General features: G+C 60.4%; 52 protein-coding genes (2 of these 52 cut by a window edge). 32 read left to right on the top strand and 20 right to left on the bottom strand.

Annotation, left to right across the window (positions count from 1 at the left end):
* From AC1DUY_RS04670 to AC1DUY_RS04630, 9 genes are all read left to right on the top strand, one after another.
* Positions 1 to 850: the 3' portion of a Bug family tripartite tricarboxylate transporter substrate binding protein gene (locus AC1DUY_RS04670; protein WP_478112575.1), read on the top strand. The gene continues 134 nt to the left of window position 1, outside the view; 850 of the gene's 984 nt are visible here — the last part of the coding sequence; its start codon lies off the left edge, out of view; its stop codon occupies positions 848 to 850.
* 19 nt (positions 851 to 869) lie between these two features.
* Positions 870 to 2,048, top strand: coding sequence for an acyl-CoA dehydrogenase family protein (locus AC1DUY_RS04665; protein WP_478112573.1), 1,179 nt, complete (start codon positions 870 to 872; stop codon positions 2,046 to 2,048).
* Between the two features lie 32 nt (positions 2,049 to 2,080).
* Entirely contained in the window at positions 2,081 to 2,731 is a 651-nt protein-coding gene (locus AC1DUY_RS04660) for a CoA transferase subunit A (RefSeq protein ID WP_478112571.1), read from the top strand.
* A complete protein-coding gene (locus tag AC1DUY_RS04655; RefSeq protein ID WP_478112569.1) occupies positions 2,728 to 3,405 on the top strand; it encodes a 3-oxoacid CoA-transferase subunit B in 678 nt (225 codons plus the stop codon). Before AC1DUY_RS04660 ends, AC1DUY_RS04655 begins: the two co-directional genes overlap by 4 nt.
* On the top strand, positions 3,402 to 5,045 hold the full coding sequence (locus AC1DUY_RS04650; RefSeq protein WP_478112567.1) for a thiamine pyrophosphate-dependent enzyme: 1,644 nt from the start codon (positions 3,402 to 3,404) through the stop codon (positions 5,043 to 5,045). Before AC1DUY_RS04655 ends, AC1DUY_RS04650 begins: the two co-directional genes overlap by 4 nt.
* 40 nt (positions 5,046 to 5,085) lie before the next feature.
* Positions 5,086 to 5,595: an MOSC domain-containing protein gene (locus AC1DUY_RS04645; protein WP_478112565.1), complete on the top strand. Its 510-nt coding sequence runs from the start codon at positions 5,086 to 5,088 to the stop codon at positions 5,593 to 5,595.
* Entirely contained in the window at positions 5,595 to 6,545 is a 951-nt protein-coding gene (locus tag AC1DUY_RS04640) for a PDR/VanB family oxidoreductase (RefSeq protein WP_478112563.1), read from the top strand. Before AC1DUY_RS04645 ends, AC1DUY_RS04640 begins: the two co-directional genes overlap by 1 nt.
* A 94-nt stretch (positions 6,546 to 6,639) precedes the next feature.
* Positions 6,640 to 7,176 carry a helix-turn-helix domain-containing protein gene (locus tag AC1DUY_RS04635; RefSeq protein WP_478112561.1) on the top strand — a complete coding sequence of 179 codons (537 nt, stop codon included), beginning with the start codon at positions 6,640 to 6,642 and terminating at the stop codon, positions 7,174 to 7,176.
* 284 nt (positions 7,177 to 7,460) lie between these two features.
* Entirely contained in the window at positions 7,461 to 7,919 is a 459-nt protein-coding gene (locus AC1DUY_RS04630) for an ester cyclase (RefSeq protein WP_478112559.1), read from the top strand.
* Between the two features lie 5 nt (positions 7,920 to 7,924).
* Here the strand turns inward: AC1DUY_RS04630 and AC1DUY_RS04625 are convergent, their stop codons facing one another.
* On the bottom strand, positions 7,925 to 8,551 hold the full coding sequence (locus AC1DUY_RS04625; protein ID WP_478113361.1) for a LysE family translocator: 627 nt from the start codon (positions 8,549 to 8,551) through the stop codon (positions 7,925 to 7,927).
* A gap of 845 nt (positions 8,552 to 9,396) precedes the next feature.
* Between AC1DUY_RS04625 and AC1DUY_RS04620 the strand changes: the two genes are divergently transcribed.
* The 7 genes from AC1DUY_RS04620 (at position 9,397) to AC1DUY_RS04590 (ending at position 16,438) form a co-directional block, all read left to right on the top strand.
* The gene (locus tag AC1DUY_RS04620) at positions 9,397 to 10,563 is read left to right on the top strand and encodes a branched-chain amino acid ABC transporter substrate-binding protein (protein WP_478112557.1); all 1,167 of its coding nucleotides are present in this window, start codon (positions 9,397 to 9,399) and stop codon (positions 10,561 to 10,563) included.
* 81 nt (positions 10,564 to 10,644) lie between these two features.
* Positions 10,645 to 11,565: a branched-chain amino acid ABC transporter permease gene (locus AC1DUY_RS04615; RefSeq protein WP_478112555.1), complete on the top strand. Its 921-nt coding sequence runs from the start codon at positions 10,645 to 10,647 to the stop codon at positions 11,563 to 11,565.
* A gap of 1 nt (position 11,566) precedes the next feature.
* A complete protein-coding gene (locus tag AC1DUY_RS04610; RefSeq protein ID WP_478112553.1) occupies positions 11,567 to 12,772 on the top strand; it encodes a branched-chain amino acid ABC transporter permease in 1,206 nt (401 codons plus the stop codon).
* On the top strand, positions 12,769 to 13,548 hold the full coding sequence (locus AC1DUY_RS04605; RefSeq protein ID WP_478112551.1) for an ABC transporter ATP-binding protein: 780 nt from the start codon (positions 12,769 to 12,771) through the stop codon (positions 13,546 to 13,548). Before AC1DUY_RS04610 ends, AC1DUY_RS04605 begins: the two co-directional genes overlap by 4 nt.
* Positions 13,545 to 14,276: an ABC transporter ATP-binding protein gene (locus AC1DUY_RS04600; protein ID WP_478112549.1), complete on the top strand. Its 732-nt coding sequence runs from the start codon at positions 13,545 to 13,547 to the stop codon at positions 14,274 to 14,276. The genes AC1DUY_RS04605 and AC1DUY_RS04600 overlap by 4 nt, the downstream gene beginning before the upstream one ends.
* Positions 14,277 to 14,302: 26 nt before the next feature.
* Entirely contained in the window at positions 14,303 to 15,355 is a 1,053-nt protein-coding gene (locus tag AC1DUY_RS04595) for a phenylacetaldoxime dehydratase family protein (RefSeq protein ID WP_478112548.1), read from the top strand.
* Between the two features lie 45 nt (positions 15,356 to 15,400).
* A complete protein-coding gene (locus AC1DUY_RS04590; protein WP_478112546.1) occupies positions 15,401 to 16,438 on the top strand; it encodes a carbon-nitrogen hydrolase family protein in 1,038 nt (345 codons plus the stop codon).
* Positions 16,439 to 16,591: 153 nt separating this feature from the next.
* On the opposite strand, the gene AC1DUY_RS04585 is transcribed toward AC1DUY_RS04590, so the two are convergent.
* Genes AC1DUY_RS04585 through AC1DUY_RS04575 form a run of 3 tightly spaced genes read right to left on the bottom strand, consistent with a single transcriptional unit; the run spans position 16,592 to position 19,557 of the window.
* A complete protein-coding gene (locus tag AC1DUY_RS04585; RefSeq protein ID WP_478112544.1) occupies positions 16,592 to 17,392 on the bottom strand; it encodes an ABC transporter ATP-binding protein in 801 nt (266 codons plus the stop codon).
* A gap of 4 nt (positions 17,393 to 17,396) precedes the next feature.
* Positions 17,397 to 18,239, bottom strand: coding sequence for an ABC transporter permease (locus AC1DUY_RS04580; protein WP_478112542.1), 843 nt, complete (start codon positions 18,237 to 18,239; stop codon positions 17,397 to 17,399).
* 1 nt (position 18,240) lies between these two features.
* The gene (locus tag AC1DUY_RS04575; protein ID WP_478112540.1) at positions 18,241 to 19,557 is read right to left on the bottom strand and encodes a CmpA/NrtA family ABC transporter substrate-binding protein; all 1,317 of its coding nucleotides are present in this window, start codon (positions 19,555 to 19,557) and stop codon (positions 18,241 to 18,243) included.
* A 256-nt stretch (positions 19,558 to 19,813) separates the two neighbouring features.
* Between AC1DUY_RS04575 and AC1DUY_RS04570 the strand changes: the two genes are divergently transcribed.
* The 10 genes from AC1DUY_RS04570 to AC1DUY_RS04525 all read left to right on the top strand — a co-directional run bounded on the left by AC1DUY_RS04570 (position 19,814) and on the right by AC1DUY_RS04525 (position 33,432).
* Positions 19,814 to 20,830: a molybdopterin-dependent oxidoreductase gene (locus AC1DUY_RS04570; RefSeq protein ID WP_478112538.1), complete on the top strand. Its 1,017-nt coding sequence runs from the start codon at positions 19,814 to 19,816 to the stop codon at positions 20,828 to 20,830.
* A 105-nt stretch (positions 20,831 to 20,935) separates the two neighbouring features.
* Positions 20,936 to 21,829: a LysR family transcriptional regulator gene (locus AC1DUY_RS04565; RefSeq protein ID WP_441251854.1), complete on the top strand. Its 894-nt coding sequence runs from the start codon at positions 20,936 to 20,938 to the stop codon at positions 21,827 to 21,829.
* Between the two features lie 201 nt (positions 21,830 to 22,030).
* Positions 22,031 to 23,011: a LysR substrate-binding domain-containing protein gene (locus AC1DUY_RS04560; protein ID WP_478112535.1), complete on the top strand. Its 981-nt coding sequence runs from the start codon at positions 22,031 to 22,033 to the stop codon at positions 23,009 to 23,011.
* Between the two features lie 90 nt (positions 23,012 to 23,101).
* Positions 23,102 to 23,851: an SDR family NAD(P)-dependent oxidoreductase gene (locus tag AC1DUY_RS04555; RefSeq protein WP_478112533.1), complete on the top strand. Its 750-nt coding sequence runs from the start codon at positions 23,102 to 23,104 to the stop codon at positions 23,849 to 23,851.
* A gap of 22 nt (positions 23,852 to 23,873) precedes the next feature.
* The gene (locus AC1DUY_RS04550; protein ID WP_478113359.1) at positions 23,874 to 24,719 is read left to right on the top strand and encodes a transketolase; all 846 of its coding nucleotides are present in this window, start codon (positions 23,874 to 23,876) and stop codon (positions 24,717 to 24,719) included.
* Positions 24,716 to 25,723, top strand: a complete 1,008-nt coding sequence (locus AC1DUY_RS04545) for a transketolase family protein (RefSeq protein WP_478112531.1) — start codon at positions 24,716 to 24,718, stop codon at positions 25,721 to 25,723. The genes AC1DUY_RS04550 and AC1DUY_RS04545 overlap by 4 nt, the downstream gene beginning before the upstream one ends.
* A 158-nt stretch (positions 25,724 to 25,881) precedes the next feature.
* Complete coding sequence (locus tag AC1DUY_RS04540; protein ID WP_478112529.1) at positions 25,882 to 26,907, top strand: TRAP transporter substrate-binding protein; 1,026 nt, start codon at positions 25,882 to 25,884, stop codon at positions 26,905 to 26,907.
* 5 nt (positions 26,908 to 26,912) lie between these two features.
* Positions 26,913 to 28,796 carry a TRAP transporter large permease gene (locus AC1DUY_RS04535; RefSeq protein ID WP_478112527.1) on the top strand — a complete coding sequence of 628 codons (1,884 nt, stop codon included), beginning with the start codon at positions 26,913 to 26,915 and terminating at the stop codon, positions 28,794 to 28,796.
* Positions 28,797 to 29,713: 917 nt separating this feature from the next.
* Positions 29,714 to 30,742, top strand: a complete 1,029-nt coding sequence (locus AC1DUY_RS04530) for an ABC transporter substrate-binding protein (RefSeq protein WP_439072786.1) — start codon at positions 29,714 to 29,716, stop codon at positions 30,740 to 30,742.
* Positions 30,739 to 33,432 carry a hybrid sensor histidine kinase/response regulator gene (locus AC1DUY_RS04525; RefSeq protein WP_175366278.1) on the top strand — a complete coding sequence of 898 codons (2,694 nt, stop codon included), beginning with the start codon at positions 30,739 to 30,741 and terminating at the stop codon, positions 33,430 to 33,432. The genes AC1DUY_RS04530 and AC1DUY_RS04525 overlap by 4 nt, the downstream gene beginning before the upstream one ends.
* On the opposite strand, the gene AC1DUY_RS04520 is transcribed toward AC1DUY_RS04525, so the two are convergent.
* Complete coding sequence (locus AC1DUY_RS04520) at positions 33,429 to 34,169, bottom strand: response regulator transcription factor (RefSeq protein WP_093756926.1); 741 nt, start codon at positions 34,167 to 34,169, stop codon at positions 33,429 to 33,431. The genes AC1DUY_RS04525 and AC1DUY_RS04520 overlap by 4 nt on opposite strands.
* A gap of 77 nt (positions 34,170 to 34,246) precedes the next feature.
* Positions 34,247 to 35,830 (bottom strand): ShlB/FhaC/HecB family hemolysin secretion/activation protein, encoded by a 1,584-nt coding sequence (locus AC1DUY_RS04515; RefSeq protein WP_439059586.1) that lies wholly within the window; start codon positions 35,828 to 35,830, stop codon positions 34,247 to 34,249.
* Between the two features lie 513 nt (positions 35,831 to 36,343).
* Here AC1DUY_RS04515 and AC1DUY_RS04510 point away from each other — a divergent pair.
* Both AC1DUY_RS04510 and AC1DUY_RS04505 read left to right on the top strand, forming a co-directional pair.
* Positions 36,344 to 36,997 carry a hypothetical protein gene (locus AC1DUY_RS04510; RefSeq protein WP_120293213.1) on the top strand — a complete coding sequence of 218 codons (654 nt, stop codon included), beginning with the start codon at positions 36,344 to 36,346 and terminating at the stop codon, positions 36,995 to 36,997.
* 67 nt (positions 36,998 to 37,064) lie between these two features.
* Positions 37,065 to 44,180 (top strand): MBG domain-containing protein, encoded by a 7,116-nt coding sequence (locus AC1DUY_RS04505; protein WP_478112523.1) that lies wholly within the window; start codon positions 37,065 to 37,067, stop codon positions 44,178 to 44,180.
* Between the two features lie 516 nt (positions 44,181 to 44,696).
* On the opposite strand, the gene AC1DUY_RS04500 is transcribed toward AC1DUY_RS04505, so the two are convergent.
* The 3 genes from AC1DUY_RS04500 to AC1DUY_RS04490 all read right to left on the bottom strand — a co-directional run bounded on the left by AC1DUY_RS04500 (position 44,697) and on the right by AC1DUY_RS04490 (position 47,797).
* A complete protein-coding gene (locus AC1DUY_RS04500) occupies positions 44,697 to 45,620 on the bottom strand; it encodes an HpcH/HpaI aldolase/citrate lyase family protein (protein ID WP_478112521.1) in 924 nt (307 codons plus the stop codon).
* Complete coding sequence (locus AC1DUY_RS04495) at positions 45,617 to 46,783, bottom strand: CaiB/BaiF CoA transferase family protein (RefSeq protein ID WP_441230479.1); 1,167 nt, start codon at positions 46,781 to 46,783, stop codon at positions 45,617 to 45,619. The genes AC1DUY_RS04500 and AC1DUY_RS04495 overlap by 4 nt, the downstream gene beginning before the upstream one ends.
* A gap of 102 nt (positions 46,784 to 46,885) precedes the next feature.
* On the bottom strand, positions 46,886 to 47,797 hold the full coding sequence (locus AC1DUY_RS04490) for a LysR substrate-binding domain-containing protein (protein WP_478112519.1): 912 nt from the start codon (positions 47,795 to 47,797) through the stop codon (positions 46,886 to 46,888).
* 208 nt (positions 47,798 to 48,005) lie between these two features.
* Here AC1DUY_RS04490 and AC1DUY_RS04485 point away from each other — a divergent pair, with 208 nt between their 5' ends.
* Positions 48,006 to 48,968: a Bug family tripartite tricarboxylate transporter substrate binding protein gene (locus AC1DUY_RS04485; protein WP_478112517.1), complete on the top strand. Its 963-nt coding sequence runs from the start codon at positions 48,006 to 48,008 to the stop codon at positions 48,966 to 48,968.
* A 259-nt stretch (positions 48,969 to 49,227) separates the two neighbouring features.
* On the opposite strand, the gene AC1DUY_RS04480 is transcribed toward AC1DUY_RS04485, so the two are convergent.
* The 6 genes from AC1DUY_RS04480 to AC1DUY_RS04455 form a co-directional block, all read right to left on the bottom strand.
* A complete protein-coding gene (locus tag AC1DUY_RS04480; RefSeq protein ID WP_089266051.1) occupies positions 49,228 to 49,488 on the bottom strand; it encodes a hypothetical protein in 261 nt (86 codons plus the stop codon).
* A gap of 90 nt (positions 49,489 to 49,578) precedes the next feature.
* Entirely contained in the window at positions 49,579 to 49,854 is a 276-nt protein-coding gene (locus AC1DUY_RS04475) for a hypothetical protein (protein WP_478112515.1), read from the bottom strand.
* 85 nt (positions 49,855 to 49,939) lie between these two features.
* Entirely contained in the window at positions 49,940 to 50,875 is a 936-nt protein-coding gene (locus AC1DUY_RS04470) for a glycosyltransferase family 4 protein (protein WP_478112513.1), read from the bottom strand.
* 633 nt (positions 50,876 to 51,508) lie between these two features.
* Positions 51,509 to 51,655 (bottom strand): hypothetical protein, encoded by a 147-nt coding sequence (locus tag AC1DUY_RS04465; protein ID WP_158596715.1) that lies wholly within the window; start codon positions 51,653 to 51,655, stop codon positions 51,509 to 51,511.
* 165 nt (positions 51,656 to 51,820) lie between these two features.
* Positions 51,821 to 52,273, bottom strand: coding sequence for a hypothetical protein (locus AC1DUY_RS04460; RefSeq protein WP_478112511.1), 453 nt, complete (start codon positions 52,271 to 52,273; stop codon positions 51,821 to 51,823).
* A gap of 839 nt (positions 52,274 to 53,112) precedes the next feature.
* Complete coding sequence (locus AC1DUY_RS04455; protein ID WP_147421564.1) at positions 53,113 to 53,328, bottom strand: hypothetical protein; 216 nt, start codon at positions 53,326 to 53,328, stop codon at positions 53,113 to 53,115.
* A gap of 539 nt (positions 53,329 to 53,867) precedes the next feature.
* Here AC1DUY_RS04455 and AC1DUY_RS04450 point away from each other — a divergent pair.
* Both AC1DUY_RS04450 and AC1DUY_RS04445 read left to right on the top strand, forming a co-directional pair.
* Positions 53,868 to 54,206 carry a hypothetical protein gene (locus tag AC1DUY_RS04450; RefSeq protein WP_068734854.1) on the top strand — a complete coding sequence of 113 codons (339 nt, stop codon included), beginning with the start codon at positions 53,868 to 53,870 and terminating at the stop codon, positions 54,204 to 54,206.
* The gene (locus AC1DUY_RS04445; RefSeq protein ID WP_089266057.1) at positions 54,203 to 54,409 is read left to right on the top strand and encodes a hypothetical protein; all 207 of its coding nucleotides are present in this window, start codon (positions 54,203 to 54,205) and stop codon (positions 54,407 to 54,409) included. Before AC1DUY_RS04450 ends, AC1DUY_RS04445 begins: the two co-directional genes overlap by 4 nt.
* Positions 54,410 to 54,430: 21 nt before the next feature.
* Here AC1DUY_RS04445 and AC1DUY_RS04440 read toward each other — a convergent pair whose 3' ends face one another.
* Positions 54,431 to 54,619, bottom strand: a complete 189-nt coding sequence (locus AC1DUY_RS04440; protein ID WP_093756915.1) for a hypothetical protein — start codon at positions 54,617 to 54,619, stop codon at positions 54,431 to 54,433.
* 185 nt (positions 54,620 to 54,804) lie between these two features.
* Positions 54,805 to 54,936: a hypothetical protein gene (locus AC1DUY_RS04435; protein ID WP_256461247.1), complete on the bottom strand. Its 132-nt coding sequence runs from the start codon at positions 54,934 to 54,936 to the stop codon at positions 54,805 to 54,807.
* Positions 54,937 to 55,167: 231 nt separating this feature from the next.
* Between AC1DUY_RS04435 and AC1DUY_RS04430 the strand changes: the two genes are divergently transcribed.
* A complete protein-coding gene (locus AC1DUY_RS04430; protein ID WP_068734860.1) occupies positions 55,168 to 55,371 on the top strand; it encodes a cold-shock protein in 204 nt (67 codons plus the stop codon).
* A 182-nt stretch (positions 55,372 to 55,553) separates the two neighbouring features.
* On the opposite strand, the gene AC1DUY_RS04425 is transcribed toward AC1DUY_RS04430, so the two are convergent.
* From AC1DUY_RS04425 to AC1DUY_RS04415, 3 genes are all read right to left on the bottom strand, one after another.
* Entirely contained in the window at positions 55,554 to 55,730 is a 177-nt protein-coding gene (locus tag AC1DUY_RS04425; protein ID WP_158596714.1) for a hypothetical protein, read from the bottom strand.
* A gap of 114 nt (positions 55,731 to 55,844) precedes the next feature.
* The gene (locus tag AC1DUY_RS04420) at positions 55,845 to 57,143 is read right to left on the bottom strand and encodes a glycoside hydrolase family 130 protein (protein WP_478112506.1); all 1,299 of its coding nucleotides are present in this window, start codon (positions 57,141 to 57,143) and stop codon (positions 55,845 to 55,847) included.
* Positions 57,144 to 57,185: 42 nt separating this feature from the next.
* Positions 57,186 to 57,671, bottom strand: partial view of a glycosyltransferase family 4 protein gene (locus AC1DUY_RS04415; protein WP_478112504.1) — the 3' portion only. It continues 1,791 nt past the right edge of the window; the window shows 486 of its 2,277 coding nt (coding positions 1,792–2,277); its start codon lies off the right edge, out of view; it ends in the stop codon at positions 57,186 to 57,188.

Here is a 57,671-nt window from a genome sequence, read left to right as displayed (position 1 = left end):
CACGGACATTATGGGGCGGGTCATCGGGCGTCTCCTTTCAAAGGAGTTGGCGACGAACGTTATCGTTGAGAACAACGGTGGGGCGGGTGGTATGATCGCCGCTTCCAACGTCTCGCGCGCTGCGCCAGATGGTTACACTCTGCTTGTTGCGGTAGAGTCCTCGAACACCCGCGCTGCCGCGCTTTATCAAAGCGTGCGCTATGATCAGCAGAAGGGCTTCACCTACATCCGCAAAGTCGCAAAACAGCGAAACTTGCTGGTGGTGAATCCAAAGCTTCCGGTTTCGAATTTCACCGAATTTCTCACGTACCTGAAAGCCCATCCAGGTCAGGTTAATTTCGGCGGAACGTTCGGCGCCACGTCCCATATCGGCGGAACGCTGTTCGACATGACCTACGATACAAAGATGTCGTTCATCAATTATTCGGGCGGCAACCAGCCGATTACGGATACCATATCGGGCGTGGTTGAGGCGGGCTTCTTTACGGAGGCGACCATCGCAGAACACGTTAAGGCCGGTTCGCTCAAGGCCATCGCGGTGACGGCGAGCGAGCGGTCGCCAGCGTTCCCCGATCTTCCGACCGTCGAGCAGGCCGGAGGCAAGCCACTGGACGTCTCGCCGTGGTTTGGAGTCGCTGGCCCAGCGAACATGCCTTCGGACATCGTGGCGAAAATTGGCGCGGCTCTCGATAAGGGAGCAAGCGATCCAGAATTTCTCGCCCACTTGGCCACGCTCGGCGCCACGCCGATTCAGGGGTCGACGGCGGAGAGCTTCACCGCCGACGTCGGACGCGAAGAAGCGTTCTGGAATAAGTGGGCCAAGGACGTCGGAGCGCCTCTTCAGAAATAGCGTTCGAAGGATTCAGTTGATGAATGTCTATCATCAGTATGACAGCCTCCTGTCCGCGGAAGAGCGTGGGTATGTGGCGAAGGCGCGCGAGTTCTGTTCCGGCTCGTTCTCTGAAAGCCTGCTTACCGCGCACATGGCAGGTGAAGCTTTTCCAGAAAGATGGATCGCCGACTGGGCGGCGATCGGAATGCTTGGACTCCAGGCCAAGCGCGCCCATGGCGGGCTGGGAGCGTCCTATCTATGCAAAATCCGGGTCGCGCAGGAGATGGCGCACCACGGCTTCGCGGCGGCATTCTGCCTGAACCACCACCAAGGCGGGGCGACACGTCTTTCTCAGACCGGCACAACGGTCCAGATCGAACAACTGTTAGCTCCAGCACTGCGCGGCGAACTTCTCCTGACCACTGCGATGACCGAACCTGCAGGCGGCAGCGATGTCTCTGCGTTGACGACGACAGCCACCCCCGTTAACGGCGGCTGGACGCTGAGTGGGACCAAGGCATGGATGACGAATGGCCTGCTTGTCGGCGGACTGATCGTCCTTGCCCGCGTTGGCGAAGCTGCAGGCGCGGAAAACATCGCGAGCTTCTACGTGCCGTTTGGCGCCAGCGAGAGTGTCAAGCGCACGGAGTTACTGGTTCCGGGAGGACGCTCGTTCCGTCTTGCAGAAGTCGCGTTCGACAAGCACTTCGTCCCTGATTGGTGCTTGATCGCGCCACCGGGGGCGGCGTTGAAGGCGTCCATGGCGGCGGTGAACGGTGCGCGTGTGCATGTGGCCGCTATGAGCGTAGCTACGCTCTACGCCGCTCTATGTGAAGCGGTGGACTACTGCGAGAATCGTAAAGCGTTCGGTAAGCCGTTGACCGGGCATCAAGGCCTTCGCTGGGAGCTGGCCGAGGTTTCGGTTCGCCTCGAGGCCGCAAACGCGCTCGTTTTCCGGGCCGCCGAGCAGATTCAGATCGGTGAAAATCCTGTCGGTCTGGCCGCGCAGGCGAAGAAGTTCGCTGTCGATACCGCGATCTGGGGAATCGACCAGTGCGTGCGGATCGTCGGCGCGACAGGAGCAAGTGCGGCCCATCGCCTGAACATGCATCTCGCCGAGGTCCGGATGGCCGCCTATGCCGACGGCACCAATGAGATGCTGCTCGACCGGGTGGGCCGGGGACTATCGTCGGTTTATCCAAAATCAATCTCTTAAAAACCAAAACGGGCGGAACGATGCGAAACGTAGTGGTCAAGGACGCCGGAGCGGCCGTGGAGGGCATCCAAGACGGCAGTGCCGTCATGATGGGCGGCTTCGGTGGAGCGGGTCTTCCGCTTGGAGTGGTGAGAGCGGTGCTAGACACGGGTGTCCGCGACCTCACGCTGATTTCAAACAATGCGGGTTCGACCGAGGACGACCTGTCGCTGTGGTTCGAGGCCAAGATCGTCCGTAAGATCGTCTGTTCGTATCCGCGGGCGGCGAAGCAGTTCGCTGAACAATATCGCGCGGGGACGGTCGAACTTGAACTTGTTCCGCAGGGAACGTTGGTCGAGCGCATTCGGGCAGGGGGCGCCGGACTCGGGGGATTCCTGTCTCCCGTCGGCGTCGGAACGGTGTTCGCGGACGGTAAGCAAAAGATCGTCGTCGGCGACCGCGAATTCATTCTCGAACTGCCATTGCGCGCGGACTATTCCTTCGTGAAGGGCCATCTCGCCGACACGCTCGGCAACGTCACCTACAACAAGACTGCCCGCAATCATTGCGCGGTCATGGCGACCGCCGGACGGATCGTTGCCGTCGAGGTGGACCGGGTTGTGGAGCCCGGCGAACTTGATCCTGAAGCCATCGTCACCCCGTGCATTTTCGTCGACCGCGTTTTCGCAAGGAGCCCCCGATGACCCCGCTGTCGCGCGACGCGCTCGCACGTATGGTCGCATTGCATCTCCCCTCAGAGGGGTTCGTTAATCTCGGCATCGGCGCTCCCACACATGTAGCGGATTTCCTGCCGACCGAATCCGGCGTGATCCTCCACAGCGAGAACGGCATCCTCAATGTCGGTCCGAAGCCTGCTGTGGGTCAGGAAGACTGGGATCTCATCAATGCCGGGAAGATGCCGATCTCGCTCCGCACAGGCGGCTCTTATTTCGACTCGAGTCTGTCATTCGCAATGATGCGCGGCGGCCATCTCGATGTCGCTGTCCTTGGAGCTTTCCAGGTTTCGAAGGACGGCGATCTGGCGAACTGGTCGACTGGGGATAATGGATCACCGCCCGGCATCGGAGGAGCAATCGATCTCGCGGTCGGAGCCAAATCCATCTGGGTGATGATGGACCACACGACGAAGCAGGGGCAGCCCCGCATCGTCGAACGTTGCGTCTATCCGCTCACGGCGCGCAACGTGGTGACCCGCATCTTCACCAATCTGGCAATCATCGATATCGCAGAAGATGGTCTCGCGGTTCGGGCAATGCTTGAGGGCCTCTCGATCGAGGCGCTGCAGGAAGTTACGGCCTCGCCGATCCACGGCGCTGGTGCGCTGCAGATCATCAAGCAAGACGGGAGCGTCGTATGACGTACCGTGTGGCGGAACTGATCGCCGATAGCCTTGCTGCGCACGGCGTGGATCGCGCGTTTTGTGTGCCGGGGGAGAGCTTCTTGCCACTCCTTGATGCGCTTCATGACCGAAACGATATCGATCTGGTGACCTGCCGCCACGAGGGCAGCGCCGGTCTGGCCGCAGTTGCCGACGCCAAGCTGACAGGGCGTGCGGGCGTTGTGATGGCTAGCCGCGGCCCCGGCGCTTTCAACGCCGCGCTCGGTCTTCATGTGGCAGCCCAGGAGGCGATCCCCCTCATCATGCTGGTCGGTCAGGTAGACCGCCCCAATCTCGATAGGGACGCCGTGCAGGAGGTCGATTGCGGCCGCTCCTTCGCGGGTCTGCTGAAATGGTCGGTGCGCCTGAATTCGGCAGACCTCGTTCCGGAAATGATGGCTCGCGCATTCGCCGCGGCCCTTGCAGGGACACCTGGTCCCGTCGCGGTCGAACTGCCTGAGGATCTCCTTGCTGAAACGGCTGAAGGCCTCGCCGCCAGAACCAATGAACTTGCGCTCCCAGAACCAGGCATTGACGCCATCAAACGCGCCGCTGGGCTGATGGCCGCGTCTGAGAAGCCGATCGTATTGGTCGGCGGCGAATGCCGGACGGCTTCTTTCAGGGAAGACCTGATCACCTTCTCAGAAAAATGGAACGTTCCAGTCGTCACCCTGAACAAGATGCAGGACCAGTTCCCAAACGATCATCGTCTTTGGGCCGGCCAATTCGGCTTCTTCACGTCGCCGTCACATGCGAAGCTTCTTGAGCGCGCTGACCTAATCGTCGCGGTCGGAACCCGCCTTGGCGATCTATCTTCGCTCGGCTTCGCGTTTCCGCGGCAGTCCGAGCCGCGTCAGCCTTTGATCCATGTCTACCCGGATACTGATGCTATCGGTAAGCGATTCCGGACCGATGTCGCAGTCGTCTCGGGATCGCACGCATTTGTTTTGGCCATGCTCGCGGCACCCGCAACCTCACCAGACCGGAAGCAGTGGTTAAAAGAAACGGCTGCGGTGCGGGCGGCAACGCACGGCTGGCCGCGGGCCGGTGTTCCCTCGGAGGACGTCCTCGGACACGCAGTCGCCGCCATTGCCTCGCATTTCAAAGCGGATGGGATCGTCACGACTGATTCCGGAAACTTCGCGGGATGGGTTCATCGCATCTTCAGCCTCGCGCCCAGTACGCGGCTATTGGGGTCGGCCTGCGGAGCGATGGGAAGCGGCGTCCCCGCCGGGCTTGCCGCAAGCCTTCGTTTTCCCGACCGGCAGGTGATCGCGTTCTGCGGCGATGGCGGCTTTCTGATGACCGGCAACGAATTGGCGACGGCCGTCGATCGACGGGCGAACCTCATGATCGTCGTGTCGAACAATTGCTCGTACGGAACGATCCGTTCGCATCAGGAGCGCACGTTTCCCAACCGTCCATATGGCACCGATCTCTCCAATCCCGACTTCGCGGCCCTGGCGCGTTCCTTCGGCGCCTCGGGATTTGTGATTGAAGATGCGGAGAGCGCTCCTGGCATTGTGGGCGAGGCGATGTCAGTCCGCGGACCCGTGGTCGTCGAGGTGCGCTCCGATGTGCGCCAGACCCTCGATAAATCGCTCGTCGCAATACGCTGACGAAGAACAACAGATTTCGATCCAAGAGTAGGGAAGAACGATGGACGCCCAAGCAATGGAAAAGAAACCGGTCGTTACATCCTGGCAGGGTGTCGTACGCTTTCTGCATAAGACACCACGGGCGTTCCTGCCCATGCGCACATTCCCCGAGATCGAGCTCATCGCAAGCCGCGGGATCGATGGTGATCGCTACCTGATCGGGCAGGAGACGGGGTTCTACTCTCACAAGCCGGAGGAAGGTCGCCAGATTACCCTGTTTGAGATGGAGACCCTTGAGGCTCTCAAGCGAGACCATGGGATCGACATGCTCCCCGAGGAGCATCGTCGCAACGTTACGGTCGAGGGCGTTCCGCTCAATCATCTCGTCGGCCGACGCTTTCGGCTCGGTGAGACCATCGTCGAAGCGACCCGTCTTTCGACGCCATGTCGGCACATCGAGGAAATTCTGGGCAAACCGGTGTTCGATCCGATGATCAACCGTTCCGGCCTAAACTGTAAAATCATTGTTGGCGGTACGCTTCGCGTCGGCGATACTGTAAGGCCGATCTGATGGCGAAGGCGATCAAAACGGTATCTACCGTCGTTTCGAAGGTGGAGGATCTTGGCAACGACACCAAGCGCTTCACGCTTGTCGACCAGGACGATTGGGAGTTACCGCCATTCAGGCCCGGCGCCCATATCGACGTTCATCTGGAGCCGGGACTTGTCCGAACCTACTCGCTTTGCAACGAGCCGGACGACGATCGCCGCTACGTGATCGCCGTGAAGCGCGAGCGCGAAGGGCGCGGCGGATCCGCATTTCTGCATGATCGAGTGCAGGTCGGGCAACCGATATCCGTCTCACTGCCGCGCGGGGGCATCGCGCTCGATCCGGAAGGGACAAACGTGTTCGTGGCGGGCGGCATTGGTGTAACGCCGTTCATTTCCGCGATCCGGCATCTCGATCGCCGCGGCCAAACGAACTACGTGCTGCATTGGGCCAGCCGAGGCCAACCGGTTCTTCCTGACATGATCGCACCCGCGATCAAGGCTGGCCGCGTCCGACTTTACAATACGACCGAACAATCGAAGCCCATAATTGCTGAGATCATCGAGGAATTCGCCGGCTCTGGTTTGGCTGCCTGCTGCGGACCGGATCTCATGCTTCAGGCCTTCGAGCAAGCGGTCGCAACCTGGCCGGACGACCGCAAGCATATTGAAATGTTCACGCCGCCGAAGCTTGCCGCCAAAAGCGACGTGCCTCCGTACGAACTTTATCTCTCGGCCAGCAACAAAAACGCGGTCGTCACTCCGGACATGGGCCTTTTGGGAACGCTCGAATCGATGGGAATCGATGTCCCGGTGTCATGCGGCGGCGGCATCTGCGGCGCTTGCCGCGTGCGCTGGACGGAGGGACCGCCGATCCACCGCGACCGTGTGCTTTCGCCGACCGAACGGCAAAGCGAGCTCATCGTCTGCGTCGGAGACTGCGCGGGTCCGAGGCTTGTGTTGGATCTCTGACCGGGCGACGGCGGATCGGTACGTAGCCGGCATTTGAATTGTTGAAGGTTTGGTGCGAGAGGATGCAGGCAAGTTCAACGGGCAAGCCGATCAGATGACATTGAATCTCAAATTTCTTCGCGTCCAGAGCGGAATGACGCTGGAGCAATTGGCGATGGACACCGGTTTGACCCGTAGCTACCTCTCGAAACTGGAGCGTGGCTTGTCATCGCCATCGATCGGTTCCGCGATCAAGATCGCTGAGGCACTCGGGACGACCCTAGACCAGTTCTATGGACAGCCCGACGACAACGACCCGGTGACCATCGTGCGCGCCAGGAACGGCAAAGCTGGGGTCACGGATAACTATCTATCGCTCGTCGCCGGACTGTCCGATGAGCGCACGATGCGCGCCTTCATCGTCCGGCCGACGAAAACTGCCAAACACGGGCGCATCATGAGCCACCATGAAGGAGAGGAAATCCTGTTCGTTCTCACGGGCAAGATCGAACTCGTTATTGGCAAGCGAAAAGAAGTCCTAAGCCCCGGCGACTGCGTGCAGTTCGATTCAACTATACCCCACAAACTCACGCAGATGACCTCGGAGACGGCGTCGGCACTTGTCGTAATTGCGAACAAAACTGTTCCTTAATTGGACAATCTTCGGATTTAGGTCGAAGCCTTTGCGGCTGCGATGATCTTCATGGCATCGGAGACAATGCGATCGCCTTGTTCGCTCAACCTTTGATCGCTGTCTCGCTGTTCGCGGTTCTGGCTCAGTTTCGAGGCAGATCGAACGGTCCTGTCTTTTGACGCAGTCGCGTAAGTGGCGAAATCGTCGCCTTACGGCACACCACCGAATTAAAGACAGCGACTCAGAATTTAGAATCAGGAGTTCAACCGATGACCAATGTGGCGCCTGCGACGGAAGCCCCGATGACATTTGAGAATGTCGTACTCAGTCCGCAGAAGGAGATCGTCCGGGCGTTTTACAAGGACATGTGGGATCACGCGAACGTCGATCTGATCCCGCAGATATTTCATGAAGACTTTACGTTCCGGGGCTCTCTCGGACCCGTGTTGGTCGGGCACAACCAATTTTCCGATTATGTTGCCTGGGTGACCGGCTCCCTGCAGAATTATACAACCGACATCCTGCTGATGGTCGAGGAGAGCAGTCTCGTTACTGCCAAGGTCCACTTCCACGGCATTCAACGGGAGCCGATGTTTGGTCTGCCGGCGACGAACCGACATGTCGGTTGGCTCGGCGCACCGGTGTTCAAATTTGAAGCAGGAAAGGTACGCGACCTGTGGGTGCTCGGCGACATCCATGGACTGCTTGGCCAGATCTGCGGCAATGACGTTGCGCCGTCAGAATTCGTCACGTCGTCGTAATAAATTCAGGTGGCGCGGCGCGCAAACAGAAGCGTTGCACCTAATCCGCACATGATCGCTCCCGACGCTTGCCGCATTCTGACGAGCAGTGTCGGATGACCGGCGAAGTCCGACCTGACCTTGTCCGACCAGTAGGCTACGGCAAGATCGACTCCCGTGTTCAGCGCGACCGAAATCAACCCGAGGACGATGAACTGCATCGCCACGCCCTTCGCTGGGTCCACAAATTGCGGAATAAAAGCGAGAAAGAACGCGGCGGTTTTGGGGTTGAGTGCCTCGACCAAAATGCCCTCCCGGAACGCTCGCCCTACGCCTGTTTTCCGCACCACGTTAGGATTGACGTTTCGCGCGCCGCGCCACGACTTCACCCCAAGCCAGATAAGGTAGAACGCACCGACGATCTTAAGAACGGTAAATGCCTCTGCGCTCGCCATAACCAGCGCGGAAATGCCAACGGCACCGCCGATAACATGAACAAGGCCGCCCAGACCGAGGCCCGCGCTGGATGATAGTCCTTCTTCAAGCCCGCCGTCCAGCGTGCGTGCTGCGATGTAGAAAATGCCCGGGCCGGGGGTGACCGCTACCAATAAGGCGATGGCGATGAAGGGAAGGAACACTGCGAGGCTGGGCATTTGAACACTTAGGCAAGGTGATGGGCTGAAGTTCGGCGTGGTGGAGCGCTTATCGTCACGCAACATCAGCGCAACCTTCACGTAGTCTATGTGTGAGCCGTGCGTGTTTCAACTACACGACGGAAATCGTTCTCCGGAGATGATCCAGATATTCTCACAAATTAAGTAATTCTGGTCCATTTCAACATCGGCCGGCTGACGGCTTGATTGCTTGGCGGATGTCCTTCGGATGCACGTCACCATAGATAAATTGCATGCTGCGTCGATGGTTCTTGGCGGATTCTTGTCAGCCTGACATCGGCCCGTCCGCTCGCGCGCGCTGCATCCGGAAAATCATTCTAGGCGGGATAGAAGAACCTGCTCCATTCAGAGCTTCGCCTCGACACTCGTGATCGCTCGATTGATCTCGCCAACGTGCGTGGCCGCGACGACCTTTGTGAGCAGATAGCGCCGAGGCATGCCAGCCTGGGCGAAGGACGATTCGGTTGACTTTCACGCGATCGAAATCCCCAGCGGAACAACGCGCCACATCATCGGCAGAATGCGGGCTTCCGAGATCGCGCCGGGTGCTCCCATGTTCACGTCACGGGCATGTAGGGCATCACAGTGCCGCGCGCCCTGTCGACGAATGAAGTACGCCTAACCGTTATCGACTTCCGCGGCGTACTTCTCGTTCGACCCAGCTTGCGGGGGAGAGCTTGGAAATTCGGCAGCTTGCCTATTCTGTTTGCTGATCCATCCCGCCGCTTGAGCAGCACATTTGTCTATGCACGTCGAGTTGCAGAAATCCCCAATGGCCGTGGCGATCGATACGAGTACGCTCCTCCCGAATAAAGGGGGCTACCATGATGACGAAATCGAACCTGCTATTGACGCTCTGCGGCGCTTTTGCCTTGAGCACCCTAATCGCCGCGCCTTCTGTCGCGAAAGACGTCGTGAAGCTCGCATTCATCGGTCCATTGTCTGGTGGCAACTCGGCGCCTGGCCTCGGCGGCCGCAATTCAGCGACACTGGCGGTTCAGCAGCGCAATGCGGATCCCGCAGCAAAATACACCTACGAGCTCGTCACCTTCGACGATGAGTGTAAGCCGAACGTTGGTATCCAGGTGGCGACGAAGGCGGCTTCGGACAATTCGATCGTCGCGGGCGTCACCCATTACTGCTCCGCCGTCGGTATTGCTACGGTCGACACCTATTCGCGCTTCGGACTTCCCGTCGTGGTGTGGGGCGCGATCCTGCCCGAGATCACTTACGGCAACGACTACAAGGAAATTCATCGCGTTAACGGAACGATGATCAACGAAGGCAAGCTGGCCGCGGACTTCCTTACTAAGCAGGGCTTCAAGAAATTCGTGGTGATCCATGACACCACCGACTATGGCAAGGGCCAGAACAAGTATTTCGCCGAATACCTCAAGCCGACCGGCGGCGAAATCGTTGGCACCTTTCCGGTTAGCCCTGATCAGCAGGATTTCACTGCCGAGCTCACGAAGATCAAGGAGCTCAAGCCGGATCTGATCCTGATCGGCGGTCTCACGCCGCTCGGCGTGCGGTTGCGGTCGCAGATGGACCGCGTTGGCGTCTCCGCGCAACTGGCAGGCGTCTCGGGCATCATGACAGCAGGTTACCTCGAAGGCGCTGGCGTAGCCGGAGAAGGCACGATCTCGTTCCACAACGGAGCGCCACTCAGCAAATATGCGCAGGGTCAGGCCTTCCTCGACGCCTACACCAAGGCAGGCTTCCGCGAAGACCCGGATGCGTACGGACCCTTCGCTTATTCGGCAGCGAGCCTCATCATGGATGCAGTCGAGAAGGTTGGAGCCGACCGCAAGAAGGTCAAGGCCGAGCTCAACACGACCAAGGGCCACAAGGCGCTTATCGGCGAGATCAACTTCGACGATCACCGGCAGAACATCGTCACCGCCAACGTGTACGTCGTGCAGGACGGCAAGTGGGTCTACTGGCCGGACAGCGACTATGCGTCCGGCAAGAAGAAGTTGGCCAAGAACTGATCGAGCCGGGAGGTCACGGCGGGAAACATCCGCCGACGCCTCCCTGGTAGGACCTCGTATGAATTGCCCAGGATAAGTGTGATGGATCTCGGTATCCTCGCCCAGCAGCTCTTCAATGGCCTGATGCTCGGCGTGATCTATGCGATGATCGCCGTCGGCTTCTCGCTGTTCTTCGGCGTGCTCGACGTGATCAAATTCTCCCATGGCGACGTCGTCACGGTCGGCGCGTTCTCCAGCCTCGGCGCCATCGGCGTGGCAGGGGGCCTGGTGACCGTGTCGCCCGCGCTTGCCCTCGCCGCCGGCCTTGTGGCGGCCGTGGGAATGGGTTCGCTCGCGGGTGTCATCATCGGTCGCCTCCTGGTGCTTCCATTGCGCCACGCGCCAGCCGTCAACGTCCTTCTTGCCACGTTGATGGCCGGAACGGTGCTGCGCGAAGCCATTCGGCTCGGCGTGCCGAACGGCGGAAACCCGAAGCCTTTTCCGGCATTGCTGCCGAGCGGAAAGATCGCGACGGGATCCTTCAGCGTCGGTATCGACAGCGTCATGATCCTCTGTGCCGGCTTGCTTCTGGTGCTCGCCACGCACCTTTTGATCACGCGTACGCGGCTCGGTCTGTCGATCCGGGCCGTAGCGCAGGACGGCGAGGTGGCTCGGCTTTCGGGCATCGATTTCCAGCGCGTCGTGCTCGGTACCTTCGCGCTTGGCTCCGGCCTCGCGGCGTTCGCCGGCTGCATGTTGGGCCTCTACTACCGCGAGATCAACTTCAACATGGGCGTCCTATTGGGCATCATCGGATTCGCGTCGGCCGTTATCGGCGGACTTGGTAGTCTGCTTGGACCGATTCTTGGCGGCTTCCTGTTCGCGGGCGTGCAAACCATTGTGGTCGTCGTGCTGCCGTTTTCGAGCGCCTACAAGGACGTCGTTGCTTTTGCGGCCATCATTGTGTTGATCGCCATCTTCCCGACCGGCCTTATCGCCGAACGACGCAGCGAGCGTGTTTGAGATGAGCAGTATTCCTGCCTCCGTAGCGCCGTTGTCGGTTGCGCCCCTGCAGCGCTACCCAAGGCTCGTTGTCGTCATCACAGTCTCGCTGCTATTCATCGGTGGCGGATTGATGATGCATTCCGAGTCGCAGGTGCAGGTGCTCAGTCTGCTAGTCGTGTTTCTCGTAGCGTTCGCATTTGCCGACCGTAGCCGGGTCGGTCGTGAAGTCTCGGCGATCTGCGGCGACCAGGGCGGTTTCGCCAATGGTGTCGCCCTGATCGGCGCGCTCGCTGTCGCGGCGACGTTCCGCGAGGAGCATTACACGCTGCTGATGCTCGCCACCGTGGCTCTGTTCGCCACAGCCTGCATCGGGCTCAATCTCCAGCTCGCCTTCGCCGGGATCGCCAACTTCGCCGGCGCCGCCTTCTTCGTCATCGGCTCCTATACGGCAGCGGTCCTGACGGCGTATTCCGCCGTTCCGCATCTCGCCGTCCTTCTCGTCAGCGGCGTGGTGACGGGCGCGCTCGGCGTCATCCTGCTGCTGCCAGTCCTGCGGACCCGGGGACACTACGCAGCGCTCGTCACCATCGCCTTCGGGTTGCTGCTGCGTAGTCTGCTGGAGGTCAACGATACATTCGGTGGTCCACAGGGCATGAAGATCAAGGGCTTCTCGCTCTTCGGCTTCGATTTCAGCCGCACGACAACGGTCGGGCCCTGGGACGTCTCGTTCTATCTGCCTTACGCCGTGCTCGCGATCGGGCTGTTCGCGCTGGCCTTCACCCTGGTGCGCAGGCTGGAACGATCCTGGATCGGTATTGCGCTCGACACCGTGCGCAGCGACGAAACCGCAGCGTCGGTATTCGGCCTCTCGATCGCACGTTGGAAGATGGTGGCGTTCCTGATCGGCAACGCGATTGTCGGCGTCGCCGGCGCGGTCTACGGCATGATGAACGGCTTCGTTACGCCGAACGGCGCTGGGCTCGGCGAGTCGCTGTTGATGCTGTCGATCATTGTGCTCGGCGGGCTCGGCAACTTCTGGGGCGCTGTCGTCGCTGCCATCATCATCCTGGTGATCCCGGAAAAGCTTCAGGCGATCCAGGAATATCGCTTGATGATCTTCGCGGCGCTCGTGCTGTGCATCCTGTTGTTTCGGCCCTCGGGCATCCTGCCGCGTTCGTTGCGGAATCTGTCCCGGTTCTCGGATGCGAATGGAGGACGCCCATGAATTCTGCTCTGCTGGAATGCGGCGGCCTGACGATGCGGTTCGACGGCCTGGTCGCGCTGGACGGGCTGGACGTCCAGGTCGGCAAGGGCGAGACCATCGGTCTCGTCGGCCCCAACGGTTCGGGAAAGACCACGTTCTTCAATGTCGTGACCGGTCTCTATACGCCGTCGGCCGGCTCCGTGCGCCTGGGCGATATGGATCTGTTCGCCAAATCGCCGCAGGTGATCGGGCGGTCCGGCGTCGCTCGCACGTTCCAGCGCTCGCGGCTGATGCTCGATCAGAGCGTGTTCGACAACATCGTCGTCGGGGCGCTGTCGCGGCTCGATCTTGGGCTTGTGACTAGCCTGTTCTGCCGCGCCCTCTGGCGCGCCGAGCTCGATGCCATGATCGACAGCGCACGGTCGCTGGCGCGTCGGTTCAATCCGGCGATTGCCGACAAGCTCTTCCAGCCGGCCGGTGCCTTCACGATGATCGACCGTCGGCGCATCGAGATCTGCCGGGCGCTCATAGGAACGCCGCGCCTGTTGCTGCTCGACGAACCGTCCGCGGGTATGACGCATGACGAGACGCGGCAGTTGATGGACGATCTGCTGGCATTCCGCTCCGAGATGCCGGATCTTGCAGTCATTCTGGTCGAACACGAGATGGACGTCATCCGCAGGGTATCCGACCGCTGCGTGGTTCTGAATTTTGGCCGCAAGATCTTCGAGGGATCGTTCGACGATCTCATCGCAGACGCGGAAGTCCAGACCGCCTATCTGGGAGGCGACGCATGACCCCAACCACGGCTACCCGCAAGCTGTCCGTCCTGGGAATCACCGCCGGCTACGATCGCGCGGACGTCCTCAAGAATGTCACCGTCGAAGCCCAGCCCGGCAAGGTCACGTGCATTCTCGGCGCCAACGGCGCCGGGAAGAGCACCTTGATCAGGGCCGTTCTCGGCCTCAACCGCGTGCGCAAGGGCGAGGTCTATTTCGGCGGCCATGCCATCGCCAACATGCCGACGCACAAGGTTGCCGCGCTCGGTATTGCCACCGTGCCGGAAGGCAATCGCGTGCTGCCACGCATGACCGTGCTCGACAACCTCAAGGTCGGTGGGCTCCTTGTGCGCGACAACAAGCGCGTTGCCGCACGCATGGAAGAATTGTTCGAGACTTTCCCGCGCCTGAAGGAGCGCCGCGGCCAGCTCGCCGGAACGCTCTCAGGCGGCGAACGGTCGATGCTCTCGATCGCGCGTGGCCTGATGACAGACCCGGAGCTGGTCGTGTTCGACGAGCCGTCGCTCGGTCTCTCGCCTTTGTTCGTGTCAGAAGTCTTCGCGATCGTCCGACGGTTGAAGGCCGCCGGTCTCTCCATTCTGCTGGTCGAGCAGAACGTGCGACAGACGCTAGATGTGGCCGACTACGGCTACGTCCTTGTGCAGGGCGAGGTGGTCGCGGAAGGCGACGCGGATACGCTCAAACAGAACGCCGAGCTGCACAAAGCATATTTCGGTGTCCACTAATCAAAACGAACCTCAGGGAGGATAGAATGGGTATTCAGGTTTACGACCGCGTGAATCCGCTGCGGAAGCCGAAGGGATTCGAACCGGTGGTGCAGCGTTGGTCGGCGGGTTTCGTCAACAGTTGCGAAACGCTCTGCGTCGCCTTCCACGGCATCCAGGGCAGGGACGCCGCCACCGTCTATGCGTCGCCGTTCTTTCGTTGGATCGAGGCCGCCATCGCGCTGCCGAACGGACCGACCGTCCACGATCATGCATGGTTCACCGATGCCAATGGTCTCTACACGCACATCGTGGCGGCTTATTGGGTCGATCGGCAACGCCGCGACGCCTGGATCGACGATCCGCACGTGACGACGTGGTGGAGTGACGAAGCGCGTCTGAGCGAGCCGACGGGATACTTCCGCGAGAGTGTGACGGTGCCGGTTGAGAGGCAGGAGACGCTTTATTGGCAGGACTATCCCGCCGGCCTCAGCCGATCGCCGGATGTGGCGGTCTATCCGACGCCGTATTGCGGGTACTACGGCGCGATGCGGGACCGGATACCCTTGGCCGCGGTCGATGCATTGGCGCCTTCCATCGCCGATCTGCCGGAACCGGTCGAGCGCCCGACACGGTCTTCGCGCTGGCGCATCGCGACGCCGGATAATTTCACGATGATCCGATCGGCGGCCTATTGGGGACGGTGCGACCCCGCGCAGACCGAAGACTACATGCGCGACCTGCGCGCGCCGCTCGAGCGCGGCATGGATTATCTCCGTGAAAGTCCCGCCGCCACCGGGTGCTGCTCGTTGCGATTCCAGCAGACTTGCGACGCCGTCGGGAAGCCGGAACTCGAGACCCATGCGCTCGGTTACTTTCTGTCGCTGGGTCACATGGAAAATTGGGCCGAACGCCATGCCTCGCACGAGGCGATCTTCACCGCCGCCATCGCGCGCTACCGCAAATTCGGCAAGGCGAACCAGCTCCGTACATGGCACGAGGTCTTCGTCCTGCCCGAGCAGGGACAGACCTTCGAATACGTCAACTGCGCGCCAGGCACCGGGCTGTCGAGTTATTTCGAGGGCGAGCGACTGGGCTGACAACCGCCCAGGCTCATCCGCATCAATGCAAGAGGAAGAATGACGATGTCGTCACAAGTCAAAGTCGCCGCGGTCCACGCTGCGCCGGTTTTTCTCGATCGCGCAGCCACCACGGCGAAGGCGCTGTCGATCATCCGCGAAGCTGCGCATGCCGGCGCGAGCCTCATCGCCTTTCCAGAAACCTACATTCCTGCATTCCCCATATGGGCCGCCTTGTGGGCGCCCATCGAGAACCACGATCTGTTCGTTCTCATGGCCGAACAATCCGTATCGATCACCGGTCCGGAGATCACCGCCATCCGCAATGAGGCGCGTCTGCTCGGCGTGACGGTCTCGATAGGCATCAGTGAGAGCTCACCGGCGAGCGTGGGGCTGATCTGGAACAGCAACGTGCTGATCGGACCGGACGGGGGAATCCTCAATCACCATCGCAAGCTGGTGCCGACCTTCTACGAGAAACTGGTCTGGGCCGCGGGCGATGGCGCCGGTTTGCGCGTGGTCGACACGCCGGCGGGACGCGTCGGCAATCTGATCTGCGGCGAGAACACTAATCCTTTGGCCCGCTACACGTTGATGGCTCAGGCCGAACAGATCCACATTTCGAGCTGGCCGCCGATGTGGCCGACGCGGCGTCCGGGCAACGGCGGAAATTTCAATAACGTGGCCGCTAATCGGATCCGCGCCAGCGCGCATTCCTTCGAAGCCAAGTCTTTCGGGATCATCACCGCCGGCTACATGGACAAGGCGATGCGCGACTTTCTGATCGCGAGAGATCCTGGCGTCACTGAGGTGATCGACCGCACCCAGCGCGCCGTCAGTTTCTTCGTCGATCCGACGGGCGAGGTGCTCGGCGACACGTTGCAGGACGAGGAAGGTATCGCCTACGCCGAGTTCGATCTACAGCGGTGCATCGAACCAAAGCAGTTCCACGATGTTGTCGGCTACTATAACCGTTTCGACGTGTTCGATCTCAGCATCAATCGCAAGCGCCTCGTGCCGGCAACATTCATCGACGTACCCTTGGCGCCTGGTCGGCCCACCGAACGCGTACAGCAGGCGGAGCTGGAGAGCGATCACGATTAAAACGAAACGGTCTGGCGACCTCGTCGCCAGACCGTTCATGCCAAGACGCTTGACTCTATCGGAACGACGGACGTGCAACCGGCGGTACTTCGAGCGAGCCAGCAAGGTGCTCGTGCATGTTTCCTAGCCTGCCGAGCCTGCGTGGTTCATCCCTCAGGCGCTGGCGCGCTGAACCCGTGGTTGCTGTGTGTCGAAGAGAAACCTGATCAGCCCTTCGCGGTTGCGGATGGCATCCACGTCTTTGGTGAGTGCGACACGGTCACGAGGCCGGTCGATATCGACTGTGAAGATCTCCCCGATGTGGGCGTCCGGTCCGTTCGTCATCGCCACGACGCGGTCGCTCAGATAGATCGCTTCGTCAATGTCATGGGTGACCATCACGACGGTCGATTTACTCCTTTCGATGATCTGAAGAAGCTCGTCCTGCAGACTCGCTTTCGTGAGCGCGTCCAATGCGCCGAACGGCTCATCCAGCAACAGGACGCCGGGGTTGACGGCTATGGCGCGAGCGATGCCGACCCGCTGCTTCATGCCACCGGAAATCTCAGAGGGAAACTTGTCCTTCGCATGCGTCAGGTGAACGAGGTCCAGTGCGATCATGGCGTGCTCCCGGATTTCTCCCGAATTCAGATTCCGGAATACGTGGCGAAGGCCAAGTTCGACATTCTCGATGCATGTCTTCCAAGGCAGCAGGGCATGACTCTGAAATACCATCGCGCGGTCGGGGCCTGGTCCCGTCACCGGCCTGCTGCCGCAGATGACGCGACCTGCGGTCGGTGCTTGAAGTCCGGCGATCGTATTGAGAAGCGTGCTCTTGCCGCAGCCGGAATGGCCAATGAGACTCACCACTTCGCCACTTCCGATCTCTAGCGAGATATTGCTGAGCGCGGAGAAGCTCGGCCCGCGCTTGCCGCGAAAGGAGACCGAGACGTCCTGGATCGATATAGTGGTCATGCTGTCATTCCCGGTAACTCAGAGTATCGCCCACCTTCTTGAGGCCGAGATCCAGCGCAAGGCCGATGAGGCCGATCAGAACTACCGCGACGATCATGCTACTGATCTGAAGATTATTCCATTCGTTCCAGATGAAGTAGCCGATCCCGCTCTGAGCGCCGACCATCTCCGCTGCGACTATGACGAACCACGCGATGCCGATGGAAACGCGGATGCCAGTCAGGATCATCGGTACACTGGCCGGGAGCACTACGCTTCTGACGTGCTCAATCGGTCGAAGACCGAATACGCGAGATACGTTGGTCCACTCCGTGCGCACCGCGGCAGCGCCGGCTGCCGTGTTGATTAGCATCGGCCACACGGCGCAGATGAAGATGATGAATATCATCGCCGCACCGCTGTCCTTGAGTGTATAGAGAGCAAGCGGCATCCAGGCCAGAGGCGAGATCGGCTTCAGTATCTGGATGAACGGATCTAGTGCTCGTCCGCAGTACGGCACCAATCCGAGAAGAAATCCCAGCGGAATGGCCACGACCATCGCGAGGAGAAAGCCCACTGTTACCCGGCCCATAGAGTACATGATGTGCCATGCCAGACCGAGATTGTTGGGGTTGCTACGATCAAAGAACGTGCGGCCCAGTTCGAAGCCGCGCACGACGACATCGTGCGGGGAGGGCAGCGTGCTTTTCTGAGCGCCGCCCGTAGCCCCGGTCAACCGCGCATATTCGCTGTCTTGCCCGACGGTCTGCTGACGCTGGGTTGTCGCCATCTCCCACATGCCGATGGCTACGCAAAAGATCGCGATTGTCGCGATCCAGGGTCGCGAGGCAAAGAACGTGCGCGACATCTCAACCCGACTTGCGAACTGATTTGAGATAATCGTCGGGTCTGTTCGAGTCAAATTCCTTACCCAGAATCATCTCCTTACCGAATTCGATGCCTGGTGCTGCAACGCCCTGATCGCGCATTATTCGCGAGGCATCAGTGGCCAGCATGACCTGCTCTGCGAGACTCTTGTAGTCGACGTCCTCCTTCAACATGTTCCAGCGTCGCAACTGCACCATCAGCCAGACGGCTGCCGAGTACTTGGGGAAAGGTTGATAATCCACGCGCAGCGCATCGGTCTTGATGTTGCCGAGTCCGTCTGCATATTTCCCGGTCAACACCTGCTCGAGCACGATCTCGGGGGCGTTGAGATACTGCGGTTGTGCCAGAACGGCCGCCATTCCGGTGCGAGCCTCGGGCTTCGACACCGTCAGGCTTGCTGCCACGATTGCGCGGTAGAATGCCATGAAAGTGTTAGGGTTAGCAGTGATCCAGCCTTCCGACGCTGTTACCGAGCAGCAGGGGTGACCATCCCAGATTTCGCGCGAGATGAGATGGATGAAACCTGCGCCTTCGTACACGGCTCGCTGACCGCCCGGTTCGCCGCCGAAGAACCCATCGATACTCCCCACGCGGAGACTGGAGACGTATTCGGTCGGAGGTACAACCCGGTATTTAACGTCCTGATCGGGATCGAGACCCGCAGCGGCAAGGTAGTTTTTGAGCTGAAGCGTTTGATGGCTCTGGTCGAACGGAACGGCAAACGTGAAGCCCTTCCAGTTCTTCGGATCGCGGTTGTCCTTATGCTTGGCGGCGAGCACAAGCGAGTTGCCGTTTTGATTGAGGATCGTAAGGACCTTGATCGACTGCTTGTTGCCGCCGAGACCCGCCGTCATCGTCAGAGGGACGGGCATCACCTGCTGGGAGACATCGAGTTCGCCGTTCAGCATCTTATCCCGGATGAGAGCGATGCCCGCGATCTTCTGGAGGCTGACGTCGAGCCCTTCCTTGGCGTAGAAGCCGAGCTTCTCGCCATAGATCAAAGGAACGGCACACGTGATCGGAAGGAAGCCGACCGACAGCTTCGTCTTTTCGAGCGGCTTGCGCTCCTGAGCGATCGCCTTCAACATGTCGAGTGGTAGCAGGCTCGACAGTGCGCCGAGCAGAGTTGCCGCACCGACCGACTTCAGTAGCTGACGTCTCAGGATCGGTTCGGGGAATAGTCCTGCGAGGAGCGATCCTTCGATAGCGCCGTCAATAGCGGCCTCCGGACTTTGCGATACTTCCGCCCCGGCAAACGAACCGCAACCGCAAGTGCTCGAATGGATCGTCTTGGTCATGCTCATGCCCCTCGCCTTTGGAATCCACATCACAGGCGTAGCAGCTCCCGGAGGCACGACTACTGCCGGAATCTGCACAAGGGCTTGCGCAGATTCATGTATTTCACCAGTCGCACAGTGTTTAAGCAACTCGAGCTCAACGATCGCTCAGGTTGCCGCCTCGTTCAGCGTGCCCTCGCCGACTGCCGATGGTGAACAATGTTGGCCGGGACGATGCACCGATGCATGATGGTTCGAACTTCCACGAGGTCTGCCCGTGACCGCCGACACCCCTGATCCCGACTACATTCACCGTGGCTTCTTTGGGCGGCTTCCATCGAAGCCGCACGATCTCACGTCGCGCGTGACTCCCACGGAGCAGTCTATCGTGCTCTGCCACATGGGCATCCCGAGGTTGTCGGCGAGCGATTGGAGGCTGACGGTGAAGGGACTCGTCGAGCGCCCGCTCCTCGTTTCCTTCGACGATCTTCTCGCTTTTGAGAAGGTGGAGATTCAGAGCGTACATCAGTGCGCCGGTAGTCCCCTGCGTCCCGACGAGCCCTCGCAACGGGTCTGCAACGTCGTCTGGGGCGGCACGCCTCTGTCGACAATATTGGGTGTCGCCGGCGTTCGTCCCGAAGCGAAATTCGTATGGTCGGAAGGTGCCGACAGCGGTCAATTCGGCGACGTGAAATGCGGGCCTTACACGAAGGATTTGCCGCTGGCACGTGCCAATCGGGATGTCCTGCTCGCCTACGAGATGAACGGGAAGCCGCTAATGCCCGAGCATGGCTATCCGGTTCGACTTGTAGTTCCGGGGTTCTACGGGACGAACAGCGTGAAATGGCTGGGAACTGTCACACTCGCCGATACGCGGGCCGACAGCCCGTTCACGAAACGTTGGTACTTGGACCCCGACGAGTCCGGCAATCGGACCGTCCCGGTCTGGCGGACCGCGCCGCAATCCATCATCGTCTCGCCAATTCCGGACGATGCGCGCCCGGCGGCTCACGTGCCGATCGAGATCTGGGGGTGGGCCTGGGGCGACGACGGCGTGGATCGGGTGGAAATCTCCACCGACGGCGGAGACTACTGGGCGGCTGCGACTCTTGAGCCCGACATGGGACATGCCTGGCGCCGGTTCCACTACGAATGGCGCCCATCGTCTCCTGGCGGGTACCGATTGATGTCCAAGGCAAGAACAGCAACGGGAGCCGTCCAGCCCTACCGAGACCGTCGAAACGCGGTGTACAGCATCGACGTTACGGTAGGGAATCCACCAGGCGGCCGGTGACCTGTAGCCAGGCATCCCGGGACGCGTCGTGTGCGACAACTTTTGCTGTGACGCGTAAGGAATCTGCGGCAAGGTCCCAGGACCATGCATGGTGGACCTTGGCAAGTGTTTAATTGGAACGACCTCGTCTTCTTCCTGGAGCTTGCTCGCCAGAACCGACTGGCGCTGGCGGCACGGCGTCTTCGCGTCGATCATACGACGGTCAGTCGGCGCATCGCCGAGCTCGAAAAGGACCTTTCAGTCAAGCTTTTCGATCGCAAGACGGACGGCTTCGTGCTTACGGAGCAAGGACATCGCCTGTTCGCGGTCGCGGAACGGATCGAGCAGGAAGTGATGAATCTGCCGACGCTTTTGGGCACGGGAGACGAGGCCGCCAACGGACGGGTTCGCGTCGCGACGATGGAAGGAATCGGCGCCTGGTTCCTAGCCGAGCGTCTCGTTGAGTTGCGCGAGCAACAGCCCGGGCTCGTACTTGAACTTGTTACTGAACGTCATCTCATAAATCTCACGAAGCGTGAAGCAGACATCTTCATCAGCTTCGTCCCGCCCGCCGGACAGCGTCTCATTGTCAAAAAGGTGGGCTCCTTTCGGCTCGCTCTCTTTGCGAGCGAAGCCTACATTTCGAAACATGGAATGCCGGAGAGTCGCGAAGCACTCCTGGCCCACACGTTCGTCGACTATGTGGAGGATCTAGTCGCAATCCAACCGGTACGCTGGCTGCTGGACGTTCTCGATCCGGCTTCCGTAGCTTTCAGATCATCCAGCATGCACGCCCAGCAAAATGCCATTGCGTCCGGTGTTGGCATCGGGTTACTGCCGTTGTTCTCCGCGAAGAAAAACCGCATGCTCGTTCCAATACTCTTCGATGACGTCCAGGTCTTTCGTGACGTATATCTGTCGGTCCACGAAGATCTGGAGTTTCTTGCACGCATCCGCATTGTCACCAAACATATCGTTTCGTTCTTCAAGAGAGACGCGGGAGATCTGCAGATCATATAACCGACGCGTTGCGCAATCGGAGCGCGCTGGGAAACGACCGACCGCTCTATTGCGCTTGCAGGTCGCTTAGAACGTTAACCCTGATGAGTCGGAGCCTCGCTTCGCGAAATGCCTGATACACCTCAAATAGTCTAACGACGGACAGACGAGTGAGCCGGGCGAGAGCTTGTGTTAGCCTGTCTGAACGGCCATTCTTGTCCTATGCTTCGCAATCTTCATCTGACCGCTCTGCGCGCCTTTGAGGCCGCGACCCGTACCGGATCGTTTCGCCTGGCGGCAGACGATCTGGGACTGACGCCAAGCGCGGTCAGCCACGCCATCCGTGGTCTTGAACGCGATCTTGGGACGGTGCTGTTCGAGCGTGAAGGCCGCAACATCCGGCTGACGCCGGAGGGCGAGACCCTGATGCGCCATGTCGAGCGCGGCTTCGGCGAACTGCATCTCGGGCTCGGCAGCGTTGCCGCGCGAAAGCCGCAGCTCCTCAAGCTGCATTGCGCGCCGAGCTTTGCCGCGCAATGGCTCGTTCCGCGCTTGCGTCGACTGTTGGCGGATTGCACGGGGCTCGAATTGCGGCTCGCGACCGGGACGGACTATACAAAGTTTCTCGCCGACGAGTTCGATGCGGACATCGTTTATGGTGTGCCGCCGACCGGCAACCATGGCGGCCTGAAGCAAGGCCTGATCGTGCTGCCGCTTGGCACAGAGACGGTCACGCCGCTCTGCGCGCCGTCGCTTGCCAAGGCGATCCGCACGCCGTCCGATCTCCTGCAGCAGACGCTCATCGAAAGCGACAACAAGAACGTGCGTTGGCCGGCCTGGTTCGCCGCGAACGGGCTTGTCGCGCCACTTCCGAACGGGCCGCGTTTTGATCGCAGTTTCATGTCGCTGAGTGCGGCGGCGGATGAGATCGGGGTTGCTCTCGAATCCACCCTGCTGGCCGAGCGCGAGATCGCATCCGGCCGCCTTGTGCGGCCCCTTGAGGGCATGAGCGAAGACGTCTTCTACACTGGGCACTGGTTGGTCTTCCCGCGGTCACGGCGATATGCGCCATCGATGGTGACCTTCATCGGCTGGCTGACGCGAGAACTCGGCTTCAACATAAATCTCGAAGCCCTGGAAGGAGCCCCCGCCGGTCAGATCGCGCGGCCTGCAGCGCGCGCCACGGCGCTGACCGATCGGTGAATTAGATTCATCATTCCAAGTGAATTTCTCGTTTGTCGGTGAGGATGGCGCAATCATAGATTGCTCCAAAATCTGACAGGGAGGACATTCATGTTGCTCAGCGACAAGACCGCTGTGATTTCGGGCGCGGCCAGTGCACGCGGGATCGGCCGGGCCACCGCACGGCTGTTTGCAAGCCAGGGGGCCAAGGTCGCCATCCTCGATCTCGATGCCGTTGGAGCGAAGAGTGCAGCCGAAGAGCTGGGCCCAGGTCATGTCGGGCTGGGCTGCGATGTCAGCGACCCCGTCAGTTGCCGGAATGCCGCCGAGCGGGCCATCGCGGCGTTCGGCAAGATTGATATCCTGATCAACAATGCCGGTATCACCCAGCCGCTGAAGCTGATGGATATTTCACCTGAGAACTGGCAGCGCGTGGTCGATGTCAACATGACCGGCGTGCTCTATCTCAGCCAGGCGTTCATCCCGCACATGCGCACGCGCCGGCAGGGCTCGATTGCCTGCATGTCCTCCGTGTCCGCCCAACGCGGCGGCGGCATTTTCGGCGGCCCGCATTATTCGGCGGCGAAGGCTGGCGTGCTCGGACTCGCCAAGGCGATGGCCCGTGAACTCGGACCGGATGGCATCCGCGTCAATAGCGTGACGCCGGGACTGATCCAGACCGACATCACCGGCGGCAAGCTGACGCCCGAGATGAAGGCCGACATCATCAGCGGGATTCCGCTCCAGCGACTCGGCGACGCCGTGGATGTCGCGAACATCTACCTGTTTTTGGCCTCCGATCTCTCCGCCTACGTCACCGGTGCAGTCATCGATGTCAATGGCGGCATGCTCATCCATTGAGACGTGGATACGGGAGATCATCATGGACACGAAGACACTCGCCAATGCCCCCGATATCGCGGAGCGCGCCTACCGGGTGCGCAGGAATGCGCTGCGGATGGGTGAGGTGCAGGGCCAGGGTTACATCGCGCAAGCCCTGGATATCGCCGACGTGCTGGCCGTCGCCTACTTCCACGCGATGCGCTATCGACCGGAGGATCCATCCTGGGAGGGACGCGATCGCTTCCTGCTCTCGAACGGCCATTACGCCATCGCGCTCTACGCGGCACTGATCGAGGCCGGGATCGTCCCCGAAGCAGAACTCGAGACCTACGGCTTTGACGAAAGCCGTCTGCCGATGTCAGGCATGGCCGCCTACACGCCGGGTATGGAGATGTCGGGCGGATCGCTCGGGCTCGGGCTCGGCATCGCCGTCGGCCGGGCCCTCGGGCTCAAGCGCAAAGGTTCCGATGCGCGCGTCTATACGCTGTTTTCCGATGGTGAACTCGACGAGGGCTCGGTCTGGGAGGCCATCATGTCAGCCAGCCATTTCAAGCTCGACAACATGATCGCGATCGTTGACGTCAATAATCAACAGGCCGATGGCCCTTCGACACAAGTCATGGCGTTTGAGCCGCTGGTCAAGAAACTCGAGGCATTCGGCTGGTTCGTACAGCGCATCGATGGCAATGACCTTGATGCCGTCGTGGCTGCCTTTGATGCAGCGAAGCATCATACTAAGCCGCAACCTCGCATGATCGTCGCGGACACCTTGATGGGGAAGGGTGTGCCGTTTCTGGAGGAGCGTGAGAAAAACCACTTTATCCGCGTCGAGGCGCACGAATGGCAACTCGCCTTGAAGGCGCTCGATGCCGGGAGGTCAGCATGAAATCCGCCACCACGCCGCCGTCCGGCAAGCCCCGCCTGACGACCTCCGCCATGATCGCGTCAATCGCGTCCGAGGGACAGCGGACAAAGTCGGCACCGTTCGGGCACGCACTGGTCGAGCTCGCCCGCGCACGTCCGGAGGTTATCGGCATGACCGCGGATCTCGGCAAATATACTGACCTGCACATCTTCGGAAAGGAATTCCCCGACCGCTACTATCAGATGGGCATGGCCGAACAATTACTGTTCGGTGCGGCCTCGGGGCTCGCGGCCGAGGGTTTCATGCCGTTCGCGACCACCTATGCGGTGTTCGCGTCGCGCCGGGCCTATGATTTCATCCACCAGACCATCGCGGAAGAGAACCGCAACGTGAAGATTGTCTGCGCGCTGCCTGGGCTCACGTCCGGCTACGGCCCCAGCCATCAGGCGGCAGAGGATCTGGCGTTGTTCCGAGCGATGCCGAACATGATGGTAGTCGATCCATGCGATGCGCATGAGATCGAACAAGCTGTGCCCGCCATAGCGGCGCATCAGGGGCCGGTCTATATGCGGCTGCTGCGCGGCCAGGTGCCGTTGGTACTTGACGAGTACGACTACCGCTTCGAACCTGGCAAGGCGAAGCTGGTCCGCGACGGCAGGGACGTCCTGGTGATTTCCTCCGGCATCCTAACCATGCGCGCGCTGGAGGCTGCCAAGGCACTCGCCGATGACCGCATCGATGTCGGCGTGTTGCATGTCCCGACCATCAAGCCGCTCGATACCGAGACGATCTTGCGCGAGGCCGGAAAATCCGGCCGCCTGGTCGTCGTCGCCGAGAACCACACGCTGATTGGCGGACTCGGCGAGGCGGTTGCCGGACTGCTGATGCGCTCGGGCGTTCATCCGGCATTCCGACAAATCGGACTTCCCGACGAGTTTCTTGATGCCGGTGCACTGCCGACACTGCACGACCGTTACGGCATTTCGGCCACCGCCGTGGCGTCGCAGATCAAGGGATGGCTGTGAGGTCGCGGCGTTAGCTGCGATCCGAGACGAGTACGACAGCAACGCCGTCATCGTGCATCAGTGGCGGCGACGACAAGATGCTTCGCAGGCCGACCTCCAAGAGTCGGCGACCATCACGACAACAAGATCCATCGTCTGGATGACAACGGAGGAAACCCATGACCATTCAAAAGCGTGCCATGATCTCGCGTCGCAACCTGCTGATGGCAGGAGCGGCCATCTCGTTCGGCGGCATTCTCACCCGTCCGGCATCGGCGGCCGAGTTCACTTATAAACTCGCCACCGGGCAGGATCCGACACATCCGGTGAATGTCCGCGGCCAGGAAGCCAGCGACCGAATCCGCGAGGCCACCGGTGGCCGACTGGAGATCAAGCTCTTTCCCAGCAACCAGCTCGGCTCCGACACCGAACTCCTGACCCAGGTGCGCAATGGCGGGGTCGAGTTCTTCAATCAGTCATCGTCGATTCTCGCGACCTTCGTGCCGGCCGCCGGCATCGTCAATACCGGCTTTGCCTTCACCAATTACGCCGCCGTCTGGCAGGCGATGGACGGTGAGCTCGGCAGTTATATCCGCGCCCAGATCGCAAAGACGCCGATCATGACGGTGTCCAAAGTGTGGGACAACGGCTTCCGTCACGTCACATCGTCGGGGCGCGAAATCAAGACGCCGGACGATCTCAAGAACTTTAAGGTTCGTGTCCCGCCGGCGCCGATCCTGACCTCGCTGTTCAAGGCGTTGCAGGCCGGGCCGGCCCCGATCAACTTTAACGAGGTCTATTCGTCGCTGCAGACCAAGGTCGTCGACGGGCAAGAGAATCCGCTACCGATCATTGCGACAGCCAAGCTGTACGAAGTGCAGAAGTCTTGCAGTCTCACCGGTCATGTCTGGGACGGTTACTGGATTCTCGGCAACAAGCGCGCCTTCGAGCGTCTGCCGAAAGATGTGCAGGAAATCGTCTCGCGTGAATTCGACCGTTCGGCAACCGACCAGCGGGCCGACATAGCGAAACTCAGCGAGTCGCTGCGCGCCGATCTCACGTCGAAGGGGCTGCAATTCATCGACGTCGATCGTGCCATCTTCCGCGATGCCCTGGCCAAGACCAGCTTCTACAGTGAGTGGAAGGCCAAGTTCGGCGAAGAGGCCTGGAGCCAGCTCGAAAAAGTCTCCGGCAAGCTGGCCTGATTGCCATGGCGCAAGCGCAGCAGATCGAAACTCGCGTGGAGCCGGCGCAACTTCGCGCCGGCTGGCCGCGCTGGGTCGCCCGCGCCAACACGGCGCTGTTCACATTCACCGCAGTACCTGCAGCGCTGCTGGTGCTGGCGGAAATCGGCATTCTGTTTGCCGGGATCGTCGGGCGCTACATCTTCCATACGCCGTTGATCTGGTCGGACGAGCTGGCCGGCATCCTCTTCCTCTGGCTCGCGATGCTGGGATCGGTGCTCGCCTTCCAGCGCGACGAACACATGCGGATGACGGCCATCGTCAGCAAGCTCGATCCGGACATGCGGGCCTTTCTCGACACGGTCGCCGTGGCCGCATCACTCGCATTCCTGGTGCTGGTCGTTCATCCCGCCTACGAGTTTGCCGCCGACGAGGTCTATGTCAGGACGCCTGCGCTCGACATCGTCAATACGTGGCGGGCTGCAGCGCTGCCGGTGGGCATGGGGCTGATGCTGCTGGTCGCACTGCTGCGGCTCGCCAGCGTTGCTGACTGGCGGCGCGTGCTGTTAGCGGTAGCGCTGGTAGCGGTGATCATCACGGCCCTTGCTCTGCTCGGGCCGGTGCTGAAGCCGCTCGGCAATCTCAACCTGTTCATTTTTTTCGTGCTCCTCGTGGGCGCCATGGTGTTCGCTGCGGTGCCGATCGCCTTTGCATTCGGTCTTGCGACGGTCGGCTATCTCACGCTGACGACCGGCACGCCGGACGTGGTCGTGATGGGGCGCATGGACGAGGGCATGAGCCATCTGATCCTGCTGGCCGTGCCGCTGTTCGTATTTCTCGGGCTGCTGATCGAGATGACGGGTATGGCCCGCGCCATGGTGGGCTTCCTCGCCAGTCTTTTGGGACACGTCCACGGCGGCCTGCATTATGTGCTGGTGGGCGCCATGTATCTCGTGTCCGGTATTTCCGGTGCCAAGGCGGCCGATATGGCGGCGGTAGCGCCGGTGCTGTTCCCGGAAATGAAGAAGCGCGGGGCGAAGCCCGGCGATCTCGTTGCGCTACTGTCGGCAACTGGTGCACAGACCGAAACAATCCCGCCGTCACTGGTGCTGATCACCATTGGCTCGGTGACCGGCGTCTCGATCTCGGCGCTGTTTACTGGCGGATTGCTGCCCGGAATAGTGCTGGCAATCATGCTCTGTGCGGTGGTGTGGTGGCGTTATCGCGGCGAGGACCTGTCGCAGGTCGAGCGGGCGACGAAACGTGAGATCGGCCTGACTTTTGTGATCGCCATCCCGGCCATCGCCTTGCCCTTCGTCATCCGCGCTGCGGTGGTCAAGGGGATCGCGACCGCCACCGAAGTATCGACCATCGGCATCGTCTACTCGGCGCTGGCAGGGCTTCTGATCTATCGGCAGTTTGCTTGGCGGCGCCTCTATCCGATGCTGATCGATACGGCAGCGCTATCCGGTGCCATTCTGCTGATCATCGGTGCCGCGACGGGGATGGCGTGGGCGCTGACCCAGTCGGGCTTCTCGGCATCGCTGGCCACCTTCATGACCGGGCTGCCCGGCCGTATTCCGGTCTTTCTCGCAGTCACCATCGTGGCCTTCGTGATCCTCGGCAGCGTACTGGAGGGCATTCCGGCCATCGTGCTATTCGGGCCCCTGCTGTTCCCGATCGCGCGTCAGGTTGGCGTTCACGACGTCCATTATGCGATGGTCGTCATTCTCGCGATGGGCATCGGCCTGTTCGCGCCGCCGTTCGGCGTGGGCTACTACGCGGCATGTGCCATCAGCCGCATCAACCCCGATGAAGGCATGAAACCGATCGTCGGCTACTTGCTCGCGCTGTTGATCGGAACGATCATTGTTGCCGCCGTGCCCTGGATCTCGATCGGCTTCCTGTGAGGTGTGGCGCGAGCGTATCGAACGGCATCGCGTTCTCCTCGACAGGCTGCTTAAACGCAGCGGCGTTGTCGTTGCCAGATCGGGCGCCCTTGCCCGAATGGCAGCGGGAGTCAGCATTTTGAGCGCACAAACGTCGGGCGCTTCGGGACTGGCAGCACGCAGCGCTGGTAGGGCGAAAGGTAGGGTTTAGATCGTCAGATGAAAAAACATCAATAAAATCAACAAAGTAATGCGGGGTGCAGCTGGCATCACCGCAGCTTTGCGGAATATGCAGCGGCAGTTCACGAACTTTGAGCGCGAGTTACAACCGCTCCTTCCTCCTGCATCCGGCTTTTTCCATTGTGGCAACGCTCATGGAGTTGCCGTGTCGATAAGCGCGGCCCAACCACAGATTAACCACAGAAACCCCGTGAACAAAGAGCGGCAGTCGCTTGCAAATTGATGCGGAAGTCATTGATTTCAAACGAGGTGGCGGCGAGAGAACACCGTTCGGGACGCAGGGGTCGCGGGTTCATTGTGGCAAAGACGTCGCCCGTTCAGACAACAGAAATCGTTAGACAATGTGATGCTAACTCATTGATCGATGCTAGCGGTTTAGACGACTTTTTTTTAATTAGGCCTTTGATTTTGCAGTCAAAGAATGAGCCTGAAAATCGCAGTGTCGGTGGTTCGATCCCGCCCCTGGGCACCAAAGGTCCCGGGCCAGCCGATGGTGCTGGCAAAGCCAGCGAGCACTGTAATTCCCGTAATCGCACGGCACGCTTGCCGAGTTTGACCGTCTAGGCCCTCTCCCGTCGGGCGGCGAGCGCTTGACCGTTCTCGCTCAGGTCGTCCATTTCGGATATTTGAGAAAAGCGAGTAGTGGGACGTCCGCTCCCCGCGGTAGAACGTCTCGCTGTTGGGCTGGGAAATTCCTGATGCGGAAGACTATGGCGCTCGATCGACGAAGTGTTCTTGCGTTTGCTGCGATCTTGGCCCTGCCGCGCCTGGCCGTCGCGCAGGTGGCGCCCGAGCGGCGGCGCGTCTCATTCCTGCTGAGCACCGCCTATGACGAGCCTATGACCGTTGCGCGCCTGGCAGCGATGAAGGCCCGACTTGGCGAGCTTGGATGGGTCGATGGACGCGTGATCGAGTATGAAGCGCTGTCGTGTCTGAACGATCCGGTCCAACGTAAGGCGATGGCCAAGCAGATCGTGGCACGGACGCCGGATCTGATCATCACGGGTGGCGTGCTCGACGCCCAAGCCATCCTGAGCGAGACCCAGACCATTCCGCTCGTCTTCTCGACGGCCGCGGATCCGGTCAGCAGCGGATTTGTGCAGAGCCTGGTGCGCCCGGGGGGAAATGCCACGGGCTTCACGACCAGCCATCCATCGATGGGGAGCAAATGGCTGGAGATCCTTTTGGAGCTTGCGCCTCGCGTCAAGCGCGTCGGTGTGATTTTCAATCCGCTCTCTGCGCCGCGCAATGGCGACTACTATCTCGATCCGTTGAGGGAGATGGCGTCATCTTTCGGCGTTGACATCATCCCGCTTCCGATTTCGGATCCGGACAACATATCCGCGCAGATTGCCCGGCTCGGTGGTGCACCGGCCGGCGGGCTCGTCGTGACGCCGGATGCGTTCACCGTCCTCAACCGCAAGGCGATCGTATCCGCTGTTGCGGCAAATGCGGTCCCGGCGGTCTATTCCTATCACTTCTTCATGACCGAAGGTGGCCTGGTCTCCTACGGCTTCAAGTATGAATCGGCGGCGTCGGAGCGCTCGGAGCTGGTGGAGGCGATGGTCGAATATATCGACCTGATCTTGCGCGGCGCCAAGCCCGCGGAGCTGCCGGTGCGATCGCCGCGCACCTATCAGCTGATCATCAATCTCAAGACCGCGAGGTCACTGAACCTGACGGTGCCGCCGGTGCTGCTGGCCCGCGCCGACAAGATCATAGAATGAGTGTGATCGGCGCCGATCGCGATGCACGACCGCCGGTGCGCGGCGGTCTGTTCCGCAAGTACCTCGTGTCCTTTCTGGTGGTCGTTTCAGCGGCGCTGATCGCCAATAATGTGATCGACGCGATATTCTCCTATCGCGAGCAGCAGCGCCTGCTGATCGCTGTGCAGCGCGAGCAGGCCAGCGCCGCGGCGGACAAGATCGATCAGTTCCTCAAGGAGATCGAGCGGCAGCTCGTCTGGTTATCCCAGCTCTCGCTGCAGATGCTTCCGCCGGAGGAAATGCGCATAACCGGCATTCGCCTGCTGCGCCTGACGCCGGCGATCTCCGAAATCGCCCAACTCGATCCGCAAGGTCGCGAGCAATTGCGCGTGTCGCGCTATGTGCGTGACATGGTCCGCAGCAATACGGACCTTTCGCAGTCTCCCGCATTCGTCGATGCGAAGGCACGCGGCATCTATTACGGGCCGATCTTCTTCTTCCGCGAGACCGAGCCGTATATCACGGTTGCCGTGAGCGGCGCGGATGGCGGCGTGATCATCGCCGATGTCAATCTGCGCTTCATGTGGGATCTCGTCTCGCAGATCAAGGTCGGCAATGAGGGCAATGCCTTCGTCGTCGATACGAGGGGGCGTCTGATTGCCCATCCCGATCTCCGCCTCGTGCTCAAGAACACCGACTTGTCGGGGCTTTCGCAGGTTGCGTCCGCGCTCGCGGGAAGCGCAGGCAGCGATGCGGATTCCGTCGTCACCGATCTGGCGGGAAAACGCGTTCTTTCGGTTCACACATCCATCGCGCCGGTCGGCTGGAAGGTGTTCGTTGAACTGCCAACTCACGAAGCCTATGCGTCGCTCTACGCGTCGATGCTCAATTCGGCGCTGCTGCTGCTTGTCTCGCTGTTCTGTGCGTTTATCGCGGCGCTGTTGCTCAGCCGTCGTATGGCCGATCCGATCCGTGCGTTGACGGAAGGTGCAGAACGCATCGGAAGCGGCGATCTCGATCAGAAACTCGTCATTCGGACGGGCGATGAACTGCAGACTTTGGGTGAGCAGTTCAACCGGATGGCAGAGCGCCTGCGGGAGTCATATCTGACCCTTGAAGGACGGGTTGTGGCGCGGACGACCGAGCTCGCGCAGGCGCGCGATCAAGCGATCGAGGAACGGGCAGAAGCGCATCACGCGCGACAGGCGGCCGAACTGGCCAATGAAACCAAGTCGCGCTTCCTCGCGGTCGTCAGTCATGAACTGCGGACTCCACTCAACGGCGTGATAGGCGTGCTGCAATTGCTCGATAATAGCCGCCTGGACGAGCGTCAGATCCGCTTGCTCACGGCCGCCAAGGTCTCGGGCGATACCCTGCTCGCACTGATCGAATCGATTCTCGACTATGCCCGCCTCGAAGCAGGCGCCGACAAGCTCGAATTCCGCAGTTTTCGCCTGGATCAACTGATCGAAGCAGATCTGGATCTGTTGAGGGAGGAGGCGGAGGCGAAGGGATTGACGTTGAGCCTGTCGATGCGAGGCGATGTGGCCGCGGATGTCGCCGGCGACCCGATCAAGCTGAATCGATTGGTGCTCAATTTACTCGGCAACGCTGTCAAATTCACCGCGCGAGGTAGCGTCCAGGTCGATCTCGCATTCGATACACTGGATGCTCCCGGCATGCTCCATCTGTCGGTTACGGATACGGGTATCGGAATCGCGCCGGATATTCAGGAGCGCATCTTCGAAGACTTCGTGCAGGCTGACAGCGATATCGAGCGTCGGTTCGGCGGGACGGGGCTTGGCCTCGCCATTTCCCGCCGGTTGGCGCGGCTGATGGCCGGCAATCTCTCGGTCCGCAGCGAACTCGGCAAGGGAAGCACGTTTACTCTGTCCATTCCCCTCGATCGGGCGCAACTGGTGCCGGCCGTTGTCGAGACGAGACCTCCGGCGACGAAGCTGTCCGTGCTGCTCGTCGATGACGATCCGGTCAATCGCGACGTGGGGCATGCCCTCCTTGTTCGTCTCGGTCACGAGCCAGTCGTAGCATCGAGTGGGGCCATGGCTCTGGAGCTCGTTCGCTCAGGTGCCTTCGACGTCGTACTCATGGATGTGCATATGCCGGAGATGGACGGCATTGCCACGGCCAGGCTCATTCGGAAACTGCAGCTTGATCGATCGCCACGGATTATCGCACTGACAGCCGACTTGTCGGATCGCACACAGGGACGGCTCACTGCCAATGGCATCCGCGCGCGCGTAGGCAAGCCGATCACGCTACAGGCGCTGCAATCAGCCTTGCAGGCGGGTGTCGACGATCTGCCAGGCGCCCCGGTTGGTGCGTCCGAGCTAACCGCTGGTTCTCTCATCGATGACGATTTCTTTAACGATCAGGAAGAACTGCTAGGGGTGCCCCGGTTGCGTGGTCTGCGCACCATCTTCCTTGACACCTGCCTTCCGCTGACGCGGAGCATGGTGGAAGCGGCCAGCATGGGGGATCGGCATCACATGCAACGCCTGGCGCATCGGATCGGCAGTGCGGCCAGTGCGCTCGGTCTCGAACGTCTGTTCTTCCAATGCAACGGGATCGAGGCTGATGCGGCGCGATTGCCGGCAGATGCGCTTGAAGCTGTTGCCGTCCAGCTGGAGGCAACCTGCCGTGAATCTATCGCTGCGCTCAATGAACGGTTGCGAGAGTCCGAACAGGCCTAGCGCTTTGATTCGAGCATGAGTTTGTAACCTATGCCCGTCACGGTCGTGATCAGGGGCTGGTTGCTGCCGCTGGCGAGTTTGCGTCGGAGTCTGGCAACGAGGGCGTCGACGGTACGTATATCGACATCGGTCTGCCGATTGCTGACGACTTCGATCAGATACTCCCGGCTGAGCGGCCTGCCGTCGGCGCCGACCAGCGCTGCGAGCAGATCAAATTCGGCGCGCGTGAGATGCACCAGCTCGCCGCCGAGCGTCGACAGTTCGCGTCGCACGAGATCGATGATCCAGCGTCCGAAGACGATCGTGGTGCCGGCGGTCGCGGCGTCACGCTCGATCGCGCGGCGCCTGAGGACCGAGCGAGCGCGCGCGAGCAGGTCGCGCAGGTTAATCGGCTTCGTGACGTAGTGATCGCCAGCCACCTCGAGGCCAAGGATCCGATCAACTTCGGTATCGCGGCGCGTGACGAATATGATGCCGGCCTGGCTTACGCTCTGGATCTCTCTCGCGAGTTCGAACCCATCGCCGTCCGGAAGCTGAACGTCGATGAAAACGAGCTCGGCGCCGTTCTTCCTGATCTTCTGACGGCACTCAGCGCAATTTGCCGCTTCGGCGACGTCAAAGTTGTGATCGGTGAAGTAACCGGCCAGCATGGCCCGCGTCACGGGGTCGTCCTCGACGATCAGGAGCCGGTCGCGGCGCTGCGAATCTCGGTTAAATGAAGGGACCGGCGCCGACATCTTGTGCTCCTGCCGTATCAATGGAATGGCATCTGACCGAAAGCAAGTGATCTGTCCGTTGTTGCCATCTCTGGAGTCTAGTAGCGGATCGAGCCGCCGGCGAACACCATCCAGCCGTCGAGGCTGGAAGCGCTGGCGCGTCGTTCGCTCAGCTCTACGAAGCCGGACAGCGACGGGGCGTCGGGTGCCTGCGGCGCGAGCTGGAAGCGCATACCGCCACCATAGTTGTTCGCGCGAATGACGGGGATTTCCAATACGGTCGGCATTTCATAGCGGCGCTCGCCAGTAGCTGCAAAGACGTAAGGTACGATTGCATGCGGTTCGGCGATGAACGGGAGCTGGGTGCTCCAGCCGAACTCTCCGCGTCCCACCCAGCCTGTATCGCCGGCGAGCGTGCCGGCGGCGAAGCCGGACAGCATGTTGGTGCCAATGATCGGAAACTGCTCGGATGTGAGCATCGGGCGACCGAATGATGTCTGGCCTGCGAGTCCTGCCGAGAGAAACAGATTCTCGGGAAGCGTTTGCATGACGTCGATGCGACCGTCGAGCTTGCTGAATTCGGCGTCTGCGCCTTGCCGCGAAAGTGGGAGCAACGGCGTTGCATCGGCTATGGAGCGGGCCCCAAGCGCATTGATGCCGTGAGAATAGGTTGCCGTGTAGCTGAGGGTGGTTCCGCTTTCGCGTAGTCGCAGGATGCCGTCGAGGCCGACGCGTGGCACGCGCGTACGGTCAAGCGATAGCGGCGTGGCCGGTGTCGTAATCAGCGTGCTGACCTGTTCCTCTGTGAGATCAAATCGCGCATTGAAGCTCAGTTCGGTGTCGCGGCGTTTGACAATATCGTAGGCGAGTTTTGCGCGCCCTTGCCGGAAAACACCCTGTGATGCGAATATCGCATCAACCCGCGGGGTCGTGCGACCATCGGTGACGCCGAGTTCGAACCGCCAGCCGTCGATACCGAGTGGGACGGCGAGGTTTGCACCGAGATAGCGGCGCGTAGGATAGGGCGTCACGAAATCATTGTCGGGCAGTCCGGCGATGGAGATCGAGATCTGTTCGCCAAATCCCGTCAGATTGTTGAGCGAGAAATACGTTGCCGCCTGCCACTCGCCAAAGGATTTGGGCATGCCATTGTCGAGATAGAGGCTCGCCGAGACTGGCCTGTACCGGCCGCTAAGCACCAGAACAGAGCTGCCGACGGCCGAGCCGGAAGCAAAAGTGGCATTGAGAACGAGACCCGGTGTATCGCCCGCAATCAGCAATTGCCGTTCGAGTTCGCTCTGCGTGAGGCGTCGCTTGTTGAGCAACGGCGCCAGCACGGCTGCAACGCGAGCAGCCGATGTTCCGGACAGGGTGCTGGTATCGAATTTCTCGACATAGCCGTCAATGACGCGCAGCTTTACACGTGCGCGCCGATCAAGTTCTTGGGGCAGGATGACGACGCGCACGAGCGGGTAGCCTGCGCGCACATAGGCTTGCTGCAACTTGTCGGCAAGGCCGAACAGATCTGCGACCGTAACGGACCTTCCCAGCAGCGTCGCCGCGGCTTCTTTTCTCGCTATGGCGATCTCATCAAATTCGCCTTCGATGTCGATCCCGGTTAGGATGAAAGTCAGCTTTTTGGCAGCGTCCGGCACGGTTGAGCCGGCGGCGATTTGCGGCAAGGTAATACGCGTCGATGCGGGCGGCGTGGCAATCGTGGGTGGTTGTACGAGGCTTGGTGCGGGAGCGGGGGATTGAGCGAGCGCGCCGCTGCACGGCGATCCCAAGGCGATTGCGATCAACGCCAAGGATTTCTTTGTCGAACGAATAGACATCAAGACAGCCCCAGAACTTCCCACGTGCAGTGCGCATGCATCCGTCGGTCATGCGCAATCCGACGACTGGCATCGTCAGGCTGCAGCGACGCGGCGCATATATGCATGGATAGTTTGGGCATGCATCAACCATAACGGTCGTTGATGGCCGATGTGAACGAGCGTTCACACGGTGTTCGAAACTGATTGCATCCAGCCCCTAATAAGACGCTGGTATCATGGGCATCGGCCGCGTTTGCGCAGCCCGGGGCGGTTCTGCGCTCAACCGATGCAATTGATCGCTTAGGAGTTGAGCAGGTGAGAGATCGTTTCGGCACTTCCATTCGTTGTGATTCCGCTTCGCATGCGCTCAAGCGCGCGATGGCACGGTTGATCCTCGTTGCCGCGATTGTCGCGGGCGTGGTCGATGTTTTGCCGGCCCGGGCGCAGCAGGAAGCACCGAAATATGAAGTCACCGGATTCCGCGATGCCCGTTTCGGCATGACGGAGGCGGAGGTGCGGGCCATCGTGACGAAGGCATTCAATGTCAAGGGGACCGACATCGCGAGCAGCGTGAACAGCATCGAGGGCACGAATGTCCTGACCGTCGCTGTGCCGTCGCTCGATCCTGGTCCGGGCGCTGCACGGGTCGCCTACATCTTCGGCAACAAGTCGAAGAAGCTCATTCAGGTCAATGTCGTCTGGGGCGAGGTCGCCTCCACGCCGCCGGTCGATCCCAATGCGATGATCACTGCCGGCACGCGTCTTGAGCGCTATCTCGCAGGCTTTGTCTGGAAGAAGGACACGCTCCGCTCCGGCATTCCCGTTGGCGACAATACGATTGTGCTGTTCGCCGGCGAGGATGAGAAGAAGGGGGCGGTCCGGCTGATCGCCGATGGCGTCAAATACCAGATGCAGCGCGAAGGCAATCAGACCACGTCGCCGGACCCGAAGGGGCCGCCGAAGCTGATCATCAACTACATCGCTGAACGCGACGATCCCGACATTGCGCGGATCGAGCGCGGCAAATTCTAAACAGGGCAGACAAGACGACCTCGGGAGCGCCGGTCAACGGCGCCCGTGCAGGTGACAGGAGCTGGGCATGACACAGACATATGACGTGACGCCGATCCGCGGCAGCGTGAGGGCGGCTTTCGCACCGCTGGTGTTCGGCTGCGTGGTGTTCAGTGGCAGCATTGCACTGGCGCAGACGCTGCCGGGCGGAGGCACCGTGACCCATGGCGCCGCGAGTATCGCCGCGCCGTCGAACGGGACGCTGAACGTCAACCAATCCTCGAACAGCGCCATCATCAACTGGAATTCGTTCTCGATCGGTGCCGGTGGCACCGTCAACTTCAACCAGCCGAGCGCGGCGGCTGCCACCCTCAACCGCGTTACGGGTACCACGCCCTCCAGCATCGCCGGCACGATCAACGCGCCCGGCACCGTGCTGCTGGTTAATCCGAACGGTATCGCGATCACTAATACGGGTGTCGTCAATACTGGCTCTTTCGCGGCCTCAACGCTCGACATCAGGAACGAGGACTTCCTATCGGGCAAATACAAGTTTACCGGTAACGGCTCCTCGGCTGTTGTCACCAATGCCGGCCGCATCAACGTGTCCGACGGCGGCTTCGCAGCGTTGCTCGGTGGCCGCGTCGCCAATGACGGCGTCATTTCGGCGCGGCTCGGCAAGGTCGGTCTCGGCTCCGGCGAGATGATTACGCTCGATCTGTCCGGCGACGGCTTCCTGTCGGTCGCTGTACCGTCCAACCAGCTTGGCAATCTCGTCGATGGCACCGGCAAGGCGCTGGTGACCAATAGCGGAAAGATCCGTGCCGATGGCGGACAGGTGTTCCTCAGCGCCGCCACGGCGAACAACATCCTGCGCGATGCGGTGAACGTCCCGGGCACGATCCGCGCCAATTCGGTCGGCACCCGCGCCGGGCGCATCGTGCTCGGTGGCGGCGAGGGTGGCCGCGTCAACGTGTCCGGCCGTGTCACGGCGACCGGCAAGTCGCGCAATCAGGTGGCTGCCAAAAAGACAGGCGGCCAGATCGACATCAGCGGCGCCGAGATCGCGCTGGCCGGTGCGCGCATCGACGCGTCGGGCGCGGCCGGCGGCGGCGGCGTTCGCATCGGTGGCGATGCCTATGGTCGCGGCGATTTCCAGCATGCCGTCAAGGTCACGGCGGATTCGGCGACGGTGATCCGCGCCGACGCGCTGGACAGCGGCAAGGGCGGCAAGATCGTGCTGTGGTCGGACGGCCTGACCAGCGTGCGCGGCACGCTGTCGGCGCGCGGCGGTGTCAATGGCGGCGACGGCGGCCTCATCGAGACCTCGGGCAAGCAGCTCGATTTCGCGGGCATCCGCGTCGATGCGTCCAGCCCGAAGGGCCGCACTGGTGACTGGCTGCTCGATCCGGTTACGCTGACCATAGATTCCGCAGCGGCGGCGACCATCGGCGCCAATCTCGGCTCGGCCAATGTCACGCTGATCACCACGGCGTCCTCAGCCAGCGGGCCGGGCAACCAGTCGCAGGGCGCCGGCGATATCATCATCAATGCGCCGATCTCCTGGACATCGGCCAATACGCTGTATCTCAATGCCTATCGCGACATCCAGATCAACGGCACGATATCCGGCCGCAACGGGACGCTGTGGCTGACGTCGCCCGGCAGCATCTCGCAGACCGCGCCGATCATGGTGTCTAACCTGGTGCTCCCGATGACGTTCACATCGGTATCACTGACCAGCGCCGGTAATGTCGTCGGCCGGCTGTCGAGCGATACAGCGAGTGTGGGCTGGGGGAACGAAGACCCGCAGCCGTTTACTCCCGGTTCGGTGGCCTTCACCAACAACGGCAATCTGGTAACCGGCGACCTCATTGGGCGCGATATATCGCTGGTGATCGGCGGCTCGCTCACTTTCGAAGGCAGCATTCGCGCAACAGGGACGGCGGCCTCGACCTCGACATCGATCGTGGCGTCGGGCGACGTCACTGCCGGAAGGATCGGCAGCATTGTCGGCGGCAATATATCGATCACGTCGGGTGGTGCGATCACCACCAACTCGCTGGGCTCGTTCGGCACGATCAATCTGCGGTCGGCCGGAAATATCCAGATCAACGATCACATTTCCAACTTCAACAGTGCGCTGACTTCGGTGACGCTCCGCTCCGACAACGGCCTCGTCAACTTCGCGTCCAATGCGCGGGTGAATACGGCCACGCCCGTCGAAATCTTTTACAATCCCTATGCGGCAACCGGCAGCTACGCCAATACGATCAACTATTCCAGCATCACGCAGAGCGGCTACGGCGCGACCGTGGCAGCGTATATGCTGGTGAATGATGTCTACCAATTGAAGGGAATCGAATCCAATCTCGGCGGTACCTACGCGCTGGGCCGGGACATCGATGCCAGCGTGACGTCGACCTGGACCTGTCTGAGCGGCATCTGCCGCGGCTTCGATCCGATCGGTGCGTTTGGAGATGGTCGCCCCTATCAGGGCTTCACCGGTACGCTCGATGGCCGCGGCTATGCGATCCTGAACATGTACCAACGCCGCGGCGAAGGGCAGGTCGGCGGTGGCGATGTCGGCGTGTTCTACCAGAACAATGGCACGATCCGGAATGTCGGTATCATCGGCGGTTCGTTCAGTGGCAATGCCAGCTATGTCGGTTCGATCGCCGCAGAGAACAATGGCACGCTGACGAATGTTTATTCGACGGCGAGCGTGACCAACATCGCCAGTTCGCTGGGCGCGGGCGGTCTGGTGGCACGCAATAATGGCATCATCAATGGCGGCTCCTATTCGACCGGTGCCATCCGCGGCTATGTTGTTGGCGGCATCGCCGGCTACAATTACGGTACCATCCAGGACTCCTATTCGGCCGGCTCGGTCACCGGCGCGACGGCAGGTGGCATTGCCGGCATCAATGGCGAAGGCGCCATGGTCCGCTGGACTTATTCGCTTGCCAGCGTGAACGGCACGAGCTGGACCGGCGGTCTTGTTGGCGAAAATCAATGGAGCGTGATGGGCTTCGCGTCGCTTCAAGATTCGTATTTCGCGGGCGTGGTGTCCGGCACCAATGTGGGTGGCATCGTCGGGCGCAACCAGTTCCGCGACTGGGATACGATGGAAAGCTTCAATTCCCAGCACAGCCAGTCAGCACGCATCTGGCATGTTTACTGGGATCAGGCCACGTCCGGCACCAGCCGCGCCTTCGGTCGCTCCTATCACGACATGCCCGGCGGCTGGACGTCGGAGCAGATTCAATATGTTGCTGCGCTGAACACGAATTCCGACAACAGCCCGTATTCGCTTAACTCCTACAGCAATTTCAACGACCCGAACTATCTCAATGGATACCAGGAAGGCAACTTTCACTCCCACTGGTACATGGTGGACGGCTATACGCGCCCGTTCCTGAAGGCCGAATATTCGACCAACATCCAGAACCTGCACCAGTTGCAACTGGTGAATATGAACGGTGCTGCCAGTTACAAGCTTGCGCGCGACATCAACGCGTCGGCAGAATTGTCCACCGGGATGTGGAAGGGCAACGCCTTCTCGCCGATCTCGCCGATCAGCTATAGCGGTTACACGACGAAGTACTTCATGCGCCTGCAATTTGGCGAGAATCGACCGTCCGATTCGTATGAGGTCTGGAACAATGGAGTGCGCGAGGTCTACACGACTGTTTATACGCTGGGCGAGACAGGTTATTCGCAGTCGGCCCAGTACGCCGACTACGTGAAAACGCCATCTTCGTTCACCGGAACATTCGACGGCCAGGGTCACACGATCAAAAATCTCTTCGTGAACATGACTGACGGCAATCATGCGGGCGTGTTTGCTTATCTGGCATCGGGCAGCTTGGTGAAAAATCTCGGCGTCGTCGACAGCAGGATCATAGCCGACTGGGGATCGGCCGGCTCGATCGCAGGGCTGAGCGATGGCACGATCTTCCGCTCATGGGCGTCCCGCAGCGACGACGCGAGCGGGGTCTACTCGAACTACGCAGCGGGCGGCCTGGTCGGCTACAATCGCGGTACGATCGAAGAGTCCTACAGCACCGTGGCGGTCGAGGCCGTCGGCCAGCAGTCCGATTGGGTCACCTTCGTCGGCCAGGCGGGCGGCCTCGCGGGCGTCAACGTGAATGAGAACGGTGGCTCCGGTCGGATCGTCAATTCCTATGCGACGGGCCTGGTGCGCGGTAACGGAACGATCGGCGGTCTCGTCGGCACCAATGCGACCAATGACGGTGTCGGAACCATCGTCAATTCCTATACGACCGGGCGGCTCGACCGAGCCTGGAACTATGGGGTCCACTTTGTCGGCTCGATCGTCGGGCGCAATGTCAGCGACAACGGGCGAACGGGAACGGTCACGAATTCGTACTACGATTCCAGTGTCTCGAATCCGTCTTCGCTCGATCCCAATCGCGGCCTGACCGTCGTCGGCACCGGCCTCACCACGGCGCAGATGCAGGATCTCAACACGTTCCGCACCGTCTATGCCGGTTGGGACTATCGCAATGTCTGGATTCCGTCGAACAGCGCGGGCCAGTCGGATGGCGTCGCGCGCTATCCGGAATTCTACTGGGCGAATCACGTCGCCGTCGTCGAGACGTCGAACGCCACGCGTATGTATGGCGATGCCAATACGACGCTGGCGGCGATGATCTACGGCCTCAAAAACTATGATACGCCGAATGTGATGCCGATCACTGTGAGCTCGCCCGCCAACCAGTCGTCCGGCGTAGGCACCTATGCCGTGTCGGCAGGCTTGACCGTATTGCCGCCGCAGGTTGTTGGCGGCGGCGCTCCTGGTCAAACGGGCATCTATCAGCAGTACGTGGGTATGCGGATCAATAACGGGTCCGACATTATCTGGGATCGGGCCTCGACAGCACAACAGATCGCAGACCGCATCAACCAGTTCACTGGGCAGAATGGCGTCACAGCGGCAGTCAATGGAAATGGCGCCGTCGTTCTCACTGGTACCAGCACGTTCTCGCTGGTTCCGATGGGGGTGACGATTGGCGATGGCGTGGCCTGGCTGCATCTGACGCCATATGTCCAGATCACATCGACCCAGCTTCAACCCGTCAGCACCGACGGGGCGCGCTACCGCATTGTCAACCTGCCGAGCGGGCAATTGACGGTGACGCAACGTGCGATCACGGTGGCCGCCGATGCCGGTCAGGGCAAGACCTATGGCGACACAGGTTCTGCCCTCACTTGGCAGGTGACTAGTGGATCGTTGGTGAATGGCGACAGTCTCACCGGCACGATCGGCCGCGCCGCGGGCGAGAATGCCGGCAACTATGCCATCAATCAGGGCTCGCTCGCCGCATCCTCGAACTATCGGGTGAGCTTCGTCGGGACCGATTACAGTATAGCCAAGCGCACCGTCACGCTGTCGCTCACCGGCACTGTCGAGAAGCAGTATGACGGCACCAACACCGCCGCGCTCGGCGCCAGCAATTTCACGCTGAGCAATGTGGTTGCGGGCGATGCCGGGCTGCTATCGGTGGCGAACCTGCCGACCTCGGGCAGCTATGACAATGCCAATGCCGGAAGCGGCAAGACCGTCACCTTCAATCTCGGTTCCGGCGGCCTCGCCGGCAGCGCGGCCGGCAATTACACGCTGGTCGTCACGAACAGCCGCAATATTGGCAGTGTCACCAAGGCAGCGCTGACCATCACGGCGAACGACCAGTCCAAGACCTATGGCGATACGCTCGCCCTCGGCAGCACCGGTTACAGTGTCGGCGGCACGCTCTATGGCACCGACCGTGTGACGGGTGTGACACTGGCGAGCCTCGGCGCGGACGCGCTGGCGAATGTGACCGGCGCGCCTTACGGGATCACGGCCAGCAATGCACTCGGCAATGGCCTCGGCAATTACACCATCAGCTATGCCGGCGGTTCGCTGTCGGTCGCGGCGGCGGACATCATCGTGTCGGCGAATGGTGGCAGCTCCGTCTACGGCCAGTCGCCGTCCAATCCCGGCTTTACGGCGCAGGGCCTGAAGAACGGCCAGAATGTCGATGTCCTGACCGGCCTCGCCAATTCGTTCGGTATCACCTCCACCACCGGCGTCGCCGGCGGCCCATATGCGCTCAGCGTGGCGGGGGCACTGACCAATGCGAATTATCGCGTAACGGCGCGCAATGATGCGAGCTGGACCGTCACGCCGGCCTCCATCGTCGTCACCGCCAACGGTGGCACGTCGGTCTATGGCAGCGCACTGGCCAATCCGGGCCTGTCGGCCGCCGGCCTGCAGAACGGCGAAGACGTCAATGTTCTCACCGGCCTGCGCAATTCGTTCGGCATCACTGCAGCCACCGGCGTCGCCGGTGGCCCCTATGCCCTGAATGTTCTGGGTACGCTGACGAACCCGAACTATCACATCGCGTCGTTCAATCCCGGGAGCTGGACCGTCACTCCCGCTTCGGTCGTCGTCACCGCCAATGGCGGCACCTCGGTCTATGGCAGTTCGCCGCTCAATCCGGGATTGTCCGCCTCCGGGCTGCAGAACGGCGAGGGAGTCGATGTTCTGACCGGGCTCGTCAATTCGTTCGGCATCACCGGCCGGACCGGCGTCGCGGGCAATCCCTATTTGCTCGACGTAGCCGGAACGCTGACCAATCCGAACTATGCGATCTCGGCCCGCAACAGTGGCGTCTGGATCGTGACGGCGGCGCCGCTGACAGTCACCGCAGATCCCCAGAGCAAGATGTTCGCAGAGCTTGATCCGGCGCTGACCTATCGTCTCACCGGCGGCACGCTATTCAACGGCGACCGCTTCTCCGGCTCGCTGGAGCGCGCGCTGGGTGATGTGGTGGGCGACTATGCCATTCGGCTAGGCTCGCTCGGCGTTTCGCCGAACTATGCGCTGAGCTATGTCGGGGCGGTTTTCACAATCAAGTCGTTCAACGTCTCGCTCGCGCCAACCCCCGGTCAGATCGCCGTGGTCAACCCGGCGGCGCCAACGACCAATACGATGTCGCCGTCCCCTGTCGGCAGTCCGAAGTCCTCCTTCGATAACCTCTTCCAGGCGCCGCCGAGCTCGCCGGCTCCAACCGGAATCGTCGCCGGCAATGCTGGCGGGAGAACCAACACCAACGGATCGCCCAACGATGACGTGACGAACTCCATCGGTGGTGAGCGCGGCGAAGACAGAAAGCGGAGGAACGGTCGGTGAAACAACTTTCGCCGGCAGCTCCGCGTCTCTGAACTGCTCTCAAATCAACGAATAATTGTGATGAGAGACGTGTGCTGAAAGAAAGGATTGGAACTCTTGGCGCCGCGCGATCGCTCTTAGCTCACGCCAAGCTTAAAAGCACTAGAGTTGCCTATGCGTGCGGATACGACAGCATCGCAACATTTCTATCGCGTGTTCCGAAATGCGACGGCGATGGCGCCCAACGACTGGCGTGCGATGCATCGCAAGATCTAACCCGCAGTTGCTTCAAGAACGATCGTGTCATGGGATGACCGCTTCTGGTGCAAAGTCGTCATTCGATCCCTTTGCGATTCCATGAGGGGAGTGTCGGGGATGCGCATATGACCCGCATTCCGCCGACCTAGTACGCGAGATGACGCCGCGTCTGACAGCACCGCTGTCAATTCTCGTCCTCAACGAGCTATTGCAAGCCATCCAACGATGCAGCAACGTGTGCTTGCGAGAAGCAAGCGCCAGCGGACAGGGCCTGGTCCCTTATGATGCAAAGCGAAGGATGCGCTCGGCCATTCTCACATTGGCGAGATCGAGCATCCGGCCATCCAGTGTCACGGCGCCATGCCCGTCCCGTTCGGCAGCGCGCATCGCTTCGATGACACGTTGCGCCGAGGCGCTGTCGCTGGCTGACGGGACGAATGCGGACCGCGTCGGCTCGATCTGGTCGGGATGGATCACCTGCTTGCCGTCATAGCCCATGCTTGCCGCCTTGACCGCGGAGCCGAGCGTGCCTTGGTTGTCCCGGAATGCGCCAAAAGGCCCGTCGATCGCCCTCAGCTGGAAGGCGCGTGCCGCGATCAGAATCCGCATCATCGGATAGGCGAAGAGGTCGAGCGCTGTTTCCCGGTGCTCCTCCGCTGCGGAGGCGACGTGCCTGTAGTCGCGCGGGGACAATCCGATCTCGTCGCTGCGCGCGCCGATCGAGGCGCTGAAATCGCCGACACCGAAATGCAGCGCGGCGACCGTCGCATGCGCAGCGGCGAGGGCATCGACATTGACCACGCCGAGCGCGGTTTCGATCAGGAGCTCAAGCTCCAGCGGATGGTTTCGGTCGCCGCGATGCTGCGACAGCCGCTCGCCGATGCCGATCACATCGGTTACGCGTTCTGCTTTCGGCAGCAAGACGGCGTCCAGCCTTGCGAGGCCGGACAGTTTTTCGACTTCCTCCGCGATGGACGGGCTGTCGATCGCATTGATGCGAACCGTGACGGTCTTCTGCCCCCAGTCCAGCCGCGTGATGGCATCGATCGCCGTCCGCAAGGCGGCGTTCTTTTCGCCGACGGGAACAGCGTCTTCGAGGTCGAGAAACACGGCGTCCGCTGCAGATCCCGCGGCGCGCTCGACCATGCGTTCGCGATGCGCCGGCACGGCAAGATAAGTCCGCGTCAGTCGAGGGGCGGTCATGGGCGGGCTCGTTCTCGGAGTTCAGAGAGGATCGCGTCGGTGTGCTGCCCGACCGCGGGGACCGGACCCATCTGCGGCGTCAGGCCGGGGATCGTGATGGCCGGGAGATAGCTGGTAACAGCGCCATTCGGCGTACCGACATTGACGACGCGATGACGGCTATGCAGTTGCGGGTGATCGAGAAATTCCTCGACGCTGTTGAGGCGCGCATTGGCGATCGAGGCCTGCTCCAACTGGGCCAGCAACTGGTCGCTGGTGGTGCCGGCAATGCGGCTTTCGATCAGACGTTCGAGCTCGTCGCGGTTGGTCATGCGATCCGGATTAGTCACGAATCGCAGATCGATGGCGAGATCGGCGTCATCCAGTACGTTCGTGCAGAGCGAAAGCCATTCGCGTTCGTTCTGGATTCCGAAAAACACCGTCTTGCCGTCGCCAGCGCGAAACGGACCGTAGGGCGCGATCGTGGCGTGGCGCATGCCGGTCCGTTTCAGCGGCTTTCCAGCGCCCGCTGTATAGAGCGAGGGATAGCTCATCCATTCGGTCATCGCATCGAACAGCGACACCTCGAAGGCGGTGCCGCGCCCGGTGCGCTCCCGCGCATAGAGTGCCATCAGAACGCCGTTCAGCACATACATGCCGGTGGCGATATCCGCGATGGCGATGGCGCCCTTGGCGGGATGGTCTTCTGAACCGCTGATCGAGAGCAGGCCGGTCTCGCATTGCACCAGCAGGTCATAGGCCTTTTTGTCGCTATACGGCCCGCCCGATCCGTAGCCGGAGATGTCGCAGGCGATCAGGCGGGGAAAGCGCTCAACCAGAGCCTTCGCATCCAGCCCGAGCCGCTGCGCCGCTCCCGGCGCCAGGTTCTGCAGAAAGACGTCGGCGCCGGCGAGCAGGCTTTCCAGCGCGTCGCGGTCCTGCGGCTGCTTAATGTCGAGCGCCAGGCTTTCCTTCGAGCGGTTGGTCCAGACGAACTGGCTCGACATGCCGTTCAGGACGAAGTCGTAATCCCTGCAGAAATCGCCGCGTCCCGGCCGCTCGATCTTGATAACGCGGGCGCCCCAATCCGCCAGATGTCGGCTGGCCAAGGGCGCAGCAATCGCCTGTTCGAGCGATACCACGGTGACGCCCGACAGGGGCAAGGCGCGCTTTTCTTGGTCCATCTGCTGTCCCGACAATTTTGCTCCGCGCACTTTTAACCGCAGCGATGCGCGCAGGGGGCATACTGGTTTGCCATCGCAGGTATAGGCTGAACCAATAGCGGGTCAGTCAGTGGCCTTGTCCCAGATCGCGGCATGTTCGCGCGCCAGTGTGCGGATGGTCTCCTCCGCGGCCAGTGCGGCCGCGGTCTGCGGAATGCCGGTGGGCAGGCAGAGACCCACGGTGCGATTAATGGCGGGGTTCACCAGCCGTCTCGACAGGATGGGTGTTTCCGCGACCCGGGCGACCCCGGAGGAGTTGATCGTCGCGGCGGTGCCGTTGCGCACGAGTTTCATCATAACCGGCAGGGAGTCGATGTCGGACATCACATTCAGCGGCACGCCGGCTTCCGAGAACGCTTGCTCGACGAGAAGGCGCAGCCCGTTGGTTCTGTCCGGAAGGACCATGGGGACATCGGCCAGGGATGCGAGATCGCAGGTCGTCGCTTCGGGATCGCCTATATCGGGAGCGCCGAATACGGACAATTGCTCGGTAAACAGCGGCCTGACGGTCATACCCGGCGCGTCGGAGCCGCGAAACAGGATGGCCATGTCAAGGCGGCCATTGGCCAGCAACTCGTTGAGATAGCCGCTGAAGCTCTCGAAGAGCTGGAGCTTCACGCCGGGGTGGTCGTGCCGCAGGCGCTCTACCAGCGGTACGGCGAGCACCGAGGCGATGCTGGTGGGAAGGCCGACGGCCACGGGTCCGACGGCGCCGCTGCCCTCGTCAGCAATGTCGGCCGTGAGCTCCTGCATCTGCCGCAATACGATGCGGGCATGACGATACAGTTTGGCGCCCGCATCGGTTGGCTTCACGCCCGTCGCGCTACGCAGCAGAAGCGGCACGCCCAGGTCGTGCTCCATCGCTGCGATCTGCTGGCTCAGCGAGGGCTGCGACACTGCGAGCAGCACCGCGGCCTTCGACAGGCTGCCCATGTCGACCACGTTGACGAAGTAGCGAAGCTGTCTCAGTTCCAAGGCATCGATCCAGTGAAGATGCGGGCAAGCTCGTTTCCTTACACCGAACCGAACTTCGCTGGCCATTGCCAGCGATGGCGATGCGGCCGGTGCCCGATCTTATACCCCTCAGAGCAACAGCCTATGGGACGGGCCCCGGCGAGTATGCCAGAAGGACAACAAAGGCGCGCGAAGCGCCGCATCGGCAAATATCAAGGGGAGGCTCTACGTGCGCCGTCTGTTCATTGCACTGCTCTGGATTGCAGCTTCGCTCACGTTGGCACGGGCGGACAACTATCCGGACCGCCCGATCACGCTGGTCGTGCCCTATGCGGCCGGTGGCACCACGGACGTGCTGGCTCGCATTCTCGCCAAGGCACTCGGCGCCGAACTCAAACAGACGGTGATCGTTGAGAATGTCGGCGGCGCCGGCGGCACGATTGGCACCCAGCGCGTGGTTCGGGCCAAACCCGATGGCTACACGCTCAATTTCGGCAATATGGGCTCGATGGCGGCGATCGTGCCACTGTACCCGAATCTGGGCTTCGATCCGCGCAAGGACCTGACCGGCATTGGCGTGTTCGCGAATGTCCCGATGATGCTTTCGGTCAGCAAAAAGAGCGGCATCGAGAATCTGAGCCAACTGATCGAGCGCCTCAAGGCGCCGAACAACCGCATCACCTTCGGGCAATCCGGGGCGGGCTCGACCGCGCAGCTCGCCGCAGCGATGTTGCTCTATCTGACGCAGACCAATGCGATGCTGGTGCCCTATCGTGGCTCGGGGCCTGCCATCCAGGATTTGATCGCTGGCAATATCGAGGCGGTGATCGACCAAACCGTCACGATGATTCCGGCGCATCAGAACGGGCTGGTGCGGGCCATCGGCGTCACCGGGCCGCAGCGACTGGTGCAGGCGCCCGACGTGCCGACTTTCGTCGAAAGCAATCTGCCGAAATTCGATTTGCAAGTGTGGAATGCGCTGGCGGCCCCTGCCGGCACGCCGCCCGAAGTGATCGCCAGATTGGAAGCGGCGCTCGCCAAGTCGCTCGAGAATGAAGACGTCAAGACGCGCTTCGCCGAACTGGCGGCGCAGGCGCCATCTGCGCAAGGCCGCACGGCCCTGCAGCAACTCATCAACTCGGAGGTCGACCGCTGGTCGATCATCGTGAAGGAAGCGAAGCTCGAACCCTGACACGCGCGAGATGAATTTATCTCTCGCGAGATCGCAGCGCGGCTAGGCGGGATCGATGACTATCTCAAGGTTAAGTGTCTTTGCATGGGCGGGATCTGATTGGTGCCGTTGAGCCCAGATGCTCGCCCGTGAACAACTTAACGTCACGCTTAGGCACTAAGTTATTTTGAGTTGGACAGGCTTATTATGGCGCAGAGCGGATATCAAAAACGTCAAACCGGAGTATTCGCGTTACGCTTCATCAGCAGATTAGGCGAGCTCAGTTGGTCTTGAGGTTGTAGAGCTTGCGCAATCTTTCTTGCGTGCCGTCAATCGCGCGGACTGTATTGAGCTCTGCGGTGAGCCTCAATTGCACGTCGGCCGCTCGGTGAAGTGAGAGAATGCCCCAGTTCGTCTCAAAGCGAGGGTCTGCGATCTCGTCAATGATCACGGCCGTGACGTCTTCGCAGCCGTAGCAGCTGCGGATTTGCAGCAAAGCCGCATGTTCGAGGTCGTGTCGGGAGAGCAGCGACTTCGCCATAGTGGGTATCCCTTGCGTGATCGCTTGAGCCAATTCGAAGACGAGGTTGTGTCTTTGCTTTGCAGCAACGGCAAGTATGGCAGGCGACTCTTAAATCATCACCAGCTTGATCTCGCCGTCGTTGGCTGCAACCAGTTCCATCTGCTCGCGCGCCAGTTTCTCGATCAGCGGCCTGTTGGCGTGGAAGTACCTTTTGGCCTGATCTTTGGTTGGAAACTTGGTCGTCAGGGTACACGCAATTCGGCGGTTGCCGTGTCTTATGTCGAACGCCACGCGCTGAAAGTCATCAGGCGCCTGAACCTGTGTCGAAATAGCAATCATGTTTGGATCCATAAAGCTCGGCGAAAGCCCGAGCTCCAGGAACATTACGACGTCTATGTGTTCAATATATGTGGACGAGGGCGGCAAACCGCCTGAAGGCGATCTCGCTCTCGCTGCGGTTCTCCGTCGGTTAGCCCAGGATAGATTGGTATAGAGCCAGGTGGCGATCTGCCATTCTATCGACGGTAAAGTGCTCAGAAACCGCCGCCCGGCAGGCGCGTCTATCCAGTTCACCAATGCGCTCAACGGCTTGAACAGCTTCGAGGGTGCTATTGACCAGGAAACCTGTCACGCCACCTGTGATCAATTCGGGCATCGATCCGCGGTTACGCGCGATCACCGGTGTTCCGCAGGCAAGCGCCTCAACAACTGATAACCCGAATGGTTCGTCGAAATTGATCAGGTGAAGCAATGCCCGTGCGGATCCCAGAACGCGTGTCCGCTCCAGACCTCCGACCGGACCGAGATAAGTCGCGGACCTTCCCAGTGCTGGCACCACATGACGTTGATGATAGTCCGCATCTTGAACAATACCGGCCATGATGAGGTGGCGGCCAACCGCTTCGGCAGTTGCTATCGCTTCCGCAGCCCCTTTATCGGGATGAATGCGACCGAAGAATAGAAGATCGTCGCTGCCAAGCGGATCGAAGGGAAAATCGTCGATCGGAATGCCGTGATGGATCGTTGCCGCATAGCGAAGGTCGGGATGGCGATTGGCATCGCTGATTGCGACATAATGGACGCGATCCTCATATTCCTTGAAAACCGGAACGATACGGGCTGATGAAAAGCCGTGAATGGTTGTGACGACTGGCGTGTCCACAAGGCGAGAGAAGCCCAGCGGTACAAAATCTGCCTGATTGTGGATGATGTCGAATTCGCCGGCGCGCTCGAAGACATTTGCAACATGCAGGAGTTCCCACGTCTTGGCGTCGAGCGACGGGTCCTCAGAGTATGGTGCCGGCACGACACCTGCGAGATTTCCCGATGTCAAACTGTCCTTCGTGGCAAACAGTGTGACGTCAACTCCCCGCAAGAGCAGTGCCTCCGTCAGCAAGCTCGTCACGAGTTCCCACGGGCCGTAATGCCGGGGAGGAGTTCGCCAGGATATAGGCGCTAACATCGCGACACGCATCGTGTTTAGCCTCGCAGGATGGATGGCGGATAATCAGCTACGTCAATCCGGGCACGGCGGATATATGGCCGACGGATTGGTGGAGGCCCGCTGTAAATTGGATTGACGCGATGACTCAGGAGCGCATGGTGAATGTCATCGATGGCTGGTTCGATGGTGTCATCATCACTGCAGAATGAGAGGCGCTCCGCCCGTCATCTGTCAAGAGCAAGCGCCCCGATCGCTGCAGAACGGCGCGCGGCGCCTTCAGATAAACAGGCAGGAAGCGACCTTTTGTAAATGCTGTTTCGAAAGTGAGGCTCGACATGGTGGCTATGTATCGCCAACCAAACCTGGAAGTCACAGTCACTCCACATCCCCTGCTTTTCTGGGAATGGCAGGTGCAGGACGATGGTGATCTGTTCAACAGTGGCTTCAGCAGCACACGATGGAAGGCTCGGTATGATGGAAACGCAGCGCTTTTCGAGGTCCTGGCAGGCGGATTTTACTCTGAGCCTCTGTTTGACTGATTGTTAAAAGTGCCGCAACGCGGTCTTGCCCGCAAGGCAATCCGATCTTGTTGGGCTAGCGCGGTTCTTCAATAGGCGCCCAGTGCGTGGGATCAATCCGGGTGACGTTGACGCATCCTGCTTCAGCCAGGGTAATAATCCAGTCGCCGTCGTTCCACCATGCGCGGCAGGCGGTTCGCATTTTTTCCGCCTCGGATTCCATGGCATGATCCGAATTGTCATCGTATCCGCCAGCCAGGAATATTGGCGTTCCGTCTTGTGGTGCGGTGTCTATAGGTAGCCAATTCAACGGTTCATGTCCTTGCAGTGGTTGGCGAACAAAGGTGATTGTTTGCCTGAAGCGACGACTACATGCCGCGCACGCGTCTCATGTTGATTTTGCGACAATGTGGGGCGGACGTCGGTGTTTGAAGGCTGAGATGCAGAGAATTCCTTTTTCGGCTTCGTCGGCAAGAAGCATAAGTAGCCGGTACACCTCGGGACTGCTTTGGGCGGTTGCCAAACGTCTGTACCGAGCTGCACGCGCGCCGTTCATGGAAAGGCCGTCGTTAGATGCTGCGTGTTTGCCAGCCTGATGGAGGTCATGTGGTCGTCCGAATGACTGGTTGCGAAGCGATAATGGCATCGAGTGCTGCTCTACCGAGTTGCCGCGCTCATCTTCGTAAAGCGGTGATGGCATGTCGCCCATCGTATCCCAGGTCTTTCTGATTGCCTTCGCAGCAACCTCGATCGCCGCATCATATTCGGACTGCTCGTTACATCTGGCGTGTTGCGGCGTGTGTTGAAGGTCATTCACGGCACTGAATTCCAGCTCTGACATTGAGACCTCCCCTCAAGTTGAGATCGTGCAAGATCTGCTTCCGTTCAATCGAGGATTTGGCGTCACGCAGATTATGACGCGTTCTGACCGGAGGCGATTTAGCCCTGCTGAATAACGATGGCACCAACAATTAAGAAGAGCCAAGAGGAGAGACAGTAGTACCAAAGGCAGAGGCCGATCCCGGATATTGATCGTCCAACGCTCTGATATGGCCACCCCCTTGTTGAGGGGGAAACAGTGCTCACAGACGCCGGTAAAAGCCGAGGTTCTTGCGATGATCTTCAGATCTTACGCTTCCGGTCGGAAATTAAGAATGGAAGATATTATTTTGGAAGCACGAATTGTGTCGCTTCCGGCTTGTGTAGCCGATGCTTCCTCGCATCTGCGATTAGTTGCAGTTGTCCGGCTTTTCGCATGGCAAGCGTTCGCTCGTCTCCGTGAGGGAGTTGAGCAGCTGCCGCAAGCGCGATTATCGCGGCGTGCTCAGCTTCAAGGTGAGAAGCCTTCACCGTCCGGACCTGTGCTGTTGCGATTCCAAAGTACATTCGGAGGTAGGCATGGCAGTCCCGAGACATTGGGCGGGAGCGCGACCGAACTCTCTGTCACCGGTGAATGCCTAAGGACGGGCGATGATGCGGTGCAGTAGATGCCCTTTATGTTCGGAAGTCGACCTAATTCGAAGGTTCTGATTTGCCGCCGGAATCGCTGAGGTCAATCCGCTGGACTGCCCGTGCCTTGGGTGGCTGGTTCAGGAGAATAGGGGGGCTACGGATACATGCGACCGCGGTATGGCGTAGGTGAAGAAAGTCGGATGTCGTCGTGCGGGTCCGCGTCCGGTTCTAGGCGGAGCGGCGCAGACGATATTTTCTGTCGACGACAGGTGGCGTTGCAACGAGCTTTACAGTCCACTTTGCTGCCGATGCATCCATCACGACGGATCTCACCGATCCCGTGACGGTTTGACCGTTCAGCTGAAGTGCGCGCGGCAGCCCGTGATATTGAGCCAGACGAGCGCGCCTGGCCTCGACGAGGTCCGTGATTTCGATGACCTGCATCTGCGACTCCAGAGTTGGCGCGGTACGCTCGACAAGACCCGCGCTACAGGACGGGTAGCATCGTATGGTTAATGAAATGCGTCAGATCGTCTTCAGCAATTCCGATGCTGAAGGCAAGTCAGCGGGCGGGATTGCCATCCAGATTTTGGGACCCCGTATGAGCGCTCGCGGCCCTTCATTGTCGCAAATGAGCCACTCGGTTTCGTCCCAGATGACGAGGCATGGAAATGTCTGAGGCAGCTTGTCCTTGTTTCCGCGTATCCATGTTCCACCCGCAACGATGATCCTTTCATCGTCCTTCGGTGCGGTGCTGATTGGTTGCCACCCGTCGCCCATTTTATCGCCCCTTTGTCTGCGCCTCAGTGCGACTCAGACGCGAGGCCGCAACGTCCAGTTAAAGCGTGCAGACCTTGGCTGCCACATGAAACTTGCTCCCGATTGGCAGGCAGCTAGGCGATTACGGAAGGGCTGTGCATCAAGTCGCATAGTGTCGCGACGAATTTGATTGACCGTCACGGGCATAGGCGCATGGTTCCACCATGGCCTTCAATTTCACCTCCGACGTCAAATCCAAGCAAAAAGATTGCTGGCTAATTTTGAACTTCAGCGGAGAGGAGATTTCCCTGTCGTTCGACGATGCAATCGAACTTAAGATCCAAATCAATCACGTCCTGGAAACGGGAACTCCCAACGAACGGAAGATCGTGAGCGAAGCAGACAGCTGGTCGGCGCTGTGTGTGCCAAATGCGGGCGGTTTCGGGGTTGCCTTTGTCCTGTCGGCGACGTCGACGATAAAACTATGGCTGGATGCCAGGCAGGCCGAGCGCTTTTCTGCAGAACTTCAGACGTTTATCGATCTGGTTGGGAGTCGGAGTTGAAGGGCTTCTGGCATGGCTATGTCGAACTGGTATTGGCCGGCGTGACGTACGAAGCCAGTTACGACATCCTGGATGGCATGGTTCAATTGACCATTGGCCAGTTGATCGTGGTCGCAGAACCGCTGCCGGGTGCGACGTATGAGGAAAGTGCGCTCTACGCTTTGGAGCAGTTCGCGACCGGAAAAATCGTCGCGCGCGGCTAGAGCCGCTCCCCGGGTGCTGGGTCAGCTCGCTGCCACTTCGCCTGCTTTTGTCGTCTCATAGGCAATGTCTGTCTTGTTCATGATGAGGGGCGATAGCCACCCGAGATCGACAAGGCGCTGGTATTTGCTGCGATCGATATTGCCAGCCGTATATTTTGCGCCGCCGTGCAGGACGATCTCACGGATCAGTTCCAGGTCTTCATGTGTCATGATTGCTCCATCTGGCATGATCGCCGATGCGCGTCGGAGCGCCCCGGAAGGGGATTGGACATTTTGATTGAATTTTCTGGTTCTCGATCACCGCGAACGCGGTAGCGCTATCGAGCGCATGGATCATGCGTCGGGTGCCCGTGACCTCAGATGCTGCAGCTATGCTGGCGATGCGCTCTGTTCGACTATTTCTTTCGGGGCTTTTCCGCCTCGGGGTGCATCAGGCCCTTCATGGTCGGAGCTGCTGCGATCGTCTTGGCCTTGTCCTTCTTGGGCTTCTTTACTTCGCGATTGTTCCGTTGTTCGCCTTTGGCCATGGTTTGGTCCTCCGCCCGCACTGGGCTTCGGTGACATTAGCACGTCGGTTGGGTCTCCCGGAGATTATGTTGCCTAAAGCCGCTGTCGCATCGCGGCATCGCGGGCGGACGACCGCCACCCGTCGTCCTGGCAGCCGACAGCCGCATCAATTCAGGAGATGGAAGTTTGCTTGATTGACTCCTTCCTGAATTCAGGGTTGCTATCGTTGAGAGACAACCGGGAGAACTGAAGTGACCACTGGCGTAGTAAAATGGTTCAATGCGACGAAGGGCTTCGGCTTTATCCAGCCGGACGATGGCAGCAAAGACGTCTTTGTTCACATCTCGGCCGTCGAGAAGGCGGGGCTGAGCACTTTGAATGAAGGGGCCAAGGTCAGCTTTGAGGAAGTGGCCAACCGTGGCAAGACGTCGGCGGAAAACCTTCGGGTTGGCTGATCGGGCCTCTTTTGCCTGGCGCCGCAAGTCTGGTGGCGCCCGGCTGTCGGCCAAATGACCACATAACTGGCAGCCCGTCGGACTTGTCCCGGCGGGCGTTTCGCGATGATTTCAGCGGCCGGTTGGTGTCGCGTCGGCTTTCGCGAATGATGGTCAGGAATGCTCGTTTGGGCCAAGTAAATTCAAGCTGCCGTGCAGCTATCCATATCGTTGTGCATGATTGTCTGGCTGGCGCGGCTATCCCATTTGACCGTGACGCTACTCCAGTCCTTGGCGATGACGGTGCCAAAGTCATTTTTATCGTTCTTCCAAAAGACTGTCGTTCCGAGAACGAGCGCCCTTGATTTTTCACCGGTCACTGTGCGTCTCCCAAAAGTTCTACTTGCCGTTTGGTGAAAGGTGCCAACCACGGACGAGCTGGGCGTGCTGAGAAGCCACGTACGGTTGCTTCTACGGTAAAGCTAAGTCAGCTCTTATTTGTCCATCGCTGCGAGCAGGCTTCTTATATCGATCGTCGCGATGTTCGAGTAACTGTCCGAAATCGCATACGGGAAGATAATTTGATCGCCATGCCGCATTGCGCCGCATGTATAGACGACGTTCGGCACATATCCTTCGCGCTCGGACGGCGCAGGCCGAAGGAGCGGTTCGTCCAGGCGCCCCAGCACCTTCGTCGGGTCGTTTTTGTCGAGCAGTGCTGCTCCTATCGAATACTTGCGGACCGGGCCGACACCGTGGGTCAGCAATAGCCAGCCCTCATCTAATTCGATAGGTGAGCCGCAGTTGCCGATTTGAATGAACTCCCAAGGGGCGGCCGGCTTCAGGATCGGCGTGCCGCCATCCCATGTATAAAGATCATCCGAATAGATCAGGTAGAGGTTTTCATTGTCTTGCCGCGCGATCATCGCGAACCGCCCGTCGATTTTCCGGGGGAAAAGTGCCATGCCCTTGTTATGTGATGCGCTGCCTCTGAGGGCTGAAAAGCGAAACGTGACGAAGTCGGACGTCTCGATGATCTCCGAGCGGATCGCCCTGCCGCTATAGGCCGTGTACGTCGCGTAATAGACAGTTCGCTCGGAGTGCTCGAATTTCACAAAGCGCGCATCCTCGATGCCGTTCGATTGCGACTCTGTAATCGGAAAAATGACCCGCTCGCTGATATCCTCGCTGCTACGAAACGTGACAGCGACATCCTCGCCGCCAGGCCCAGACCCGAGGTGTTGAACTGCTGGATTTGATGCGAGGCGTGCGGTCGGATCGATGCTCACGGTCCCGTCGGTATCCACAAGGCCTGTGCGAAATGTCAGGGATGACACATGGCCTTCTCCGACGGCGCGCAGGCTGAGGATGAAGCGCAGGGCGCCGGCTGTCGTTCCCGATTGATCGGGGTGAGGCACGATGCTCGGATTGAAGAGTGCCGATGCTTCAAACGAGTATTCACTCAGGAAATAGGCGCCGACTAGCTGACGCTGAATCGTCGTGAACCGGCTATGGCCGTGGAATGCATCTTCCATTTCGTCAGCGCGGGCCTCGAATGTCTGAAGCAGATTCCGGTGGCGGCCCAGAAAATTTTCAAGCACGTCGGCCAACTGATGCTCTGCCTGCTCGGGACTGAGCGCAAGAATCCGGTCGACAATATGATTGGCGCGGGTTTTATCTGTCGCCTTGAGATCGCGTGGCTCCGTCGCAGGTTTAAACGGCCGTACGATGACTCGGGATGCATCGGGCCGGAGATAGAGCGCCTGGCGATTCAGTATCGGAGATGAGGGCAAAGGGAATCTCAATGGTCTGCTGAGAGGGGGAGCGCGCCGTGATCAGGCGACGCGGGTCGCGGACTTGGATTGATCCTCGGCGATACGTGCCATGTGCCGAATTTCGGATAGTCCGAGCAGGTAGGATACGACTGACTCGCCACCGCGGTTTTCATTCGCACGGTCCGGATGCAGTCCATCACGGCAGCTTCCTGTCTCCAGATCGACGAGCGGGATAGAAAGGTCATTGCTGCCGAGGAACCACGCGAAGACCCGGGCGGCTTCGCTCTTCCATTCGATGTTTTGGTCGGCGCGCCACGCCGCAAGGCTGGCCGCGATGGTGGCAGCAGCCTCGACAGGCTGTTGGTCGAAGCTGCGTGGCTGGCGCCGGATGTCGTGAAATCCCTCCGTGCCCACCGGCCTGAACTGACCGCTGGCCGAGGTCTGCTGTGTCAACAGCCAGCGCAGGCTTCTCAGCCCGGCATTGAGATAGTCCGGCCGTTTCATTGCAGTGCCGGTGAGAATCAAAGCCTGGCAGAGTCTAGCGTT

The organism is Tardiphaga sp. P4_G1, assembly GCF_056401215.1.
This window is presented reverse-complemented; position numbering and strand designations above follow the sequence as displayed.

Excerpts from the sequence above, each read along its gene's own strand:
- AC1DUY_RS04665 (WP_478112573.1), top strand. The coding sequence starts at position 870 with ATGAATGTCTATCATCAGTATGACAGCCTCCTGTCCGCGGAAGAGCGT.
- AC1DUY_RS04655 (WP_478112569.1), top strand. The coding sequence starts at position 2,728 with ATGACCCCGCTGTCGCGCGACGCGCTCGCACGTATGGTCGCATTGCAT.
- AC1DUY_RS04650 (WP_478112567.1), top strand. The coding sequence starts at position 3,402 with ATGACGTACCGTGTGGCGGAACTGATCGCCGATAGCCTTGCTGCGCAC.
- AC1DUY_RS04645 (WP_478112565.1), top strand. The coding sequence starts at position 5,086 with ATGGACGCCCAAGCAATGGAAAAGAAACCGGTCGTTACATCCTGGCAG.
- AC1DUY_RS04640 (WP_478112563.1), top strand. The coding sequence starts at position 5,595 with ATGGCGAAGGCGATCAAAACGGTATCTACCGTCGTTTCGAAGGTGGAG.
- AC1DUY_RS04635 (WP_478112561.1), top strand. The coding sequence starts at position 6,640 with ATGACATTGAATCTCAAATTTCTTCGCGTCCAGAGCGGAATGACGCTG.
- AC1DUY_RS04630 (WP_478112559.1), top strand. The coding sequence starts at position 7,461 with ATGACATTTGAGAATGTCGTACTCAGTCCGCAGAAGGAGATCGTCCGG.
- AC1DUY_RS04625 (WP_478113361.1), bottom strand. The coding sequence starts at position 8,551 with ATGCCCAGCCTCGCAGTGTTCCTTCCCTTCATCGCCATCGCCTTATTG.
- AC1DUY_RS04620 (WP_478112557.1), top strand. The coding sequence starts at position 9,397 with ATGATGACGAAATCGAACCTGCTATTGACGCTCTGCGGCGCTTTTGCC.
- AC1DUY_RS04615 (WP_478112555.1), top strand. The coding sequence starts at position 10,645 with ATGGATCTCGGTATCCTCGCCCAGCAGCTCTTCAATGGCCTGATGCTC.
- AC1DUY_RS04610 (WP_478112553.1), top strand. The coding sequence starts at position 11,567 with ATGAGCAGTATTCCTGCCTCCGTAGCGCCGTTGTCGGTTGCGCCCCTG.
- AC1DUY_RS04605 (WP_478112551.1), top strand. The coding sequence starts at position 12,769 with ATGAATTCTGCTCTGCTGGAATGCGGCGGCCTGACGATGCGGTTCGAC.
- AC1DUY_RS04600 (WP_478112549.1), top strand. The coding sequence starts at position 13,545 with ATGACCCCAACCACGGCTACCCGCAAGCTGTCCGTCCTGGGAATCACC.
- AC1DUY_RS04595 (WP_478112548.1), top strand. The coding sequence starts at position 14,303 with ATGGGTATTCAGGTTTACGACCGCGTGAATCCGCTGCGGAAGCCGAAG.
- AC1DUY_RS04590 (WP_478112546.1), top strand. The coding sequence starts at position 15,401 with ATGTCGTCACAAGTCAAAGTCGCCGCGGTCCACGCTGCGCCGGTTTTT.
- AC1DUY_RS04585 (WP_478112544.1), bottom strand. The coding sequence starts at position 17,392 with ATGACCACTATATCGATCCAGGACGTCTCGGTCTCCTTTCGCGGCAAG.
- AC1DUY_RS04580 (WP_478112542.1), bottom strand. The coding sequence starts at position 18,239 with ATGTCGCGCACGTTCTTTGCCTCGCGACCCTGGATCGCGACAATCGCG.
- AC1DUY_RS04575 (WP_478112540.1), bottom strand. The coding sequence starts at position 19,557 with ATGACCAAGACGATCCATTCGAGCACTTGCGGTTGCGGTTCGTTTGCC.
- AC1DUY_RS04560 (WP_478112535.1), top strand. The coding sequence starts at position 22,031 with ATGCTTCGCAATCTTCATCTGACCGCTCTGCGCGCCTTTGAGGCCGCG.
- AC1DUY_RS04555 (WP_478112533.1), top strand. The coding sequence starts at position 23,102 with ATGTTGCTCAGCGACAAGACCGCTGTGATTTCGGGCGCGGCCAGTGCA.
- AC1DUY_RS04550 (WP_478113359.1), top strand. The coding sequence starts at position 23,874 with ATGGACACGAAGACACTCGCCAATGCCCCCGATATCGCGGAGCGCGCC.
- AC1DUY_RS04545 (WP_478112531.1), top strand. The coding sequence starts at position 24,716 with ATGAAATCCGCCACCACGCCGCCGTCCGGCAAGCCCCGCCTGACGACC.
- AC1DUY_RS04540 (WP_478112529.1), top strand. The coding sequence starts at position 25,882 with ATGACCATTCAAAAGCGTGCCATGATCTCGCGTCGCAACCTGCTGATG.
- AC1DUY_RS04535 (WP_478112527.1), top strand. The coding sequence starts at position 26,913 with ATGGCGCAAGCGCAGCAGATCGAAACTCGCGTGGAGCCGGCGCAACTT.
- AC1DUY_RS04530 (WP_439072786.1), top strand. The coding sequence starts at position 29,714 with ATGCGGAAGACTATGGCGCTCGATCGACGAAGTGTTCTTGCGTTTGCT.
- AC1DUY_RS04525 (WP_175366278.1), top strand. The coding sequence starts at position 30,739 with ATGAGTGTGATCGGCGCCGATCGCGATGCACGACCGCCGGTGCGCGGC.
- AC1DUY_RS04520 (WP_093756926.1), bottom strand. The coding sequence starts at position 34,169 with ATGTCGGCGCCGGTCCCTTCATTTAACCGAGATTCGCAGCGCCGCGAC.
- AC1DUY_RS04510 (WP_120293213.1), top strand. The coding sequence starts at position 36,344 with ATGGCACGGTTGATCCTCGTTGCCGCGATTGTCGCGGGCGTGGTCGAT.
- AC1DUY_RS04505 (WP_478112523.1), top strand. The coding sequence starts at position 37,065 with ATGACACAGACATATGACGTGACGCCGATCCGCGGCAGCGTGAGGGCG.
- AC1DUY_RS04500 (WP_478112521.1), bottom strand. The coding sequence starts at position 45,620 with ATGACCGCCCCTCGACTGACGCGGACTTATCTTGCCGTGCCGGCGCAT.
- AC1DUY_RS04495 (WP_441230479.1), bottom strand. The coding sequence starts at position 46,783 with ATGGACCAAGAAAAGCGCGCCTTGCCCCTGTCGGGCGTCACCGTGGTA.
- AC1DUY_RS04480 (WP_089266051.1), bottom strand. The coding sequence starts at position 49,488 with ATGGCGAAGTCGCTGCTCTCCCGACACGACCTCGAACATGCGGCTTTG.
- AC1DUY_RS04475 (WP_478112515.1), bottom strand. The coding sequence starts at position 49,854 with ATGTTCCTGGAGCTCGGGCTTTCGCCGAGCTTTATGGATCCAAACATG.
- AC1DUY_RS04465 (WP_158596715.1), bottom strand. The coding sequence starts at position 51,655 with ATGGAATCCGAGGCGGAAAAAATGCGAACCGCCTGCCGCGCATGGTGG.
- AC1DUY_RS04460 (WP_478112511.1), bottom strand. The coding sequence starts at position 52,273 with ATGTCAGAGCTGGAATTCAGTGCCGTGAATGACCTTCAACACACGCCG.
- AC1DUY_RS04455 (WP_147421564.1), bottom strand. The coding sequence starts at position 53,328 with ATGCAGGTCATCGAAATCACGGACCTCGTCGAGGCCAGGCGCGCTCGT.
- AC1DUY_RS04450 (WP_068734854.1), top strand. The coding sequence starts at position 53,868 with ATGGCCTTCAATTTCACCTCCGACGTCAAATCCAAGCAAAAAGATTGC.
- AC1DUY_RS04440 (WP_093756915.1), bottom strand. The coding sequence starts at position 54,619 with ATGACACATGAAGACCTGGAACTGATCCGTGAGATCGTCCTGCACGGC.
- AC1DUY_RS04435 (WP_256461247.1), bottom strand. The coding sequence starts at position 54,936 with ATGGCCAAAGGCGAACAACGGAACAATCGCGAAGTAAAGAAGCCCAAG.